51 protein-coding genes (1 of these 51 only partly in view) are annotated in these 56,328 nt (G+C 64.2%); 17 read left to right on the top strand and 34 right to left on the bottom strand.

What is annotated here, in order from left to right; genetic code table 11:
• On the bottom strand, positions 1 to 636 hold the 5' portion of the coding sequence (locus FVF58_RS08930; protein WP_149669548.1) for a LysR substrate-binding domain-containing protein. It extends 309 nt beyond the left edge of the window; only the first 636 of its 945 coding nucleotides appear in the window; it begins with the start codon at positions 634 to 636; the stop codon falls past the left edge of the window.
• Positions 637 to 786: 150 nt separating this feature from the next.
• Here FVF58_RS08930 and gtdA point away from each other — a divergent pair, with 150 nt between their 5' ends.
• The 5 genes from gtdA to FVF58_RS08905 all read left to right on the top strand — a co-directional run bounded on the left by gtdA (position 787) and on the right by FVF58_RS08905 (position 5,980).
• Positions 787 to 1,833, top strand: a complete 1,047-nt coding sequence (gene gtdA / locus FVF58_RS08925) for a gentisate 1,2-dioxygenase (RefSeq protein WP_149669547.1) — start codon at positions 787 to 789, stop codon at positions 1,831 to 1,833.
• A gap of 113 nt (positions 1,834 to 1,946) precedes the next feature.
• Positions 1,947 to 2,645 (top strand): fumarylacetoacetate hydrolase family protein, encoded by a 699-nt coding sequence (locus tag FVF58_RS08920; RefSeq protein WP_149669546.1) that lies wholly within the window; start codon positions 1,947 to 1,949, stop codon positions 2,643 to 2,645.
• 22 nt (positions 2,646 to 2,667) lie between these two features.
• The gene (maiA, locus tag FVF58_RS08915) at positions 2,668 to 3,318 is read left to right on the top strand and encodes a maleylacetoacetate isomerase (RefSeq protein ID WP_149669545.1); all 651 of its coding nucleotides are present in this window, start codon (positions 2,668 to 2,670) and stop codon (positions 3,316 to 3,318) included.
• 22 nt (positions 3,319 to 3,340) lie between these two features.
• A complete protein-coding gene (locus FVF58_RS08910; RefSeq protein WP_149669544.1) occupies positions 3,341 to 4,561 on the top strand; it encodes a 3-hydroxybenzoate 6-monooxygenase in 1,221 nt (406 codons plus the stop codon).
• A gap of 51 nt (positions 4,562 to 4,612) precedes the next feature.
• On the top strand, positions 4,613 to 5,980 hold the full coding sequence (locus FVF58_RS08905) for an MFS transporter (protein WP_149669543.1): 1,368 nt from the start codon (positions 4,613 to 4,615) through the stop codon (positions 5,978 to 5,980).
• Positions 5,981 to 6,127: 147 nt separating this feature from the next.
• Here FVF58_RS08905 and FVF58_RS08900 read toward each other — a convergent pair whose 3' ends face one another.
• The 8 genes from FVF58_RS08900 to FVF58_RS08865 form a co-directional block, all read right to left on the bottom strand.
• The gene (locus FVF58_RS08900; RefSeq protein ID WP_149669542.1) at positions 6,128 to 10,828 is read right to left on the bottom strand and encodes a cellulose synthase subunit BcsC-related outer membrane protein; all 4,701 of its coding nucleotides are present in this window, start codon (positions 10,826 to 10,828) and stop codon (positions 6,128 to 6,130) included.
• Positions 10,819 to 12,000: a cellulose synthase complex periplasmic endoglucanase BcsZ gene (gene bcsZ, locus FVF58_RS08895; RefSeq protein ID WP_149669541.1), complete on the bottom strand. Its 1,182-nt coding sequence runs from the start codon at positions 11,998 to 12,000 to the stop codon at positions 10,819 to 10,821. The genes FVF58_RS08900 and bcsZ overlap by 10 nt, the downstream gene beginning before the upstream one ends.
• Positions 12,001 to 12,010: 10 nt before the next feature.
• The gene (bcsB, locus tag FVF58_RS08890) at positions 12,011 to 14,584 is read right to left on the bottom strand and encodes a cellulose biosynthesis cyclic di-GMP-binding regulatory protein BcsB (RefSeq protein WP_149669540.1); all 2,574 of its coding nucleotides are present in this window, start codon (positions 14,582 to 14,584) and stop codon (positions 12,011 to 12,013) included.
• A 3-nt stretch (positions 14,585 to 14,587) separates the two neighbouring features.
• Positions 14,588 to 16,792, bottom strand: coding sequence for a UDP-forming cellulose synthase catalytic subunit (gene bcsA / locus FVF58_RS08885; RefSeq protein WP_149669539.1), 2,205 nt, complete (start codon positions 16,790 to 16,792; stop codon positions 14,588 to 14,590).
• Positions 16,789 to 17,577: a cellulose biosynthesis protein BcsQ gene (gene bcsQ, locus FVF58_RS08880; RefSeq protein ID WP_149669538.1), complete on the bottom strand. Its 789-nt coding sequence runs from the start codon at positions 17,575 to 17,577 to the stop codon at positions 16,789 to 16,791. Before bcsQ ends, bcsA begins: the two co-directional genes overlap by 4 nt.
• Positions 17,574 to 18,605 (bottom strand): cellulose biosynthesis protein BcsP, encoded by a 1,032-nt coding sequence (gene bcsP, locus FVF58_RS08875; RefSeq protein WP_149669537.1) that lies wholly within the window; start codon positions 18,603 to 18,605, stop codon positions 17,574 to 17,576. The genes bcsQ and bcsP overlap by 4 nt, the downstream gene beginning before the upstream one ends.
• A 202-nt stretch (positions 18,606 to 18,807) precedes the next feature.
• Entirely contained in the window at positions 18,808 to 19,263 is a 456-nt protein-coding gene (bcsD, locus tag FVF58_RS08870; RefSeq protein WP_149669536.1) for a cellulose biosynthesis protein BcsD, read from the bottom strand.
• A gap of 254 nt (positions 19,264 to 19,517) precedes the next feature.
• Positions 19,518 to 19,760, bottom strand: coding sequence for a hypothetical protein (locus tag FVF58_RS08865; protein ID WP_149669535.1), 243 nt, complete (start codon positions 19,758 to 19,760; stop codon positions 19,518 to 19,520).
• A 99-nt stretch (positions 19,761 to 19,859) separates the two neighbouring features.
• Here FVF58_RS08865 and FVF58_RS08860 point away from each other — a divergent pair, with 99 nt between their 5' ends.
• Complete coding sequence (locus FVF58_RS08860) at positions 19,860 to 21,008, top strand: GGDEF domain-containing protein (protein ID WP_149669534.1); 1,149 nt, start codon at positions 19,860 to 19,862, stop codon at positions 21,006 to 21,008.
• A gap of 113 nt (positions 21,009 to 21,121) precedes the next feature.
• Positions 21,122 to 23,470: a bifunctional diguanylate cyclase/phosphodiesterase gene (locus FVF58_RS08855; RefSeq protein ID WP_149669533.1), complete on the top strand. Its 2,349-nt coding sequence runs from the start codon at positions 21,122 to 21,124 to the stop codon at positions 23,468 to 23,470.
• 48 nt (positions 23,471 to 23,518) lie between these two features.
• On the opposite strand, the gene hpaI is transcribed toward FVF58_RS08855, so the two are convergent.
• The 7 genes from hpaI to FVF58_RS08820 all read right to left on the bottom strand — a co-directional run bounded on the left by hpaI (position 23,519) and on the right by FVF58_RS08820 (position 29,784).
• The gene (gene hpaI, locus FVF58_RS08850) at positions 23,519 to 24,322 is read right to left on the bottom strand and encodes a 4-hydroxy-2-oxoheptanedioate aldolase (RefSeq protein ID WP_149669532.1); all 804 of its coding nucleotides are present in this window, start codon (positions 24,320 to 24,322) and stop codon (positions 23,519 to 23,521) included.
• A gap of 15 nt (positions 24,323 to 24,337) precedes the next feature.
• Positions 24,338 to 25,141 (bottom strand): 2-oxo-hept-4-ene-1,7-dioate hydratase, encoded by an 804-nt coding sequence (gene hpaH / locus FVF58_RS08845; protein ID WP_149669531.1) that lies wholly within the window; start codon positions 25,139 to 25,141, stop codon positions 24,338 to 24,340.
• 68 nt (positions 25,142 to 25,209) lie between these two features.
• The gene (locus tag FVF58_RS08840) at positions 25,210 to 25,608 is read right to left on the bottom strand and encodes a 5-carboxymethyl-2-hydroxymuconate Delta-isomerase (protein WP_149669530.1); all 399 of its coding nucleotides are present in this window, start codon (positions 25,606 to 25,608) and stop codon (positions 25,210 to 25,212) included.
• 17 nt (positions 25,609 to 25,625) lie between these two features.
• Entirely contained in the window at positions 25,626 to 26,489 is an 864-nt protein-coding gene (hpaD, locus tag FVF58_RS08835) for a 3,4-dihydroxyphenylacetate 2,3-dioxygenase (RefSeq protein ID WP_149669529.1), read from the bottom strand.
• A gap of 194 nt (positions 26,490 to 26,683) precedes the next feature.
• Positions 26,684 to 28,141: a 5-carboxymethyl-2-hydroxymuconate semialdehyde dehydrogenase gene (gene hpaE, locus FVF58_RS08830; protein WP_149669528.1), complete on the bottom strand. Its 1,458-nt coding sequence runs from the start codon at positions 28,139 to 28,141 to the stop codon at positions 26,684 to 26,686.
• A 114-nt stretch (positions 28,142 to 28,255) separates the two neighbouring features.
• Positions 28,256 to 29,014 carry a fumarylacetoacetate hydrolase family protein gene (locus FVF58_RS08825; RefSeq protein ID WP_149669527.1) on the bottom strand — a complete coding sequence of 253 codons (759 nt, stop codon included), beginning with the start codon at positions 29,012 to 29,014 and terminating at the stop codon, positions 28,256 to 28,258.
• Positions 29,011 to 29,784 (bottom strand): fumarylacetoacetate hydrolase family protein, encoded by a 774-nt coding sequence (locus FVF58_RS08820; RefSeq protein WP_149669526.1) that lies wholly within the window; start codon positions 29,782 to 29,784, stop codon positions 29,011 to 29,013. Before FVF58_RS08820 ends, FVF58_RS08825 begins: the two co-directional genes overlap by 4 nt.
• A gap of 183 nt (positions 29,785 to 29,967) precedes the next feature.
• On the opposite strand from FVF58_RS08820, the gene hpaR reads away from it, so the two are divergent.
• Positions 29,968 to 30,375 carry a homoprotocatechuate degradation operon regulator HpaR gene (gene hpaR, locus FVF58_RS08815; RefSeq protein WP_149669839.1) on the top strand — a complete coding sequence of 136 codons (408 nt, stop codon included), beginning with the start codon at positions 29,968 to 29,970 and terminating at the stop codon, positions 30,373 to 30,375.
• A 33-nt stretch (positions 30,376 to 30,408) separates the two neighbouring features.
• On the opposite strand, the gene FVF58_RS08810 is transcribed toward hpaR, so the two are convergent.
• From FVF58_RS08810 to FVF58_RS08800, 3 genes are all read right to left on the bottom strand, one after another.
• Entirely contained in the window at positions 30,409 to 31,545 is a 1,137-nt protein-coding gene (locus FVF58_RS08810) for a DSD1 family PLP-dependent enzyme (RefSeq protein ID WP_149669525.1), read from the bottom strand.
• Between the two features lie 30 nt (positions 31,546 to 31,575).
• The gene (locus FVF58_RS08805; protein WP_149669524.1) at positions 31,576 to 32,229 is read right to left on the bottom strand and encodes an HAD family hydrolase; all 654 of its coding nucleotides are present in this window, start codon (positions 32,227 to 32,229) and stop codon (positions 31,576 to 31,578) included.
• A 132-nt stretch (positions 32,230 to 32,361) separates the two neighbouring features.
• Complete coding sequence (locus FVF58_RS08800; protein WP_149669523.1) at positions 32,362 to 33,267, bottom strand: LysR family transcriptional regulator; 906 nt, start codon at positions 33,265 to 33,267, stop codon at positions 32,362 to 32,364.
• Positions 33,268 to 33,498: 231 nt separating this feature from the next.
• On the opposite strand from FVF58_RS08800, the gene FVF58_RS08795 reads away from it, so the two are divergent.
• Positions 33,499 to 34,617: a hypothetical protein gene (locus tag FVF58_RS08795; protein WP_149669522.1), complete on the top strand. Its 1,119-nt coding sequence runs from the start codon at positions 33,499 to 33,501 to the stop codon at positions 34,615 to 34,617.
• Between the two features lie 108 nt (positions 34,618 to 34,725).
• Here FVF58_RS08795 and aroQ read toward each other — a convergent pair whose 3' ends face one another.
• The 3 genes from aroQ to FVF58_RS08780 are packed head-to-tail and all read right to left on the bottom strand — an operon-like array spanning position 34,726 to position 37,727.
• Complete coding sequence (gene aroQ / locus FVF58_RS08790; RefSeq protein WP_149669521.1) at positions 34,726 to 35,163, bottom strand: type II 3-dehydroquinate dehydratase; 438 nt, start codon at positions 35,161 to 35,163, stop codon at positions 34,726 to 34,728.
• A 45-nt stretch (positions 35,164 to 35,208) separates the two neighbouring features.
• Positions 35,209 to 36,276: a Gfo/Idh/MocA family protein gene (locus FVF58_RS08785; protein ID WP_149669520.1), complete on the bottom strand. Its 1,068-nt coding sequence runs from the start codon at positions 36,274 to 36,276 to the stop codon at positions 35,209 to 35,211.
• A gap of 44 nt (positions 36,277 to 36,320) precedes the next feature.
• Positions 36,321 to 37,727 (bottom strand): MFS transporter, encoded by a 1,407-nt coding sequence (locus FVF58_RS08780; RefSeq protein WP_149669519.1) that lies wholly within the window; start codon positions 37,725 to 37,727, stop codon positions 36,321 to 36,323.
• A gap of 295 nt (positions 37,728 to 38,022) precedes the next feature.
• Here FVF58_RS08780 and FVF58_RS08775 point away from each other — a divergent pair, with 295 nt between their 5' ends.
• Entirely contained in the window at positions 38,023 to 38,979 is a 957-nt protein-coding gene (locus FVF58_RS08775) for a LysR family transcriptional regulator (RefSeq protein WP_149669518.1), read from the top strand.
• Between the two features lie 249 nt (positions 38,980 to 39,228).
• Positions 39,229 to 40,752 carry a CoA-acylating methylmalonate-semialdehyde dehydrogenase gene (locus FVF58_RS08770; RefSeq protein WP_149669517.1) on the top strand — a complete coding sequence of 508 codons (1,524 nt, stop codon included), beginning with the start codon at positions 39,229 to 39,231 and terminating at the stop codon, positions 40,750 to 40,752.
• Positions 40,753 to 40,860: 108 nt separating this feature from the next.
• Here the strand turns inward: FVF58_RS08770 and FVF58_RS08765 are convergent, their stop codons facing one another.
• From FVF58_RS08765 to FVF58_RS08750, 4 genes are all read right to left on the bottom strand, one after another.
• Entirely contained in the window at positions 40,861 to 42,222 is a 1,362-nt protein-coding gene (locus FVF58_RS08765; protein WP_149669516.1) for an MFS transporter, read from the bottom strand.
• A 64-nt stretch (positions 42,223 to 42,286) separates the two neighbouring features.
• Positions 42,287 to 42,850: an isochorismatase family protein gene (locus FVF58_RS08760; protein ID WP_149669515.1), complete on the bottom strand. Its 564-nt coding sequence runs from the start codon at positions 42,848 to 42,850 to the stop codon at positions 42,287 to 42,289.
• A gap of 16 nt (positions 42,851 to 42,866) precedes the next feature.
• Complete coding sequence (locus FVF58_RS08755; RefSeq protein WP_149669514.1) at positions 42,867 to 43,319, bottom strand: MarR family winged helix-turn-helix transcriptional regulator; 453 nt, start codon at positions 43,317 to 43,319, stop codon at positions 42,867 to 42,869.
• A 118-nt stretch (positions 43,320 to 43,437) separates the two neighbouring features.
• Entirely contained in the window at positions 43,438 to 44,085 is a 648-nt protein-coding gene (locus tag FVF58_RS08750) for a VTT domain-containing protein (RefSeq protein WP_149669513.1), read from the bottom strand.
• 199 nt (positions 44,086 to 44,284) lie between these two features.
• Between FVF58_RS08750 and FVF58_RS08745 the strand changes: the two genes are divergently transcribed.
• Positions 44,285 to 44,812: a GNAT family N-acetyltransferase gene (locus FVF58_RS08745; RefSeq protein ID WP_149669512.1), complete on the top strand. Its 528-nt coding sequence runs from the start codon at positions 44,285 to 44,287 to the stop codon at positions 44,810 to 44,812.
• Between the two features lie 165 nt (positions 44,813 to 44,977).
• Here the strand turns inward: FVF58_RS08745 and FVF58_RS08740 are convergent, their stop codons facing one another.
• From FVF58_RS08740 to FVF58_RS08725, 4 genes are all read right to left on the bottom strand, one after another.
• The gene (locus tag FVF58_RS08740; protein ID WP_149669511.1) at positions 44,978 to 46,039 is read right to left on the bottom strand and encodes an alkene reductase; all 1,062 of its coding nucleotides are present in this window, start codon (positions 46,037 to 46,039) and stop codon (positions 44,978 to 44,980) included.
• Positions 46,040 to 46,122: 83 nt separating this feature from the next.
• Entirely contained in the window at positions 46,123 to 46,425 is a 303-nt protein-coding gene (locus FVF58_RS08735) for an ArsR/SmtB family transcription factor (protein ID WP_149669510.1), read from the bottom strand.
• A 916-nt stretch (positions 46,426 to 47,341) separates the two neighbouring features.
• The gene (locus FVF58_RS08730; RefSeq protein ID WP_149669509.1) at positions 47,342 to 47,941 is read right to left on the bottom strand and encodes an NADPH-dependent F420 reductase; all 600 of its coding nucleotides are present in this window, start codon (positions 47,939 to 47,941) and stop codon (positions 47,342 to 47,344) included.
• A 104-nt stretch (positions 47,942 to 48,045) separates the two neighbouring features.
• Positions 48,046 to 48,780 carry an SDR family NAD(P)-dependent oxidoreductase gene (locus tag FVF58_RS08725; RefSeq protein WP_149669838.1) on the bottom strand — a complete coding sequence of 245 codons (735 nt, stop codon included), beginning with the start codon at positions 48,778 to 48,780 and terminating at the stop codon, positions 48,046 to 48,048.
• A 152-nt stretch (positions 48,781 to 48,932) separates the two neighbouring features.
• Between FVF58_RS08725 and FVF58_RS08720 the strand changes: the two genes are divergently transcribed.
• The 3 genes from FVF58_RS08720 to FVF58_RS08710 all read left to right on the top strand — a co-directional run bounded on the left by FVF58_RS08720 (position 48,933) and on the right by FVF58_RS08710 (position 51,198).
• Entirely contained in the window at positions 48,933 to 49,508 is a 576-nt protein-coding gene (locus tag FVF58_RS08720; RefSeq protein ID WP_149669508.1) for a TetR/AcrR family transcriptional regulator, read from the top strand.
• Positions 49,509 to 50,266: 758 nt separating this feature from the next.
• Entirely contained in the window at positions 50,267 to 50,671 is a 405-nt protein-coding gene (locus FVF58_RS08715) for a VOC family protein (RefSeq protein WP_149669507.1), read from the top strand.
• Between the two features lie 173 nt (positions 50,672 to 50,844).
• Positions 50,845 to 51,198 (top strand): DUF1428 domain-containing protein, encoded by a 354-nt coding sequence (locus FVF58_RS08710; RefSeq protein ID WP_149669506.1) that lies wholly within the window; start codon positions 50,845 to 50,847, stop codon positions 51,196 to 51,198.
• Between the two features lie 195 nt (positions 51,199 to 51,393).
• On the opposite strand, the gene FVF58_RS08705 is transcribed toward FVF58_RS08710, so the two are convergent.
• From FVF58_RS08705 to FVF58_RS08690, 4 genes are all read right to left on the bottom strand, one after another.
• Entirely contained in the window at positions 51,394 to 51,507 is a 114-nt protein-coding gene (locus FVF58_RS08705; RefSeq protein WP_149669505.1) for a LysR family transcriptional regulator, read from the bottom strand.
• A 128-nt stretch (positions 51,508 to 51,635) separates the two neighbouring features.
• Positions 51,636 to 52,085: a PaaI family thioesterase gene (locus tag FVF58_RS08700; RefSeq protein WP_149669504.1), complete on the bottom strand. Its 450-nt coding sequence runs from the start codon at positions 52,083 to 52,085 to the stop codon at positions 51,636 to 51,638.
• On the bottom strand, positions 52,082 to 52,675 hold the full coding sequence (locus FVF58_RS08695) for a TetR/AcrR family transcriptional regulator (protein ID WP_149669503.1): 594 nt from the start codon (positions 52,673 to 52,675) through the stop codon (positions 52,082 to 52,084). The genes FVF58_RS08700 and FVF58_RS08695 overlap by 4 nt, the downstream gene beginning before the upstream one ends.
• A gap of 535 nt (positions 52,676 to 53,210) precedes the next feature.
• Entirely contained in the window at positions 53,211 to 53,579 is a 369-nt protein-coding gene (locus FVF58_RS08690; RefSeq protein WP_149669502.1) for an NUDIX hydrolase, read from the bottom strand.
• Between the two features lie 236 nt (positions 53,580 to 53,815).
• On the opposite strand from FVF58_RS08690, the gene FVF58_RS08685 reads away from it, so the two are divergent.
• Both FVF58_RS08685 and FVF58_RS08680 read left to right on the top strand, forming a co-directional pair.
• Positions 53,816 to 54,727, top strand: coding sequence for a CHAD domain-containing protein (locus FVF58_RS08685; RefSeq protein ID WP_149669501.1), 912 nt, complete (start codon positions 53,816 to 53,818; stop codon positions 54,725 to 54,727).
• A 747-nt stretch (positions 54,728 to 55,474) separates the two neighbouring features.
• Positions 55,475 to 56,014: a DUF4142 domain-containing protein gene (locus FVF58_RS08680; protein WP_149669500.1), complete on the top strand. Its 540-nt coding sequence runs from the start codon at positions 55,475 to 55,477 to the stop codon at positions 56,012 to 56,014.
• Positions 56,015 to 56,328: the final 314 nt, after the last annotated feature.

The raw sequence follows: 56,328 nt of genomic DNA, 5'->3' as shown, positions 1-56,328 counted from the left end.
CAGCGCGTTCCTCACCGGCGTGCCGTTCGGCCACACGATCCATTGATAGGCCAGGAGGTCATCCCAGTCGAGCGAGTCCTTGCCGCTCAACGGGTGCTGCGGCCGTGACACGAAGTGGATCGGCTCCTCATAAAGCTTCTCACACTGGATCTGCGGGTCCGTATTCTCCGGCGACGAGCGGCCGACCACGATGTCCAGCTCGCCTCTGGCCAACTGCGGGAGCAACTGATTCATCGTGCTTTCGACCAGCCGGACCTGCGCGCGCGGCAATTGTTCGAGCAGACGCGCCACCGCGAGCGGAACCGTGTCCGCGCTCGACACGCCGGAGGTGCCGATCGACACCAGTCCGCTGCCGCCGTCGCGTAGCGCCTGCATATCGTCGCGGGCGCTGTCGAGATGCGCCTCGATGCGCCGGGCGTGCTCGAGCAGCGATTCCCCGTGGCGGGTGGGCCGCAGTCCGCGCGCATGCCGCTCGAACAGCGCGAGGCCGATATCCGCTTCCAGTTCCTTGAGCCACTTCGACAGCGCGGGCTGCGTCGTATTCAGCGCGGCCGCCGACTGGCTGAGATTGCCCGTTTCAGCGAGGCTCAACAGCACCTGCAAATGCCTCAGACGCAGCCGGTAAGTCCAGTCCATTGGGGTGCCTCACTGAGCTATATCCAAAACTATATGGATAAGAGTAATTCGTTATTTTACAGGATATAGCTAGGGGGCATATAAATCATGCATAACACGCATCGCACCGGACCGGTGTTGCGCCCAATGCCGTCAGACCCAGGAGACATCATGTCAGCCAACGATCAGCGCGAGCAACGCGCGGCCTACTACGAACAGATCGCCCGCCAGCGGATGACGCCGCTTTGGGAATCCCTTCACAGCCTCGTGCCGCGCGAGCCGCAGCCGCGCGCACAGCCCGCGATCTGGAAATATGCGCAGGTGCGCGACCTGGTGATGCAGGCCGGCTCGGTCATCAGCGCCGAGGAAGCGGTGCGGCGGGTGCTGGTGCTCGAAAATCCGGGCTTGCCCGGCAAGTCGAGCATGACGCCGAGCCTCTATGCCGGGCTTCAGCTGATCCTGCCCGGCGAAATCGCGCCGAGCCATCGCCATACGCAGTCCGCGCTGCGGTTCATCGTCGAGGGAAAGGGCGCGTGGACCGCGGTCGACGGTGAACGCACGACCATGCATCCGGGCGACTTCATCATCACGCCGTCGTGGACGTGGCACGACCACGGCAACCCTGCGGTCGAAGAGGGCGGTGAGCCGGTGGTCTGGCTCGATGGCCTGGATATTCCGCTCGTCGCGAGTCTCGACGCGGGCTTCGCGGAAAACTATCCGCACGCGATGCAGCCTGTCACGCGGCCCGAAGGCGACAGCCTCGCGCGCTTCGGCCACAACATGGCGCCGGTGCGCCACGTCGCGTCGAACCCGACTTCGCCGATCTTCAGTTATCCATATGAACGCAGCCGCGAAGCGCTCGACACGCTGTATCGCAACGGCGAGCCCGACGCGTGGGACGGCGTGAAGCTGCGTTACGTGAACCCGACCACCGGCGGCTGGCCGATGCCGACCATGGCGACGTTCATGCAGCTGCTGCCGGCCGGCTTCCAGGGCCGCACGTATCGCAGCACCGACGCCACGGTGTACTGCGTCGTGGAAGGACAGGGCACGGCGCGCATCGGTGAAAGCGAATTTTCCTTCGAGCCGCACGACGTATTCGTCGCGCCTTCGTGGGTGCCGGTGCAGTTGTCCGCTGCCAGCGAAAGCGTGCTGTTCAGCTATTCGGACCGGCCGGTGCTGGCCGCGCTGAACCTGCTGCGCGAAGAGCGCAGCTAGGCGACGCAACCAGGCGACGCGCACAAACCACGCGAAGCGCGTCGCGCCGGCCTGGGCCTTTGATTCTCCCTTGATCTCCCTTCACCCCTTTACGCACGAGTGAGTCGCACAACATGGCATTTATTTTTCCCCCTGAGGCGCCCGTCGGTATTCCCGTCGTCGGCACGAGCGATCTGTTCGCGGCGCGCCGCGTGTATTGCGTAGGCCGCAACTACGCCGCGCATGCGCGCGAAATGGGCTTCGATCCGGATCGCGAGCCGCCGTTCTTCTTCTGCAAGCCGGCCGACGCGCTCGTGCCGCTCGCCTACGGCGAAACGCTCGAACTCGCGTACCCGTCGCAGACGCAGAACTATCACTACGAAGCGGAACTGGTTGCGGTGATCGGCAAGGCGGGCTCCGACATTCCGCTGGACCAGGCGCTCGACCACGTGTGGGGCTACGCAGTCGGCCTCGACATGACGCGCCGCGATCTGCAGATGAAGATGCGCGAAATGGGGCGCCCGTGGGAAATCGGCAAGGCGTTCGACCGTTCGGCGCCGATCGGCCCGATCCATCCGGCCAGCGCGACCGGGCACTTCGAAAAGGCCGGCTTGTGGCTGACGGTCAATGGCGACACGAAGCAGAAGAGCGATGTGTCCCATCTGATCTGGTCGGTGGCCGAGACGGTTGCCGATCTGTCGAAGTTCTTCCGTCTCGAACCGGGCGACGTGATCTACACCGGCACGCCGGAAGGGGTCGGCGCGGTCAGGACAGGTGACGTGATGACCGTCGGTGTCGAACGGCTCGGCGAATTGACCGTGCGTGTGGTCTGAACTTCATTTGACGGGTTTTATCGTGCAGCTTCATAGCTTCTTCAATAGTTCAACGTCGTACCGAGTGCGGATCGCGCTTGCCCTCAAGGGGCTGCCATACGATTACCTGCCGGTCGATATCCGCACGGGTGCGCATCGCGAGCCGCAGTACGTGGCGAACGTGAATCCGTCGGCGTCGGTGCCCGCGCTGGTCGACGGCGAGTTTCACCTCGGCCAGTCGCTGGCGATCATCGATTATCTGGATGCGCGCTATCCGGAACCGCGTCTGATTCCGCTCGACGCGCACGAGCGCGCCCGCGTGCTCGAGCTTTCGTACCTGATCGCTTGCGACATCCACCCGGTGGACAACCTGCGCGTGCTGCGCTATGTGCAGGACGTGCTCGGCGCATCGCCCGAACAGAAAGACGCGTGGTACCGGCATTGGGTCGCGGAAGGGATGGCGGGCGTCGAGCGTCTGCTGGCGCGCGATGCTCAAAACGCGGAAGGCCCGTGGTGCTTCGGCGCACAGCCGACGCTCGCGGACTGCTGCCTCGTGCCGCAGATCGCCAATGCGCAAAGGATGGGTTGCGATCTGAGTGCCTATCCGCGCAGCCTCGCCGTTTATCGGCACGCGCTCGAACACCCGGCATTCGAACTCGCGCAACCGCAGCGCCAGCCGGACTACAGAGTCTGACGCAGTACAGGAGACAACAGTCATGAGTGAGACACATCAAGAGACACGTAAGGAGACCCGCCGCGTGATCGTGGTCGGCGGCGGCATCGGCGGGCTGGCGGCGGCGCTGGCGCTGGCGCGGCAAGGCATCGGCGTGCAGTTGCTGGAGCAGGCTCCGGAGATCGGCGAGATCGGCGCGGGCATCCAGCTCGCCGCGAACGCGTTCAATGCGCTCGACGCGCTGGGTGTCGGCGACTCGGCGCGCGGCCGCGCGGTATTCACCGACAGCCTGAATCTGATGGACGCGATCGACGCCAAAGAGGTCGCCCATATCGACGTCGGTGCGCCGTACCGTCAGCGCTTCGGCAATCCGTATGCGGTGATTCATCGCGCCGACATCCATCTGTCGATCCTGGAGGCGGTGCGGGATCATCCGCTGATCCAGTTCCGCACCAACACGCAGGTGCGTTCGCTCGACCAGGATGACAGCGGCGTCACGGTCACCGACCAACACGGCGAGCGCTATCGCGCGGATGCCGCGATCGGCTGCGACGGCGTGAAGTCGGCGGTCCGTCAGACGCTGATCGGCGATGAGCCTCATGTGACCGGGCATGTCGTGTATCGCGCGGTGGTCGACGTGCAGAACATGCCCACCGATCTGCGCATCAACGCGCCGGTGGTATGGGCCGGTCCGCATTGCCACCTGGTGCATTACCCGCTGCGCGGCGGCCAGCAGTACAACCTCGTCGTCACGTTCCACAGCCGCGAACAGGAGCAGTGGGGCGTGCGCGAAGGCAGCAAGGAGGAAGTGCTGTCGTACTTCGAAGGCATTCATCCGCTGCCGCATCAGATGCTCGACCGCCCGACGTCCTGGAAGCGCTGGGCCACCGCCGATCGCGATCCGGTCGAACGCTGGAGCTTCGGCCGCGCGACGGTGCTCGGCGACGCGGCGCACCCGATGACGCAATACCTGGCCCAGGGCGCCTGTCAGGCACTCGAGGACGCGGTCACGCTAGGCGCGGCGGTAGCGGCAGCCGACGGCGACTTCGAAGCCGCGTTCGCGCTGTACGAGAAAGCGCGGATTCCGCGTACTGCGCGCGTGCTGTACTCGGCGCGCGAGATGGGACGGATCTATCACGCGAAGGGCGTCGAGCGCCAGGTGCGCAACTCGCTGTGGGTGGGACGCACGCAGGAGCAGTTCTACGACGCGTTGCAATGGCTGCACGGCTGGCGCGCCGAGGACTGCCTGAAGGGCGTGGCCTGAGGAGTCGATGATGGCCGGATAACAAACATTCATAGCTGGAGGAGACACCCCATGAAAACTCAGACGCCCGTCAATGTCACGGAGCTGATCGACCGCAACCGCGTGTCGCCTTTTCAACTGGCGATCGTCGTGTTGTGCTTTCTGATCGTCGCGATCGACGGTTTCGATACCGCGGCGATCGGCTTCATCGCACCGGCGATCCGCGCGCAGTGGCAGCTCGCTCCCACGCAGCTCGCGCCGATCTTCGGCGCGGGCCTGGCCGGTCTGATGGCCGGTGCGCTGCTGTTCGGTCCATTTGGCGACCGCCTCGGCCGCAAGCGGCTGCTGCTGTGGTGCGTGCTGGGCTTCGGGCTCGCGAGCGTGGTGTCGGCGTGGGCCGGCACGCCGGCTGAACTCATTGCGTTGCGCTTTTTGACCGGCCTCGGTCTGGGCGGCGCTATGCCCAACGCCATCACGCTGACCTCGGAATACTGCCCCGCGTCGCGCCGCTCTTTCCTCGTGACCACGATGTTTTGCGGCTTTACCGTGGGCTCGGCGCTCGGCGGTTTCGTCGCGGCCGCGCTGATGGAGCGCTACGGCTGGCGCGCCGTCCTTCTCACCGGCGGCGTCGCTCCGCTGTTGCTGCTGCCGATCCTCGTGTGGCGGCTGCCCGAGTCGGTGCGCTATCTCGTGGCGCTCGGCAAGGAGCCGCAGCAGGTGGCGCGGGTGCTCGCGCGCATCGCGCCGGACGAAGACCTGTCGCTTGCCACGTTCACGGCATCGCACGGCAAGCCAGGCGGCTCGCCGGTCGGACAGCTGTTCAGGCGTGATCTGCTGCGCGGCACCTTGCTGATGTGGCTGACGTTTTTCATGAGCCTGCTGGTGATCTATCTGCTGTCGAGCTGGCTGCCGACTTTGCTGCGCGCGAACGGCGTGTCGCTGCAAACGGCGGCGCTGGTCACCGCGATGTTCCAGGTCGGCGGAACGCTCGGTGCGATCGTGCTGGGCTGGCTGATGGACCGCATCAATCCGCACTACGTGCTGGCGGTCAGCTATGCGGCGGCGGGGGTGTTCGTCGCGGCGATCGGCAGCCTCGCGGCCACGCCCTGGCTGGCGGCGCTGGCCGTGTTTTGCGCGGGGTTCTGCATCTCGGGCTCGCAGGTCGGCGCGAATGCGCTGTCGGCCGCGTTCTATCCGACCGATTGCCGCGCGACCGGCGTGAGCTGGGCCAATGGTGTAGGCCGCATGGGCTCGGTGGCGGGGTCGCTCGCGGGCGGCACGATGCTGGCGATGGGGCTGACGATGCCGGCGCTGTTTCTGCTCGCGGGTGCGCCGGCGATTGTCGCGGGGGTGTCGATGATGGCGCTGGGGCTGGCCAGGTCGAAGGCGTTGCCGCTCGGCGACGTGCCGGTGCTGACCGAACCTCGTTCGGTCAGCTAGCGCGCCGCGCTTTTGAAACGCATGGCCCAAGGACCGCGCGCCGTGCTGAAGCTCAGGCGCCGCCGCGCGGCACCGGTTCGTGCATCATCGACCTTGCCTCGGCGGCGGCTCCAGCAGCACGCCACCGCCCAGGCATGACACCATCCGCTAGTTCGACAACGACAGATAAGGCGAACTCAGCGGAGTCGGCGGGAACGGCTGCAAGCCCGTCTGCTTGCTGAAGCTGTATCGCACATACACCGCCGCGAGCCACTCGCGATATTCATAGGCGTTGCCGAGCGAAGCGGTCGCGCCGAACGCCAGCTGCGGCGCCAGTTGATATTCGCCGACCGCGCTGAGCGAATACGACACGCCCGTCTTGCTCTGGCCGGGATAGACCGCGCCGCTATCCACGCCACTGCCGATCCGCGCCGCATTCTCCGCCGCCGCTGCCTGCCGGCCGGAGTCGTCGTTCAGCGGGAAGTAGTTCGACGCGTCCTGACGGTAATGCTGCACGCCGATCGAGCCCTTCAGGTCATAGGTGAACAGACCGTTGCGGCCGGTAAATTCCACCGGCAAATTCAGGATCACGTACTGTTGCGGGCTGAAGTAGCCGCCTTGGCCATACGTGAAGTACGACAGGTTCTTGTCGTAGTGCATCAGCGTCGTGTTCACGCCGACCGTGAGCGTCTGGTCGGCGTCTTTCAGGAGGCGCGTGTAGACCCCGCCGCCGCCCTTGACGGCGTTATTGCTCGCGACGTTATTGCCGCCGTAGTACTGGTACGAAGCGTTCGTATACAGGCCGCTCGTGCCGTCGTCCCACGCGAGGCTGGCGAGGCCGCCGGTCGACGTGACGCCGCCCCATTCGAGGCCGGAGCCGGAGTCGTGCGCGCCCGCGTACGGGAGCAGGCTGTCGGTGACGGCGCGCCGCGCGACCGCGAGCGAATAAGACACCTTGTCGGTGATGCCGCCGTTGTACTGCGCGCCGCCCACGATGTTGGTCTCGCGGAAGCCGAGCGGCGTCACGCCGATATCGGCGTTGACGCTGCGGCTTTCATAGCCGAGCGACAGGCCCACGCCGCTCGCCGTCTGGCTGCCGTAGGTGTTGTTGCCCGCGACCGCCGCCATCGCCGACGCGTTGTTGGACAGGCCGGCGCCGAAGCGCGCGAGCGTCGAGACGTTGTTGGACGCGGTGCCGGCGTCGAGCGTGACGGGGGTCGCCGTGACGACGACATGGCCGTTGCCCGCCTTGATGCGCCCCTGGATCGGCGCTTCGATATCGGTGAGCGTGGACAGGCCGTCCTCGCCGCTGCGATTGCGGAACACGATCCCGCCCGACACGGTGCTCGCCTGCTCGCGATTGATCTGCGCCAGTTCTTCCGCGACGCCGAGCGTTTGCGTGTTCGCCACGTTCGACGCGTTGCCGCCGCCGGTCGCGCCGGGTTGCTGCGGGTAGTACGGTTGCGCGTAGCCGGCGGGCGGCTGTGGAATATACGGCTGCTGTTGCGCGTAGTAGCCCTGATTCGGATACGCCTGCTGCTGCGGCGGATACGGTTGATAAGGTTGCTGCGCGTAGGGCTGCCGTTGCTGCGGATAGGCTTGCTGCCCGTAGTACGGCTGTTGTTGCGCGTAGGGCTGCTGTGGATACGGCGCCTGCGCATAAGCCGGCGCGTTGCCACTGGTCTTCGACGTGCTTTGCTTCTTGCCGGTCGAGCGTCGCGTGGATGAGCCCGATGCGGGATACGGCTGCTGCATCGAACCTGCATTGGCCTGCGCCTGACGCGCGGCGGGCGACATCGGCCACGGCGTCGTGGCATAGCCATCGGGCGCGCCATATTGGGCTTGTTGCGGATAGGGCGCCTGCTGAGGATAAGGCGCCTGCTGCGGATACGCGGGGGCGTTGTACTGCGGCGGCATCTGCGCCTGACTCTGCATCGGCGCCTGGCTCTGCATCTGCGGCTGCCCTTGCCCCGGATAAGGCTGCAACGGCGCACCCGACTGGCTCGACCCGTAAGTCTCCTGGCCATAACCGCCCGAGTCGGCGCCCGAGCGGGGCGCGTTATACGGCAGCGTGGTGGGCGCGGCGTTCGGCGCATAAGGCTGGGCGGGCGCCGTATAAGGCGCGACGTAAGGCGCGGGCTGCGCGGGCGGCGGATAGTTCGGCACGGTCTGCGTCGGCAAGGAGGACTGCGAATACGGATTGGCTGCGCGCGCGGCATTGTCGGCGCCGGTCGAGGTGACCGTGGCCGTTTTGCCTTCGAACGGATTGGTGCCCGGCAGTGGCGTCGCGCCGATCTGTCGCATCGCGGTTTCCCAGCCGCGCGGCACGTTGCTCGCCGGGTTGCCGCGCGGCGCATTGCCCAGCGGTGTATTGGCCGCGACCAGCGAGCGCTGCAGATAAGTCGACGCGAGCGACAGCTTGCCTTGCGCGCGATACATGCGGCCCACCGTCGCGAGCACGCCCGGATCGTTGGGCGCCTCGCTCAACGCCTGATTCGCGAGCGATTCGGCATAGCTGAACTGCTTCGCGCCGACCGCGGCGGGGATCGCCGCCTGCAGCAGGTTCAGGTCGTCGGGCCGGCGCTGCAGCGCGACACGATAGCTGGCGAGCGCATTGCGGTCGTCGCCGGCGCTCGAGTAGAGGCGGCCGAGTGCGGCTTGCAGATCGGGGTTGTCGGGCATGGCCGCGAGCCACGGCGCGATCACGTCGTAGGCGCTGGCGAGATCGCCGCGCTGCCGGACCGCATCGGCTTGCCTGATGACGATGGCGAGATTCAGATTGCCGAAGTCGGTGCGCTGCTGCGGCGTCAACTGCATCGACGAGAGCCGGCGCATCACGTTGCCGAGTTCGGCTTCCTGGCCGGTCGCGGACAGAATGCCCGCGTACTGCAGCAGCAGATCGGTGTTGCCGGGCGCCGCGTTCATCGCCGCCCGCACGAGGCCCAGCGCGCGGTTCGGATCGCCCGCCTGCTGATAGGCGCCGGCGATCACGCCGATCAGCTCGGGGCTGTTGCCGGCAACCGGCTCGGCGGCTTGCAACGTCGCGAGCGCCTGTTGCGTCTGGCCGTTGCGCGCGAGCCGTGTCGCGATGTCGGCCTGCTGATGCACCCACAGGCGATGCTGCAAGCTGGTCATCGCGTCGGTGCGCTGAGCGGGCGCGATGCGGTCGAGTTGCGCGAGACCCGCGCTCCAGTCCTGCGTTTCCGCCGACAGCAACGCGCTCGCGTACAACGCGTCGGTCATGTCGGGATGGGCGGCGAGCAGGCCGTCCATCATGCTGCGCGCGTTCGCGACCGCGCCCTGGCGCACGTAGATGCGCGCGAGGTCGAGCCGCAGCCACGGATCGTCGGGCGTGTTTAGCAGCGCGTCTTCGAACAGGCTGCGCGCGCTGCCCAGATCGCCGCGCGCTTCGGCCGCGCGCGCCTGCGCGGCCTGCGCCTCGCCGCGCAGACGGTTGATGCCGCCCGCCTTCGACTGCTGTTCGGTATTCAGCTGATTGGCGAATTGCAGCGCCTCGTCGCCGCGGCCTTGCGCGGCGAGCGCGCCGACCAGTCCGCGAATCGCATCGGGGTTGTCGGCCTGGCGGCGCAGCGCCATCCGGTACGCCTGTTCCGCGCCGGCCGGGTCGTGGTTCGCGAGCAGCATTTCGCCGAGCAGCACCTGCGCGGTGACATCGGACGGATTCAGCGCGATCGCGCGCTCGAACAGCGACTTCGCCTTCGCGAACTCGCCGTTGCTGCGCGCGCCGATCGCGTCGCTCGTGTAGGTCCAGTAGGTCGCGCTATCGAGCGCGGTCTTCCAGCGCGCCGGGTTGCCGCTGCGCGACGCGCGTTCCAGATAGTTGCGCGCTTCGGCGAAGCGTTCCTGCTTCAGCGCGGCGATGCCCATGCCGCCGAGCGCGTCGGAATCGTTCGGACTGCTGGCGAGCACCGACGAAAACTTCGCGCGTGCGGTCGCGACGTCGTTGCGGTCGAGCGCGGCGAATCCGTCGGCGATCACGCGGCCGCGCACATCGACGGCGGCGTTTTCCTGCGAACGCGCGCGCGCCGCGCTGTCCTGCTGCACCATCGAATCGAAGCGCGCCTTGACGGCGGCGTCGTCGGGTGCGGTTTGCAGATACGCCTGGTAGAGCGCGGCGTCCGAGGGCCGCGCGTCCAGCCACAACAGCGCCTGACGCCAGCTCTTTTTCGCGGCCGCGCCGACCGCGCCGTCGGCGGCGAGCTTTTGCAATCGCGCGATGCCGTCGCGGCGCGTCACGTCGCGATAGGTCAGGTGCTGCGCGTAGGCGAGCGCGTAGCGCGGGTCGTCGGGGTTGTCGCGCGCGAGCGCCTCAAGCCCGCGGCGCGCCTGATCCCAGCCCTGCGGCGTGGCCGACAGCGCCTGGTAGTACTCCAGCTGCAATTGCGGGGTGGCCGGTTTGCCCTGCAGCGCGCGCTGATATTCCTGCACCGCGCTCGCGCTCTGGCCGCTTTGCGCGAGCCGCCGCGCGTCGTTGACCGTCTGGTCGCGCGGGCTCGTTTCGCCCAGCCGCCGGCCCAGTTCGTCCAGATTCGGATAGTTCGGCGCAGCCGCCTTCAGACGCGCCAGATATTGCTGCGCGCCGGCGCCGTCCTTGCGGTCGGAGAGCACCATGCCCATGCCGAACAGCGCATCGGGCTGGTTCGGATCGATGCGCAGCACCTTCAGCCACGCCTGCTCGGCGAGGTCGCCGCGCTGATGCGACTGCCAGTACTTGCCCTGATCGATCAGCACGCTTAGCGGATCTTTCGAGGCCTGCGCGAGCGCGTCGGGCGCGGCCGTCGCGACATAGCAAACGGCGGCGACGCTCAGCGCGCAGCGCAATGACAACGCGAGGGCGCTCAATCGCATGCGTTTCTCCAGCTTGGCACGAGACGGCCGTTTGCGTCGAAGCGATAGCGGCCGTCGATGAAACCCGTGCCGAACAAGCCCAGCACACGATCGTAGTAAACCGGTTCGCGGCCCGGCACGGTCGTGTCGAGCGCGGCCAGATGGGTGCGCGCGAGGCCGAGCCCGTGCTCGTCGCCGAGCGCCTTGAAGTACGGCGCGAGCGCGCCCCAGTAGCTCAACGGGCCTTCACCCGTCGCCGCGCCGGTGGTCGACGAAACCTTCTCCGGCGGGAAGCCGGTTTGCGCGACCTTCGTGCGCATGCCGCCGAGCGCGGCGAGCCAGGGCTTGGCGAGCGGATCGGCGGGCGCGGCGAGACCGGCCCACAGATAGACGCGGATCGCATCGTAGCTGCCGACATCGCCGTTTTTCGGATCGACCACGAACTGGCCGTTCTGCCACGCCGCCCAGTCGGGTGCGAAGCCCTGCGGCGCGGTGGTCCTGACGAGCTTGTAGGCGCTGTCCGCGAGCTTGGCCCACGGACCGTCCGGCAGTTCCTGCGCGAGCCCGCGCAACACCGGCAGCGGCAGGTAGCTCGGATTCAGGCGCGTCACGCCGGCGCTTTTGAAGCCTTGCGGTCCGGGCAGCAGCATCGGCCCGACGCCGGGCAGCGTGGTGATCTCCGCGCGCACGATCTGCGCGGCGAGCGCCTCGCCGAGTTGCGTATAGCTCGCCTCGTGCCACAGGCGGCCGGCTTGCAGCAGGTCGTAGGCGAGCCACAGGTCGGAGTCGGACGCGGAATTCGGATCGAGCACGCCATACGAGCCGTCCGCTTTTTTGCCCCACTGCCAGGCGGGCAGCTGCGCGTTGTGCGCGTCGAACTGGTTGCCCGCGAGATTGGTGCGGGTCCACGCGAGCAGGCGGTCGAAGGTCGCGCGGTCGTTCGCGACGAGCGCGAAGAAGAGGCCGTACGACTGGCCTTCCGAGGTGGTCTGCTGGGTCGGCGTCGAGTAGTCGATCACGCGGCCGTCGGCCTGCACGAAGCGTTCGACGAACGTGCGATAGCCGCTCCATTCGCCGCACGCGGCAGGCGCGCCGCCGCTCTGCGCGACTTTCACGACGCTGCCGAAACTCGCCGACGCCGCCATGCCGAGCGTCAGCGCAATGCCAATCTTCTTGTTGATTCGAACCCGCATACCCGTCCTATCAGTTCTTCAGGCGGCGCGCGGCGATCGAGCGCAGCGTCCGGTAGAAGAGGCCCGCGATGATCAGCGCGGCGAGCACGCCGCCCAGCATCAACAGCAGCGGATGCGACGACAGCGCCCAGCGCAGATACTCCTGCGGCGACAGATGGCCGACAAAGTACGCATCGCCGTTCGACGTGATGGTGACGTCGCGGCCGTGGATCACGGCCATCGCGCCTTGAATCTTCGGCAGCACGTCGGCGTCGAGCAGCGCGCCCGAGAGGTCGGCGTCCGACTGGCCGGCCGCGCTCACCAGCGCGACGGCGCTGCGGCTTTTCTGCAGCGGCGACTCGAAACCGGTCAGCAAGGCGGAGCCGTTCGAACTCACCAGCGTCAGGTCGGCGCGGGCGGGCGTGCGTTCGACGCCGCGTTCGCCATGCCACCAATCCTGCAGCCAGAAGGCGATGTCGGAGAGCCGGAACATGTGCGCGTTGCCGTCGCTCGAGAACGGCATCGACCTGGACCAGCGCTGCAACAGCGGTTGCTTGCCCGGCGCGCCGAAAATCATCAGGTCCTTGTTCGCGTACTTGTCGGCGTCGTCGGCGGTGCCGACCGTCACGCCCGTCACCGGGTAGCCGGTCGATTCACCCATGCGGCCCATGGTCAGCAGATACAGGCTGTAGTCGCTCGAATCGGCGTCGTTCGGCAGGATCACGGCGGTCTCGGAGAGGTCCGCCATGCGCGTGAACGGGAAGCCGCTATTGGCGAACGCGGCCAGATCGGGCAGCGCCATGTAATGCGGGAACGACGACAGGTCGATGGTCGAGTTCGGATCGATTGCGCCGACTACGTTGTCGAGCATCCGGCCATGACATTCGCCGGTGTTCGGAATGTCGTAGTAGAAATGCAGGCGAAGCTGCGCGCGCGGCGTCAGAAGCAGCGGCGGAATGCGCACGGTGCGGCGTGCTTCGGCGGTCCGGTCGGGCATGATGCGGCCGAAGTAGTGGCTCAGTTCGAACACCGAGGCGGACTCGGCCGGAATCGGCAGCGCCTGCACGAAGCCGTTGTTCACGCTGACGTTCAGCGACGAGCGGTCGCGCGCCGGCCGCACCGTGTAGCGGTAGAGCAGATCGAGCGGCGCGCCGCGCGTGTGCCACATGAACAGATCGGGCGGTACGCGCATGTTCACGCGCACGGCGTCGGCGTCGTACCCGAACACGGTCAGATCGCGCGGATTGGCGAGTTCGCCGAAGCGCACCGGACGGTTGGTCGGCAGCCAGTTTGGCGCGTCGTACGGCACGCGCGGCGCTAGTTCGGTCAGCTGCGTGATCGTCGCGCTCTGGCCGCTCAGCGTGTTCTGACCGATGCCGAGCGATTTCGCGGCGGTTTTGAGTTCTGCTTCGGTGCGGCCCATCACGAGCAGCAGCTTGCCGCGCGCGGGCGCTTCGCGATCGACCACCGCGATGGTCGGGCCGGAGATCGCCGGCAGCGTGACGCCGGCCGGGCGCTGGTCGGCGGTGGCGAACACCACCGCGTTACCCGACAGCGGCGGGTTGTCCAGTTGCGCTGGAAACACCGCGCCGCGATAACCGGCGAGGGCGCCGAACCACGATGCGACGATGCCGCCCGCTTCGAGCGTGCCCGCGCCCGGCTTGGGCGGGAACACGAACGGCAGCTCCAGGCGGCGCACGTCGCGACGGTCGAAGAACGGCTGCGGCAGCGCGGCCAGGTCCGCCTTGCTGGCGAGCGACGCATAGGTCAGGTCGAGCGAGCTGGCATTGCTGGCGGTGGCCCACAACGACGAACTCGCCGGGTCTTCGCAACTGGTCGTGTAATGACCGATCAGCTGCACGTTCAGGTGGTTGAATTCGGTGATGAAGCGCGGGTCGATCGACACGTCGCGCGCCACCAGCATGCCGGCCTGTTCGTGCGGCACCGGCAACGTGGCGGCGACTTCGCCGTTCACCAGCACCTTGAGTTGCGAGAGGTTGGCGAGCAGCGCGGGCGAGTAGCTGTAGATCAGATGCAGCACCGCGCCGGTCACCACTTCATCGCCGCGCACGGAAAACGCCACGCCGTTCTGGCCGTCGGTGCCGCGCAGTTGCAGCGGATCGAGCGCGCCGAGGTCGGCGAAGGTCAGCGTTTGACGGCGGCCGCCCGGCACCAGCGTGCCGGGTTCGGCCGTGGTCGGCGTCCTGACGCCCAACGCTTTCGTGCCCGCCGCGCTGAGGGCTGGCGTGGGTGTCGCGAGTTGCGGCTGCTGGATCGCGTTCGGGTCGAATGCCACTGCGGGGCTGGGCGCGGGCACGTTGCCCACGCCGGTGGCCGCGCGCGGGGCGGCGGCGGGCTGGTTCGCGGCGCCCTGGCCGGTGGCCGGTGCCGCGCCTCCGCTCAAGGCTGCCGCCGCCACTTCAGCCGCCGACGCCAGCGGCGCCGCCAGCGCGGTCTGCAACGCGAGCCAGCAGGCGAGGCCGCGCATCAGCCGTTGCGAAGCGCGGCGTCCGGACAAACGCCGGTGCGTTCCAAGGCGCGATCCAGCTTCACTGCGCTCGTGAGTCGAGCGTTCGATTCGGTCCTTCGCCATCCTGTTGCCCATAGATCAGTCTTTGGTTTTTAGCTTCTTGACGTCCACCGGACGGCTTTTCATGGAACTGCGAAGGTCGGCGTAAAGATGTTCGAACAGACCGCCGATGCCGCGTGCGCCGACCGTCAGCACGTGCGACAGGCCGCGCAGCGGCGTGTCCTGCTGGCGGCCTTCGGCCCAGCCGGTCCAGGCATCAGCGCGCGCGAAGGTGGTCTTGACGAACTCGTATTCCTGCTCGCGCGTCATCGCCGAGAAGCGCAGACCGACGCGGCCCGGCGCGGTGAAGCCGACGGTCGCCGGGAACGCGTATTCCTCGTCGCCGCGAAACAGCGACACGCTCACGCGCTCGTGCATCGGCACCTGGATCGCGGCAGGCAGCGCCACGCCGACGCCGCCTTCCGAGTAGTCGATGGTTTCGCACGCGAGCGTGCGGCCGGTCGAGAACTTGAGCATCACCGGCATCTTCATCGCCACGCGGTGCACCGCGCGAATCTGCCGGCGCTCGCTCGCGGCGGCCACGCTCGCGCCGAGGATCAGCATGTTATAGGTGGTCCACGCCAGATTCAGGATGGTGGTCTCCACCACGCTGCGCACATGCCAGTTCAGATAGATGTGCACGATGCCCACGCAGAAGCCGATCAGGTTCAGCAACAACAGGAACAGATACGGCCGCGAGATCGCCCAGTCGAAATAGTTCTTCTCGATCTGGCCGCCCTTGGCCGTCACGTTGAACTTGCCGAGCTTCGGGTTGATCAGCGCGAGCAGGGTGGGCGCGGTGATGTACGACGCCAGCACCGACTCATACACCTCGGCCCAGAACGAATGGCGGAACGAGCGCTGCATCCGCGAATTGGTGATGCTCGCGTGCATCATGTGCGGCAGCGCGTAGATCGCGATCGTGCCGGCGGCGGCTTCGATCACGTGCGCGCCGAAGAACAGATACGACAGCGGCGCGGTGAGAAACACCAGACGCGGGATGCCGTAGAAGAAGTGCATCATCGCGTTCAGATAGCACAGCCGCTGGCCGAACTTCAGGCCCTTGCCGGTCAGCGGGTTGTCGATCCGGAAGATCTGCGTCATGCCGCGCGCCCAGCGAATCCGCTGGCCGATGTGGCCGGACAGGCTTTCGGTCGCGAGCCCGGCGGCTTGCGGAATCGCCAGATAGGCGGTGGTGTAGCCGAGGCGGTGCAGCTTGAGGGCGGTGTGCGCGTCCTCGGTGACGGTTTCCACCGCGATGCCGCCAATCTCCTCGACCATGCTCCGGCGCAACAGCGCGCAGGAGCCGCAGAAGAAGGTCGCGTTCCACAGGTCGTTGCCGTCCTGCACGAGCCCGTAAAACAGTTCGCCTTCGTTGGGCACCTTGCGGAAGGTGCCGAGATTGCGCTCGAATGGATCGGCGGAGAAGAAGTGGTGCGGCGTTTGCAGCATCGACAGCAGCTTGTCGCGCAGGAACCAGCCGAGGCCGACCTGCAGGAACGAGCGGGTCGGAATGTGATCGCAGTCGAAGATCGCGAGGTACTCGCCGCTGGTGATCTTCAGCGCCTCGTTGATGTTGCCCGCCTTCGCGTGACGGTTGTGCGTGCGGATCGTCCAGTTGACGCCGACTTCCTCGCAGAACGCCTTGAACTCGGGACGGCGGCCGTCGTCGAGCACGTGGATCGAGATCTTCTCGGCCGGATAGTCGAGCGCGAGCGCGGCGTAGATGGTCGGCTTCACCACCGACAACGGTTCGTTGTAGGTCGGAATGAACACGTCGACGCTCGGCCACTCGTCGCGCGATGCGGGCAGCGGCATCGGCGTGCGCTTGAGCGGCCACGCGGTCTGGAAGTAGCCGAGCATCAGCACGATCGTCGAATAGACCTCGGCCGACACCAGCAGCAGACCCCACGCCGCGTCGAGCGGATGTTCCCAGTACGTGGTCGCGGTGAGGCGCCAGTACATGTAGCGGCCCGATGTGACGACCGACAGCATGATCATCACCATCGTCGCGTAACGGCCATGCAGACGGCGGAACAGCAGCGCGATCAGGAAGCAGCAGGTCGCGAACGCCAGTTGCTGATAGAACTCGAGCGGCACCGTGAACACGAAATACAGCATGCCCGCCGCGAACAGCGTGACGAGCCCGGTGACGATGCGGCTGTTCCAGAAGCGCGCGTCAACGAAGCGCTCGAAGCGCGACGGTTCGGCACCCTCGGCGCCCGGCGATTCCGGCGTGCTCATGCGACGTTCCTCGGCGACACGGCGATCGCATCGACCGCCGCCATCAGCCACGTGCCGCACGCGCGCAAATCGGCGGCCGCCTGGCTGAGCGGATCGTAGTGGATCAGCGTGGTGTCGCACGCGAGCGCTTCGCTCACGCCTTCGTCCAGATGGATCACGCCCGGAAAGACCCGCGCGCCGAGCATCTGGCGCAGCACCTTGAGCACATCCTTGGTCAACTGACGCGACTGGTCGATCTGGTTGATCACATAGCCTTCGCCGCCGAACTCGGCGCGCGGTGCCGCGTAGGTGGCGATCAGCCGCTCCATCTGCGGAATCGCCGCGTAAGAGGCGGCGTCGGCGAGCACCACGTTCAGCGCGAAGGTGGCTGCGCACAACGCGGTGCGCACGTAGGTGGACGAACCCGGCGGCGTGTCGATGATGACGATGTCGGATGCGTCGAGCCGCAGGTTCTGCAGCGCTTGCGCGAGCCAGCGCGGGTCCTGGTCGATAAACGCTTCGAAGCGGCGGCGGTCGTCTTCGAGCAACGCGCCGTAGGGCAGCACCGTCACGCCGTCGACCCCGTCGAACATCACCGTTTGCCATGGGTCGCCGGTCAGCGTGGCGCGCGACAGGCCGTCGATGCTGTCGAGCGGCACGCCGAAGTGCAGACGCAGCGCGTTCTGCGGATCGAGGTCGAGAGCGATCACGCGCCGGCCGCTGATGGCCAGCACGGAAGCGAGGTTGGCGGCGAGGGTGGTCTTGCCGACCCCGCCTTTGGCGGACACCACCGCAATGACTTTCATGAGCGACGCGGTCCGTTGATCAGCCACGAATTGGCGACGCCGGGCGCGGCGGCGCGCGGAGCACCGGCCGGCGTGGCGGGAGTGGGAGCGGGTGCGCTGCGCAGGCGGTCGAACACCGATTGCAGCGGCGCGGATTGGGCGGCGGGCGTGGCGGGTTGGGGCGGCGCGGGTTGGGGCTGCGCGGCGAAGAGCTTGCCGAGGATCGAGGCGGGTTGGCGCGGGGCTGCGGGCGGTGCTGAAGCGGGAGTTGCGGCCGGTGAACGCGTGTAAGCACCTGTGAGCGCCGATGTGGGTGCCGCTGACGGTGCTTGCACATGCGCCCAGGCGGGAACTGCGGCCGGTGTGGCCGCAATCGTTTGCGCGGCCGGCGTGCCGAATCGCAGTGCGGACGGTGCGCTGCCCGCCGGCATGGCCGGCGGAACCGATGCGCCGGGCGGCACCGCGGCGATCGATGGGAGATGGGCCGGCGCGGCGCTCGGCGGAACGGGAGCCGCAGCGGGCGCGGCCCCGCCAAACGGCGCCGTCGGAATCGAAGCAGTAAGCGGCGCACCCGGAGCCGAAGCAGCGGACGCACCCGAAGCCGCCGCAGCACTCCGCGCACCCGCATCCGCGGCGGCCCGCGCAGACGCTTCCTGCGCCGTGCCGTCCTCTTCCGCTTCGAGCGCGCCAAAACGCGACGCGCCGCTCGGCACGGCCGGCGGCGCGGCGGCCACGACCACCGGCGGGATGTCGCGCCGATGCGAACGGGTGAACAGCGGCGCTTTCGCGCGCGTCACCGAGGCGACGTCCTTGGGCGTGTTGTCCTGGCGATCGGCGGCCGGGAACGCATCACTCACCGGCGGCTGAGGCTTCGGTTCGCGCTGCTGACCGATGGCCGGAATCGCCGGCTGCGTCAGATCCAGCGTTACCAGCAGCGGCCAACGCGTGCGCGCCGACCGCGCTTCGTTCTCGCGGCCAATCTCCTGGTACGCGTTGGCGTCTCCGCCAAAATGATCAAATAGTTTTTCGATGTCGCTCGATGAGCTCATAGTGCCGCCGTCTTCTTCATGACTTGCCTTGCCCAGATCCTTACCCTTTCTCGCGGCGCTGAATCATCACCACTGCCACTTCTTTTCCGACACTGCGCGCGCCCCGGCCCGGCGCGCTGTTTTACAGCATTGCTGCAAACGTGTTTCCTCACTGCATGCTGCATGATCCTGCGAGCTTCATACCGCCTTTCGCGAGCCCCGCTCAGGCGGGATGACGGCCCAGCCGAAACTCGAGCGCGCTGTCCTCGCCATACGCGCTCGTCTGCGCGACCGACAGGCCTTGCGCACCCAACGCGCTCAACCATGTCTGATAGACGCCTTCGAGAAACGCCGGCGTCCATGCCAGTGCCGTATCGCCGAATGCGTGCAACGGCGCGCAGTAGTGAACGATGCGCAACGACTCGGGTTCATCCGCCAGTTGGACGTAGCCCCAGTCCATCTGCTGCCAGTAAGCGTTCAACGCCTGAGCCAGTTCCGCCGTGGACCCGCATGCGGGCAGCGGGTGCGCCGCCGCGAACCGGCTGCCGACACGATGCATCAGCTGACGCAGTTCGTCGCGACCGATCTGCGCTTCGAACTCGGACGCGAGCGCACTCAGCAAGCCGCGCCACTGCGGCGAGATTTGACGCTCCAGCAGGTAATCGAGAATTGGAACCATGTTTTCCGGGAATTGGCCGTTGCTTCAATCCGCATCACACGGGGCGCGACGGCCGGTTGATCATGAAGTGTTTCGGAAAAAAACCGCGCGTTGCACGCGTCCTAGGTTACTTTTACCGGTCTGTCTAGTCTGTCCGATACACTTCGGAAGAAGTCTACTTAAGACATTAACTTTTAGCCACTTTCATTCTTCAGGTTATACGCGCGAGTCGCAGCAATGGATGCGGTCGAATTACGTAAATTTTGCTGATGCCTCTATCTGATCCGTTTGCCCGCAATCGATGCGGCAAAAACATGATTCGCCATAAGGTGTGTCACCGGACGATTTCCGCAAACGGTTGAGTTCCTTCGTTTCGTGGTAAATGCAACGCTTTGGAATTTGTGCGGATGCTTCACGCATTCACCGGCACGAATATCTTGCAGAATCTTTCCGGCTCGCCGCGCGGCAATTTTTGCAAGCCGGATCGGCTTACGAATTTCCAACGCGTCGTTGTTCACATGATGGGTTCACGTATTAATCACGCGTATTAACCGCGCGCATTCGTGCATGCCGCACAGACCGTGCGGCGGTCACGCTGTTCAATTCGTTCAATTGCAATGCTCAATCCACTCAGTATCTTGCTGGTCACCGTTTTATCCAGTGCGATGGCGATGGCCGTGCTCGGCTCGTTATGGCGCGCGGCGATCCCCGGCGTCGGCTACTGGATCTCGGCCAACGCGGTCGCGATCGTCGCGCTGCTCGCGTTTGCTCTCCAGGGCCATGCGTCGCGCTGGCTGACCTTCGTTGCGGCCAACGGGTTGCTGGCGTTCTCGCTGCTCCTCGTGCTCGAAGGCTGCCTGGGTTTTCTCGGGCGCCGCACGCGGCCCTGGGCCGCGTATGCGGGACTCGCGGCGGTGTTGCTCGGCATTTCGTACTGGACCTTCGTCGCGCCCGACTTCAACGCGCGCGTCGCGTTGGTGTCGGCGTATCACGCGGGACTTTATGCGGCGCTCACCGTGATCCTGCTGCGCGGCCGCCCGTCGAACCGGCCGCGCTACAGCTATTACTTCCTCACGGCGGCGGCCTTGCTGTTGTGCGTCGGGCATGCTTCACGCGGGGTCATCTACGGCTTCGGCATCATCGTGCAGTCCGGCCTGATGCAAGTGTCGGCGTCCAATATCATCTTTCTCGCCATTGGCATCCTCGCGCCGCCAAGCCTTTCGATCGGCGTGGTGATGCTCGCACACGACCGCCTTGCCGAGCGCCTGGAGCGGCTCGCGAACGTCGACGACCTGACCGGCGCGCTCGCGCGCCGCGCGTTTCTCTCGATCGGCGACGCGTTGATGAAGGCGTCGCTGCGCGGCGGCTCGCCGTTCGCGATGGCGATCATCGACATCGATTCGTTCAAGGCCGTCAACGACACCCATGGCCACGCCGCCGGAGACCAGGTGCTGATCCACTTCGCGGCGTTCGTCGCCGACAGCCTGCGGGTCGGCGACGTGTTCGGCCGGCTGGGCGGCGAGGAATTCGGCGTGCTGTGTCCCGCGACCACGACCGCCGAAGCGGTCGCGCTGCTGGACCGCGTGCGAGGCCGGCTCGCGGCGCTCGCGCCGGCCGATTTGCCGCGCGGGTTGCGATACACGTTCAGTGTCGGCGTGGACGAACGGCGGCGCGACGAATCGCTCGCCCAACTGATGGCCCGTGCCGACGGCGCGCTGTACGCGGCCAAGGCCTCGGGCCGCGACCGCGTTATGGCGGCCGCGTAAAGTCCGCAAATGGAATTTTTTACCTCTATTCACACGGCGGCCATAAACATTTGTCGGATGTTTGCCGATAACCATTGGCGGAGTGACTGGAACCAGCCTGATATCTAACCCATATGTCTGCCACCTCAACGCAGCACCTGCCCGATCCCGGTTTGCGCGATCGCTTTCACCGGCGTGCGCTGGAACATCAGCGTCCGTTGTCCACGGTGACGACGGCATACACGGTGGTCGCATTCCTGTGCATGGTCGGGGCGCGCAACCTGGTCGGCGCCCCAGCGGCGCCGCTTGCGTACCGGCTGTTATGCGCGCTGGTGCTGCTGCTGCTGGTGCTGGCGATCCCGGCTGCGAAGTCGCCCTGGCTGTTCGGCGCGATCGGCGTGGCTTACATGCAGGTGCTGCTGGCCGGCCTCGCACTGAACATCGCGGGGCTCGCCCAGCCGCTCCTGTGGGTGCTGCCCGCGCTAGTGGCCATTCCGGTCTGCGCCGCGCCGCTGTGGCTCACGCCGGCGCATTTCTTCATCGGCAGCGCGCTGTTCTATGCGGCCGCGTTCGCGCTGCTGCCCGGCGAGGCGCATCCGCATGACGTCGACGTGGTGATGGGGATGTGGATCGTGGCGATCGGCGTGCCGACCTCCATCGTGTTTCACTTCGCGTTTTACCGCTTCCGGCGCAACCACTTCCTGCTCGAAAACCAACTGGCGGAACTCGCGGCAACCGATCCGCTGACCGGCCTGCAAAACCGCCGCGCGTTCGTCAAGCAGGCCGAGCGCCGCCTCGATGCGATCATGCCCGATGTGCAGGTCAGCGCGATCTTCCTCGACCTCGACAACTTCAAGTCCTTGAACGACCGGTGCGGCCATGCGATCGGCGATCACGCGCTGCATCAGGTCGCGCAGGTGCTGATGGACGAAACCACCGGCAACGACAGCGTGAGCCGGTTCGGCGGCGAAGAGTTCGCGGTGCTGCTGCACGACGGACTCGACCGCGCGCTGCAACTGGCTGAGCGGCTGCGCGTCGCGATTGCCGCGATCGAGCGGCCGGACGGCAGCCTCACCGCGAGCTTCGGCGTGGCCGAACACCGGCATGGCGAAAGCATCATGGTGCTGCTCGACCGCGCCGACGAAGCGTTGCTGCGCGCGAAGCACTCGGGGCGTAACCGCGTGTGCGCCGCACGCGCGCTGCCGCTCGAAACGCTGCGGCGGGTCGCGAGCGACGCCCATGAAGAGGGCGGCGAGGAAAGCGAACGCGGCGCGGCGCAGCGGTACCGCTGGGAGGACTTCTATCTGATCTCGCACTTCCAGCCGCTCTACAGCTTGTCGCATCAGAAGCAGGTGGGGTTCGAGGCGTTGCTGCGCGGCGAGAAGGACGACGGCACGCTGGTGCCGCCCGCGGTGATGTTCGCGCCGAAGCCGTCGAACGACGAAAGTGCGCTCGATCGCGCGAGTCACGCCGTCCACCTGGGCAACGCATGCCGGGCGCTGCCCGGCGACGCATGGCTGTTCCTCAATATCCTGCCGGCCACCTTCATCGCCGACGGTTATGCCGACCGGCTCGCGACTATCGTGCGGTCGGCGGGCTTCGAAACCGAACGGGTGATTCTCGAGATTCTCGAATCGCACGGCGGCAGTGTCGACGACATGTCGCGCGCGGCGGCCTTGTACCGCGAGTATGGCTTCCTGATCGCCGTCGACGATTTCGGCGCCGGGCAGTCGAATCTCGACCGGCTGCTGCGGATTCGGCCGGACCTCGTCAAGCTCGACGGCGAACTGATTCGCGCAACCACGCACGGCACCGAGCAGCCGATTCTGCCGAAGCTCGTGTCGCTGCTGCACCAGGCGGGGATGCTGGTGGTGGTCGAAGGTGTGGAGACCACCGACGAACTGATCCTCGCGGTGGAGTCGAACGTGGATTTCGCGCAGGGCTATCTGCTAGGGCGGCCGGCCGCGGAGATCGCGCCGCCGGAGTCGGTGCACCGGCAGATCGACGAAGCGTTCGACGTGATCGCCCAGGGGCGCGCGCATCAACATGCGCTGTTCGAGTCCGAAGTGGAGCCTTATCGCATTGCGTTGCGAATCGCTGCCGACGTGCTGTTGGCCGGCACCATCGTGGACGACGCGTTCGCGACGCTCGCAACTTTCGAGCGTTGCATCAGCTGCTTCATTCTCGACGCTTCAGGCCGGCAGATCGGTCATGAAGTGCCGGGGCCAGCGTGGAGCAAGGAGGGCGCATCGCTGCATCCGGTGGCGAATCCGCGCGATGCGCGCTGGGACCACCGGCCGTATTTCCGCAACGCGGTGCTGCTGCCGGGCGTGACGGTCACCAGTAATCCTTATCTTTCGCTTGCGAGCGGGCGACCCTGCATCGCGGTGACCCTGGCCCTGCAGCTCGCGACCGGGCGAGCGGTGATCGGTGTGGAGCTGGACTGGGCGGAACTGGGGTTGCCGTGGCCTGCGGGGGAGTAGTGCGTTTCTTGCCGCGCAGGCCGCTTCATGAGCGGCTCGCAAGCCTGATTAATAGCCGCCTTTGGTCGGCGTCGCTGCCGCCGCGATGTTTTTGTACGACGCAGCCAGGTCTGCCGCCGCACGGCTGAGCAACCCCGTATCCGTGCCGACCGCCACGAAGCTCGCGCCGGCCGCGAGATATTCCGCGGCAAACGCCGGATCGGGCGCGAGCACGCCCGCGGCCTTGCCCGCGCCGCGCACGGTCTCGATGCCGTGGCGAATCGCGTCGCGCACCCGCGTGTCGCCCGGCTTGCCGAGCAGGCCCATCGACGCGCTCAGATCCGATGGCCCGAAGAACACGCCGTCCACACCTTCCACGTTGGCAATCGCCGCCAGATTCTCCATGCTCTGCACGGTCTCCGCCTGGACCAGCACGCACAACTCGTCGGCTGCCGTGTTCAGATAGTCGGGCACGCGGTTCCAACGCGACGCGCGCGCCAGCGCACTGCCCACACCGCGTATGCCTTGCGGCGGATAACGCGTTGCGGCAGCCGCGTCGGCGGCCTGTTCGGCTGTATCGATCATCGGCAGCAGCAGCGTTTGCGCGCCGATGTCGAGCAGCTGCTTGATCAGCGCGCTGTCGCTGCGCACCGGGCGCACCACCGGATGCGACGCATACGCAGCCACCGCCTGCAATTGCGACAGCGTACTGCGCACGTCGTTCGGCGCATGCTCGTTGTCGATCAGCAGCCAGTCGAAACCGGCGGTGGCCAGCAACTCGGTCACATAGGCGTCGGCGAGCGCGGCCCACAGGCCGAATTGCGGCCGGCCCTCGGCCAGCGCGCGCTTGAAAGGGTTGTGCGGTAGGGACATGTCGATCCAGTCAGATCAGATGAAATTCAAACCGATGCCGCCGAGCGGACCATAGTCGACGTGAAACGTGTCGCCCGGGCGCGCGGGTATCGGGCTCGTGAACGAGCCGCTCAGGATCACGTCGTGCGCGTTCAATGATTCGTCGTACGGAGCGATTTTGTTGGCGAGCCAGGCGACGCCCGTTGCGGGGTGATTCAACACCGCGGCCGCGAGGCCGCTTTCTTCGACGGTGCCGTTCTTGTAGAGCAGTGCGCCGACCCAGCGCAGATCGACATCGAGCGGGCGCACGGGCCGGCCGCCCAGCACGATGCCCGCGTTCGCCGCGAAGTCCGAGATCGTGTCGTAGACCTTGCGTGGCGCCCTGGTTTCGCGGTCGAACTGTTCGATGCGCGCGTCGATGATTTCCACCGCGGGGCTCACGTAAGCGGTGGCGTCCAGCACGTCGAACAGCGTGACGCCGGGGCCTTTCAACGGCTTGCTGAGCACGAATGCCAGCTCCACTTCGACACGCGGCGCGATGAAGCGCTCGGTGCGGATGTCCTGGCCGTTCTCGATGAACATGCTGTCGAGCAGCGGCGCGTAGTCGGGTTCGTCGATCTGCGACGAGCGCTGCATCGCGCGCGAAGTCAGGCCGATCTTGCGGCCCTTGATGACGTGGCCTTCGGCCAGTTTGAGCTTGACCCACTCGCGTTGAATCGCGTAGCCGTCCTGAACGGTCATCTGCGGATACTGGGCGGAGAAGTGGCGCAGTTGAGTGCGGGTTTTCTCGGCGCGGTCGAGTTGCGCCGCGAGGTCGCGGATAGTCTGTTCGTCTAGCATGATGGATTCTCTGTGAGCCGCCGGGGTTGAAGTTCGGGCCTTGGCGGTGCGGCATCAGCGTGCCGGTTTCAAGCTTTCAGCCGTGCGTGCAGATTGTTGTGCTTCCACGTGCCGGCTTCGCTGAACTCGTTGATTTCCAGCGACAACGCCAGCCCCTGATGTTCGAACTCGGCCGCGAAGTGCTGTTTGATCAGTGCGAACAGCGCGTCGCCGGTGGCCTTTTTCACGGCATCCGAGCGGCCTGCGGCGATCTTCAGATTCGCGTGCAGGAATGCGGCGTCGGGCCGTCCGTCGGCGATACGGTATTGCTCGCAGCGCACTGCGCGCACGCGGATGCCGCCGAGCGGATAGACTTTCTGCTCGTTCTCGCGTTGCGCGTCGAGGCACTGCGCGAGCGTGTCGCACAAGTGGCCGATGCGCTGCGCGTCGGCGAGATTGGCGCTGTATTCGAGTGTCAGATGGGGCACGTGGGTCTCCTCAAAACTCAGACGGGCAGCGGCGTAGCCGGGAAGATCGCATTGATCTGGCCGGTGCCTGAACTGCCGAAGTACGGCGTGACGACTTCCACCTTGCCGTCGTAACGATCCCAGCCGAGCGCGCCGAGCAGCATCGCGGTGTCGTGCATGCCGCCTTCGCCCCAGCATTTCTCGTTGTAGAGCGGCAGCATCTCGCAGAAGGTCTTCCAGTCGCCGGCTTCCCACAACTCGACCACGCTGCGGTCCATTCGTTCGAGAAACGGACTCCACACCTTGTGCATGAATTGCTCGGCCGTGCCGTTGTCGGCGAAGTGATGGCTGAGCGAGCCGCTCGCCAGAATCGCGACGGTGCCGTCGTAGCGCTCCTCGATCGCCTTGCGCACCGCGAGGCCGAAGCGCGCACTCGTTGCGAGGTCGTGCCACATGCACCAGCCCGCCACCGACACCGCCTTGAAATGCTGATCGCCGTTCATATAGCGCATCGGCACCAGCGTGCCGTATTCGAGTTCGAGCGTGGTCTCGCTGTGCGCTCGGCTTTTCACGCCCATTTCATTGGCGACTTCCGCGATCAGATTGCCGAGCCCGACATTGCCCGGATACGCGTAGGGCATGTTCTTGATGAAATGCGGCAGTTCGTTGCTCGTGTAGACGCCTTCGAATTTCGGCGCGCAATTGATGTGGTATTCGCTATTCACGAGCCAGTGCACGTCGAACACGACGATCGTGTCCACACCCAGCTCGCGGCAACGCCGGCCGATTTCATGATGGCCGTCGATCGCGGGCTGACGGCAGCCTTTATGCGGACCGTCGAGTTCGGACAGATATAACGACGGGACGTGAGTCACTTTTGCCGCCAACGCGAGTTTGCCCATCGCGGTCTCCTGTGTCGACCGGAGTTGGCGCTTTAGCGCCTACTCCGGTCCCATGCAAGGTGTATGTCGACCGGAGTTGGCGCTTTAGCGTGTCGACCGGAGTTGGCGCTTTAGCGCCTACTGCGGTCCCATGCTTTAGCGGTTACTCCGGTCCCATGAAAGATGACTACTGTCCTATGTGGCGCCGCTGCGCGTCACGCGCCCCAGCGCGGAATGTGATGCGAGCCGAGCGATACGCAGACGTTCTTCGGTTCAAGGAACACTTCATAACTCCACGTGCCGCCTTCGCGGCCCACGCCCGATGCCTTGGTGCCGCCGAACGGCTGGCGCAGATCGCGCACGTTCTGGCTATTGACGAAGCACATGCCCGCTTCGACGGCGGCGGCAACGCGATGCGCGCGGCCCGTGTTCTCGGTCCAGATGTAGCTCGACAGGCCGTACGAGATGTCGTTGGCGAGCTTGATCGCATCGGCTTCGTCGTCGAACGGAATCAGGCACGCGACCGGACCGAAGATTTCTTCCTGCGCGATGCGCATGCGGTTGTCGACATCGACGAACACTGTCGGCATCACGAAGTTGCCTTTGCGCATCGCGTCGGGCAGGCTGGGCATGTCGAGGCCGCCGCACCCGAGCGTCGCGCCTTCTTTCGGACCCAGCTCGATATAGCTGCGCACTTTCGCCAGATGTGCCTGGCTGATCATCGGACCGACAATGGTGCTGTCCGCGAGCGGATCGCCCACGCTCAGACGCTTCGCGCGTTCAATGAAGCGCTCGGCGAAACGCGCGTAAATCGAGCGCTGCACCAGAATGCGCGAACCCGCCGTGCAGCGTTCGCCGTTGTTCGAGAAAATCATGAACACGGCGGCGTCGAGTGCGCGTTCGAAATCGGCGTCGTCGAAAATCACGAACGGCGACTTGCCGCCGAGTTCCATCGAAAACTTCTTCAGCCCGGCCGTCTGCACGATGCGGTTGCCGGTCGCCGTCGATCCCGTGAACGACACCGCGTGCACGTCGGGATGCGCGACCAGCGGTTCGCCGGTTTCCTTGCCGAAGCCGTGCACCACGTTCAGCACGCCGGCCGGAATGCCGGCTTCGAGCGCGAGCTGGCCGAGCATCGACGCGGTGAGCGGCGAGAGTTCGCTCATCTTCAGCACGGCCGTATTGCCGAACGCGAGGCACGGCGCGACCTTCCAGGTGGCCGTCATGAACGGCACGTTCCACGGCGAGATCAGCGCGCACACGCCGACCGGATGAAACAGCGTGTAGTTCAGATGCGTGTCCGTGGGATACGTATGGCCGTCGACGCGCGTGCACATCTGTGCGAAGTAGCTGAAGTTGTCGGCGGCGCGCGGCACGAGCTGCTTGCGCGTTTGCGAAATGGTCTGGCCGGTGTCCTTCGTTTCGGTCTCCGAGATTTCCGGCACGTGCTTGGTGATCAGTTCGCCGAGCTTGTGGATCAGCTTCGCGCGTTCGGCGGCGGGCCTCGCGGCCCACGCGGGAAACGCGCGTTTGGCGGCGCGCACGGCAGCATCCACTTCCTGCGCGCCGCCGCGTGCGACTTCGGCAAGTACTTCTTGTGTAGCCGGATTGACCGTTTCGAAATAGTCTTTCGCGGCGCACGACTCGCCGTTGATCAGATGGTCGATTCGCATTGCGTTGTCCTTTCTTGTGCTGTCGATCGCAGTTAGCGTGTCGACCAGAGTTGGCGCTTCAGCGCGTACTCTGGTCCCATAGCGCTTACTTCGGTCCCATGTAAAAACAGCCGATCACGCGCGGCCGAAGTCTGCGTCGGACCCAATCGTGTTGACGAGACGGCCCAGGCCGTCGATTTCGCAGACCACTTCGTCGCCCGCGTTTACGTTGATGATGCCTTCCGGCGTGCCGGTCAGGATCACGTCGCCGGGCGCGAGCGTCATGAAGCCGCTCAGATATTCGATCAGTGCAGGGATGTCGGTGAAGAGATCGCGCGTGTTGCCGCGCTGTTGCAGCGTGCCGTTCACGAACGTGCGCAATTCCAGTTGCGTGACGTCCGCGATGTCGGCGGCGTCGACGAACCAGGGGCCGAGCACCGTTCCGCCGTCGCGATTCTTCACGCGCAGGTTGGGGCGGTAGTAGTTTTCGAGGTAATCGCGGATCGCGTAGTCGTTGGCGATCATGTAGCCGGCCACGTGCTGCATCGCGTTCTCGCGCGTTACGTTCTGCGCGCTCCGGCCGATCACGACCGCCAGTTCGCACTCGTAGTGCATGAACGTGACATCGGCGGGGCGGCGCGTCACGCCGCGATGACCGAGCACCGTGCCGGGTCCCTTGAGAAAGACGAGCGGTTCCTCCTGCTTGTTGAATTGCAATTCCTTCGCATGCTCCGCGTAGTTCAGGCCGAGCGCGAAGATCGTGCCGACTTCGAGCGGCGCGAGCCAGACCACTTCATCTTCGCGACGCACGCGGCCGTCCGCGAGGCGCACGCCATGGGCGTCGGGATAGGCTTCGTGAATCGCGCCTGCATATGCAACACGGCCGCGCATCATCGTTGTTCTCCATCGTGTCCGGTTGCGCCGACAAACGACACCGTGAGCGGCGGCATTTCTCCGATCGTGATCGTGGCCGTGTCGCCGATATGCGCGACCGGCGAGCCGTGACGCACGCCGAGCGTAATCACGTCGCCTGCGTTGAGTGTCATGAAATCGGTCACGTCCGCGAGCAATTGCGCGACATTGCGCACCGACGACGCGCTGCTTGCCGTGAAACGCTTTGCGCCGTTGAGCACGACCTCGATACCGAGCTCATCCGGCGTTGCAACATGATGCGCCGCGACCACGGCCGGACCGACCACGCAGAAGCCGTCGCGTGCGCGCAGGCGCACCGAAGGCCGATATACGTTGGTATGCGGCACGCTCAGATCGGCGACCAGCGTATAGCCGGCGATATAGTCGGCCACGCGATCCTCGCTAATGCGTGTTGCGGTGCGGCCTATCACGATACCCAGCGAAGCGCCGACTTCCACGCCCGCCGCGTCGTCCGGCACGACAACCCGCGCGCGATGCCCGGCGAGCGTGTTGCGAGGCTTCAGATAAAGAATCGGCGCTTTCGGCGGCGCCTTGTACGGCGCGGCGTGCAGCGCGTCGCCTAACACAGCCAGCGTGGCGCGGTCGTTCAGCAAGGTCCCGTACACCGCGCCACAGACCGGCGCGCGGCACGCGATGCCGCGTGCGAGCAGCGCAGTCGCGGTGCGTGCGTCCACGTCGCGGGGCAGCGCGTCGCCTTCGGGATGCAGCAGGTGATCGGCAAGGACAAACATAAGGGAACGGTCTCTCGGAAAAAACTCGACGAAAACACTAACATGTTAGTAGTATTGCGCTTGATATCATTCACGGTCAATAGGCTGCCGGTTGATCGCGGGTTTTCCCTTAAGCACCGGCGGCTGTTTTTATTCTTTGCCAACATGTCCGCTGCCACCCGAGTTTTGCACCGCAACCTGCCGATGCTGTTGTTGCGCGCCCGAGAAAAAATGATGGAGCGTTTCCGTCCATTGATCACTGCTCATGGACTGACCGAGCAGCAATGGCGTGTGATTCGCGCGCTCGACGAACATGGGCCGATGGAGCCGCGCCACATCTCCGATATCTGCACCATTTCGAGCCCGAGCATGGCCGGCGTGCTCGCGCGGATGGAGAGCATGGACCTGGTGATCAAGGAGCGTTTCGCGGAAGATCAGCGCCGCGTGCTGGTGTCGCTGACGGACACGAGCGCGGAACTGGTGCGCGTGATTTCGAAGGACCTCGAAGCGCACTATCGGGAACTGGAGCGCAAGGTGGGGCCGGAGATCGTCGAGCGGGTGTATCGCGCGGTCGACGATCTGCTGGCCGGACTCGCAGAGGAGGATAAGTGACCTGGATGCCCGGAGGCTGAAAGCCGTATCTGGCTACCAGCCCTGAAAGCGTCTCCATTCCACGCTGTCGCCGTCCGGCGCCACCGCGTGATACTCGGGAAATTGCGCACCGGTCGCGCATGCATGATTCGGCAGAATGCGCAGCTTCATGCCGATAGGGAAGCGCTGCGTAATGTCGTCAGCGTGCGCATCCGCTTGCGTCGGCGACAGAATGCCGTGCTCCTGGTTCGCGCCGCTCACCACGTAACCGGGCAGCAGCGTGCCGTTCAGCAGACACGGCTGGCCATAGCCGAAATCGTGCGACTGCTTGGACGTGCCGCGATCCCGGCTCATCGCCATCCAGCCCGCGTCGAGAATCGCCCAGCCCTTGTCCGCCTGATGGCCGATCACGGTGGCGAGCACGCTGAGCGCGATGTCGTCGAGCGCGCACACGCCGACGTTGTGCATGACCAGATCGAACAGCACGTAGACACCCGCCCGCACTTCGGTGACGCCTTCCAGGTGCGTGGCGGCGAGCGCGGTGGGCGTGGAGCCGACGCTGACCGCCGGGCACGCGATGCCGGCCTCGCGCAGACGTTGCGCCGCGCGCACGCAGCCCGCGCGTTCCTGCTCCGCGAGCGCGGCAAGCGCTTGCGGCGTGTCGAGCTCGTAGCTCGATCCCGCATGGGTCATCACGCCGCCTATCTTGACGCCGTTCTCATGCAGAATCCGGCCGACTTCGAGCAGCGTGTCTTGTTCCGGTGTAATGCCCGAGCGGTGTCCGTCGGTGTCGACCTCGATCCACACTTCGAAGTTTTCGCCGTGCTGGTCGCCGAATGCGGCGATGGCCGACGCAGCGGTCGGGTTGTCCACCACCAGCTTCAGATCGCAGCCCTGGCGGCGCAGCGCCAGCGCTCTCGGCAACTTCGAAGGGGCGATGCTGACCGCGTACAGGATATCGTCGATGCCGGCGGCAAAGAACGCTTCCGCTTCCTTCAGCGTGGACACTGTAATGCCGCGCGCGCCGGCCGCGATCTGCGCGCGCACCACGTCGATGCATTTGGTGGTCTTCACATGCGGCCGGAACGCGACGTTCAGCGTGTTCATATGCCCCTGCATACGCGCGATGTTCTTCTGCATCCGCGCGATATCGATCAACGCGGCCGGGGTTTCGATCTGTTCGAGTTTCATGCTGTCACCGGGGATTGAGAGAGTTGCGGCTCACAGGCCGAAGCGGCCGAGCCACGGGACCAGCGCGTCGAGCGTCGGCGCCTCGATCTCGGGCGGCTCGGCACCTGCGACGAGCGGCAGGCCGATGTGGTTATGCCAGTATGTCCGCAAACCGACGGCGGCGGTGCCGAACATGTCGTAGCTGGAGCCGGCTACGAATGCGGCTTCGTGCGCCTGCACGCCGAGTTGCGCGAGCGCGAGCCGGTACGGTTGCGGGTCGGGCTTGTAGACGCCGGCCTGTTCGGCGGTCACGATCGCATCCCAGCGGATCGGGAAAATGTCGGCCGCCTGCTTGCCCAGGCGGGTGGAGCAATTGGTGACGAGCGCGAGCTTGCAGTGCGGTTCGAGCGCTCGCAATGCATCGATTGCGCCGGGCCAGGGGTTCAGTGCCAGCCAGTGCGCTTCGAGTGCGAGCGCGGCGGATTCGTGCAGGCCGACTTGCGCGGCGGATTCGCGCACCAGTTGCTCATACGCGATGTAGCGGCCGCAGCCATAGGTCAGGCGCAGATAAGCGGCCCGCCATGCGCGGCCCGCCTGCTCGGAACCGGCTGCGTGGTTCCACGAGGTCCAGGAGTCGAGCAGGGCGGTGAGCAGGTCGAAGAGGACCGCTTTCGGAAACGCGGCAGGCACGGATGGGGTAATCATGATTTCACCGGCTGAGGACGATGAGCCGATTATAGAATTCAGCAAGCACTCGGGCGTTTAGCTGAGTTAACTCATAGTTTCAGTGAAACTGAATGTAGGTCGCAGTGCGTCGCCGCGCATCGGGTCGCCTGCTCAACGCCGCCACGGCGGCAGCGGCCTGAACCGGCTCTGCAAGTACTGCATGAAATGCCGGGTGCGCGCCGGCAGTCCCGCGCGCTGATGCGTGAGCGCCATCACGTTGGCGTCCGGCGCCTTCCATCCCGGCAGCAAACGCACGAGCCGGCCTTTCGCGATGTCGTCGGCCACGTCCCATTCGGAGCGCAGGATCACGCCGCGGCCTTCGCAGGCCCATTGGCGGATCACGTCGCCGTCGTTGCAGCTCAGGTGGGCGGACACGCGCACGCTGCGGCGCGTGCGCCCCTTGCTGAACTGCCAGAGCGAGACATCTTCGTTGTTCTCGCGCAGCACGATGCAGGGCAGCCGGCTCAACGCGTCCGGCGAGTCCGGCGCGCCCAGCCGTTTGAGCAGCGCTGGCGCCGCGCAGACGAAGCGGGCATTCGGCGCGACCGCGTAGCCGACCAGATTCGATAGCGGCAACTCGCCGATATGCACGACGATATCGAAGCGATCCATCGTCTCGGTCAAAGGCCGGTCCGATAGCGTGAGGGCGACGTCGATATCCGGGTTCTGTTGCTGGAAGTCGCCGATCACGGGCGCGAGGTGGCGTCGGCCGAATCCCAGCGGCGCGTTGATTTTCAGCGTGCCGACGAGGCCGCTGCGGCGCCTTTGCAGGTCTTCGAACAACGCGTCGAACTGCTCGACGAGTTCGGCGCCCCGTTCGCACAGCAGCATGCCTTCGTCGGTGAAGTGCAGGCGGCGCGCGCTGCGGTTCACCAGTTGCGCGCCCAGCTTCTTTTCCAGTTGCTGAAGGCGCTGTGTGATCGCCGACGGCGACAGCCCCAGTTTGCGTGCCGCGGCGATCAGGCTGCCGCTTTCGCGGAGGGTCAACAGGAACCGGATATCGGCCGAATCGTTCATGTCAGCGACGTGTGAGTGCGGGAGTCTGGCAGCAGAATGCGTTTGGCTGCGCTGTTCCATTGCCGCGCGCCGCGTGCCCGACGCGGATGCGGTCCGGCATCGCAGGGTAAAGTGAGGTTTCCGTCACGCAGCCGACAGCTTGAACCGCTAAAGTATCTGCCGCCATAGCGCGGCTCGGGCAGCGCCCGCTTTCCGTCGAATCGTTGTCGCTTACATTTGAAGAGAAGTCCGATGCCGTTGTCACAAGAGCCCTCAGGCGGCCCGTCAGGCGCCGCTGGCGAGCCGACCGCCAGCCCGAACGATGCTGCGAGCAAAAGTGCCCTGAAACAGGCGGTATTTCTGCACACCGGCTGGCGCAGCGCAGGAACCTGGGTCTGGTCGCGGCTGCGCGAACTCGACACGGCGACCGGTTTTTATGAACCGCTTAGCAACGTGCTCGCCGAACTGAGCCTCGCCGATGTCGCTGCGTCGCGTCCCACGCTGACCTCGGGGCATCCGCCGCTGGCCGCGCCGTACTTCGACGAATACCGGCCGTTCCTCGAACCAAACGCGCGTGGCGTCGCGGGCTATAGCAAGCGTTTCAGCGTCGATCGCTTCGCGAGCGTGCCGGATGCGCAATTCCCGGCGTTGCAGGCCTACTTGCGCAATCTGTGCGAGCGCACCGTCGAACAGCGCCGCGTGCCGGTGTTCAAGTTCTGTCGCTCGTCGGGCCGGTTGCCGTGGTTGAAGGCCGCGTTTGCGCAGGCGATGCACGTGGGCGTGCTGCGCAATCCCGCGTCGCAGTTCGCGTCGGGGTGGTTGCTCAGTCAGCAATGGAGCAATCCGTTTTTCGTCGCCGCGCCGTTTCGCGTGCTGGGTCTGAATCAGTCGGACCCGCTGGTCAGGCAGGCGCTCGACGTTTGCGGCGTGAGCTTGCCGCCGGTGGCGTCGATGTCGGACGACGCCTATGCGATGGCGTGCGAGCAATTTGCGCGCACCGCGGAAGGCAATAACGCGTATCGGGCGTTCATCGCGTTGTGGATTCTGTGCGCGCTGCGGATCGCGGAAGGTGTCGATCTGCTGGTCGACATCGACAGGCTCGGGCAGTCGCGCGACTACGCGGCCGGCTTGCGCGCTGCGTTCGAGACGCAGAGCGGCTTGTCGCCCGACTTCGGCAGCGCCCGCGACCTGGTCGAAGAAACGCGGCGCAGCGCGCCGCGCATGGCCGGGATCGATGGACGCGCGATGCGCACCGTGCATTCCGCGGCGCTGAAATTCCTGAAGGCGCAGCGTGGTGTCGATGCGGGCATCGTCGAGGTGGTCCGCGAGAAGATGGTGCTGGCCAACGAACTGACCGAGCCCTGGCGCTGAGGGTGGCACGTGGATGCGGCGCGCCGGCCGCCCGCGTGCAAACATGCGCTCCATAGCGCGCTGCGTGCGGTGACGGCGGCCGCACGCGGCGTCATGCTGCGCGGTACTCTATGCAGCCGCCGACACGGCCGCCCGCAGCCCGAGCAGATAACTATCGACGCCGAAGCCGCAAATCTGCCCTTTGACGATCTCCGCGAACACCGATTGATGCCGGAACGCTTCCCGCGCGTGGATGTTCGACATGTGGATCTCGACCACCGGCACCACCAGAATCGCCAGCGCGTCGCGAATGCCGTAGCTGTAATGCGTCCACGCGCCCGCATTGATCAGCACGCCGTCGACGTTATCCGTGAAAGCCTGGTGAATGCGCTCGCACATGGCGGCTTCACTGTTGGTCTGAAAACTCTCCACCTTGACGCCCAGTTCCTTGCCCAGCGCCTGGAGTTTGCTATCGATCTCGGCCAGCGTGATGGTGCCGTATTGCGCCGGATCGCGCTTGCCGAACATATTGTGGTTGATGCCGTGCAGCATCACGAACGTTTTCATTGAGCATCCCTGAAGAATGAATTGAACAGCGCAAGACTCGTGGATTCAGTGAGCCGAGGCGGTGGCAGGCATCGTGTCGACGACCGATCCCGCGTTGGCGGCCTCGACGATCGCCTCGGTGATACGCAGATTCTGCAAGCCGTCGCGGGCACTGACGAGCGGCTGGGCTTCGCGCCGTATCACGCGTGCGAAATGTTCGAGCTGAAGCCTGAGCGGATCGTCGCGAGTCAACGCGGCGACGCTCTCGTCGAACGGCTTCCACCACGAACGGTCCTCGGCTTTGGCATAGGTTTTCAGGCGCATCGTCGGCACCGAGAGCGAGCCGAACGTACCCGCGATCACGTAGCAGTCTTCATCCGGATAGGTCGGGTAGGCCTTGTTTTCCTGCGACGTCTGTTCCCAGCTGCGCGCACACGCGGCGGTGTCCGACAGCATGAAGCTGCCGAGCGCGCCGCTCGCAAAACGCAGATTGATCGCCACCGTGTCCTCGACCGGAAAGCCGCGCGTCGCATGCGACGAAAAAGCCTGCACGGCGACGATATCGCCGCACAGCATGCGCAGGTTGTGCACCTCGTGAATCATGTTGAGCAGAATCGGGCCGCCGCCTGGCTTGCACCGCCAATCGGCGTCGGCGAAATACTGGTCGGGTTTGAAAAACACCGCGCTGCCCATCACCGCGACCAGCTTGCCGAGCCGGCCTTCGTCGATCAGCTGCCGCGCGCGCGCCATGATCGGACTGTGCGCGCGGTGGTGGCCGATCAGCAAGGGCACGCCGCTGCGTTCCACTTCAGCGACGAGCGCTTGCGCTTCCTCCACGGTCGAGGCGATCGGCTTCTCGAGCAGCGCCGGCACGCCGGCCGCGACGCAGGTCAACGCATGCTCGACATGAAGCTGGTTCGGCGTCGCGAGGATCACGCCGTCGGGACGATCCCGTTCGAGCAGTTCGTCGAGCGTCCGGTAGAGCGACACGCCGGCCTCGGCGGCGAGCACCGCGGCCGCCGGCGACGGGTCGACGATCGCCGCCAGCGCGCACGTGCCGCTCTGTTGCGCGACGGCCATGTGAGCGCGGCCGATGTAGCCCGCGCCGGCCACGGCGATCCGGATTCTGTCCATGAAGCGTGTCCTCGTTAGCGGCGATGAGCGGCGTCAGTCAGTGCTTACGCGACGGCTTTTTTTGCCTGGGCCATCGTCTCGGCGCGCAGCGCTTCATAGCTCTGCTTGTCGATCGGCACCGCGTTGGGTTGGCCCAGATCGCTCAGCTTGACGCGGTAGTTCTCGCGTGCGCTCCATGCCGTCACCGCCGCAATCACCGTGATGCCGAACGTGATCGTGCCGATGGTCAGCGGAATGTTGTTCGATCCAGGAGGCGCGACGTAGGCGAACAGCGCCGGCAGCAGCGCGGTGATCGTGGTGCCGATGTTCTGGCCGATCGCCATTGCAGAGACACGCGAGCGGGTCGGGAACAACTCCGGAAAGAAGCTCGGGAAGATCGCGTTATAGCCCTGGTAGACGATGCCCCACATGAGGATCGACATGACGATTGCGAGCGGCACGTTCTTGATACTGATCGCGTAGAGGTAGCCGAACGACAGCAGCCCCGCGCCGAGTGCGCCGACGATGATCGGCAGACGCCGGCCGATGCGGTCCGACAGATTGCCCACGATCGGAATCACCAGCACGGCGACGATGTTGCCGATTACCGGAATCCACAGATAGACGCTCTTCGAAAAGCCGATGCCGTACGACGCCTGCACCGCATACGCCGCGCCGAAGATGGTGGCGACCACGGGAATCACGTTCATCAGCGCGCAGCCGACCACGCGCAGCATATCCCCCCAGTTGTAGCGGAAGGCTTCGATGATCGGCGACTTCGGCACGTTGCCGCTGACTTCTTCCTTCGCGAACGCGGGCGTTTCGTGCACTTCGCGGCGAATGATGTAGCCGGCGACCAGCACGAACGCGCTAAGCAGGAATGGAATCCGCCAGCCCCATGAGTTGAACGTGCTTTCACTCATGAAGTAGGCGAGTGGCAGGAACACGGCCGCGGCGAGAATCTGCCCGGCCTGCACGCCTTGCAGCGTGAAGCTCGCGTAATAGCCGCGTCGTCCGAATGGCGCGTGTTCGAGAATCATCGAACTCGCGCCCGAGATTTCACCGGCAACCGCGAAGCCCTGGATCAGGCGCAGGATCACCAGCAAGGTCGGAGCGAGCATACCGACGGAATGGTAGGTGGGCAGAAAGCCGACCGCCATCGTCGAAATGCCCATCAGGAACATGCAGAGGAGCAACACGTTCTTGCGGCCGTGGGTGTCGCCCCAATGGCCTAGCACGATCGCGCCGATCGGACGGGCGACGTACCCGACGCCATAGGTTGCGAGCGACGCGACGATGGCGATCTTCGGGTTGCCCGATGGAAAGAACAACTGCGGGAAGATCAGCGCGGCCGCCTGAGCGTAGATGAAGAAATCGTAGTACTCGAGCGCCGAGCCGATCCAGCCGCTGGCGGTTGCTTTGCGAGCCTGCGAGCGGTGCTCGTGAGCGCTCGCCGATGTGTTCGTTTCCATATCGTCTCCTGAACAGAAATGTTTTCTATCAGCTTTCTATGGCTGACTCATTTGCATACTGAAACCAAAACTATGCAAGCCAGGACTTTCCTGGACTGGCGCAACCTGCGGTGGTGACACGAGGCCGGCAGTCTGTCGGGTTGCTGCAATGCGGCATCCACTTCAAAGGCTGGCCGGCGGCGAGGGTTAACCAGCGCCTCGGTATCCCGGACAACCCGCCAGATCTGCTTTGGCTTGCCTGAGCCATTCGTTACGGCTAGGGTAATGTGCTTCTGCACCGACACAATGCGACCAGATGGAAAATCAGAATGCGCTCACAGCCAGCAATGAATCTTTCCTGCGCGATCTCCAGTTGTTCTGCAACATCGCTCGGCGCGGCAGCTTCGTGGCGGCGTCGACCGAAATGGGTTTGTCGCCCTCGCATGTGAGCAAGCGGATCGCGATGCTCGAAGCCAGTCTCGGCGTCAAGCTGTTTCAGCGCACCACGCGCCGTGTCAGCGTGACGTCCGATGGCGAAGCCGCCTTGCAGTGGGCGCAGAAAATACTCGACGATGTGCAGGGCATGGCCGACGCGTTCGCCGACCGTCGCACGGAGTTGCGCGGTTTGCTGCGCATCAGCACGAGTCTGCGGCTCGGGCGCAAACACGTGTCGCCGATTCTCGCGATGCTGCGCGAGCGTCATCCGAATCTCGAGATCTGGCTGGAGTTGCTGGACCGGCGCGCGGATCTGGTCGGCGAGAACTTCGACATCGACGTGCGCGTGGGCGAAGTGCAGGAGCCGCATCTGATCGCGCACAAGATGGTGGAGAGCGCGCGGATTCTCTGCGCGTCGCCGGCTTATCTCGAACGGCGTGGCATGCCGGCCGATCTGAGCGACCTGACGCAGCACGACTGCCTGTTGTTTCGCGGCCGCGACGATCGCTTCGGCGTCTGGCGGCTGAGCGGGCCGAATGGCGAAAAGAGCGTGAAGGTGACCGGCACGGTCGCGTCGAATCTCAGCGACATCGTCGTGCAGTGGGCCAAGGACGGCTTTGGGGTGGTGATGGTGTCGATCTGGGATGTGGCTGAAAGCCTGCGCGCCGGCGAACTGGTGCGGGTGCTGCCCGACTACCAGCAGTCCGCCGATGTGTGGGCGGTGACGGCGGAACGGCTGTCGTCGTCGGCGCGCATCCAGGTATGCATCGAGTTCCTCAGGGAGCAGTTGACGTGCGGACCGTATGCGCTGGTGACACGGGGCGTGGGCGGCTTTTGAGCGGACGACGCCGCCTCGACACCTCCGCTCCAATACAGTTGCCAGGCAGAAAACAATACAGTGAGGCGCGGTTCTGTTGCGCTGTATCGGGAATATGACGGGCACCGTCGATACAGTTGGGCGAGTTTCGATCAAGCCAAGCCAAGCCGGCGAGCGGCGCGCCGCTCGCATGCTGTGCGACTTGGTCCGATCTTTTTGCCCGCGCCCGGTGGCGATGCACCGCGGCCTTCTCCGAACCCGAGGTAAGACATGAACGCAGTGAACGAGCAAGCGAAGCTGTCGGTGCAGCAGTTGGGCCATTACATCGGCGGCGCCACGGTCGCGCCGACGAGCGGCCGCTTCAAGGACGTCTTCAACCCCGCGACCGGCGAAGTGACCGGCTCCGTGGCGATGGCATCGGTCGAGGAAGTGGACGCGGCCGTCAACGCAGCACGAGCCGCGTTTCCCGCATGGAGCGAGACCGCGCCGCTCAAGCGCGCGCGCATTCTGTTCAAGTTCAAGGAACTGCTGAACCAGCATCACGACGAACTCGCGATGCTGATCACGCGCGAACACGGCAAGGTGTTCACGGACGCGCAAGGCGAGGTGGTGCGCGGCATCGAAGTGGTCGAGTTCGCGTGCGGCATCCCGAACCTGTTGAAGACCGACTTCACCGACCAGATCGGCGGCGGCATCGACAACTGGAATCTGCGCCAGCCGCTCGGCGTGGTCGCCGGCATCACGCCGTTCAATTTCCCGGTGATGGTGCCGATGTGGATGTTCCCGGTCGCGCTGGCGTGCGGCAATACGTTCGTGCTGAAGCCGTCGGAGCGCGACCCGTCGGCTTCGCTGCGCATCGCTGCGTTGCTGAAGGAAGCCGGTCTGCCTGACGGCGTATTCAACGTCGTGAACGGCGACAAGGTGGCCGTGGATGCGCTGATCGAACATCCCGACGTCGCGGCGCTGTCGTTCGTGGGCTCCACGCCGATCGCCGAATACATTCACACGCAAGCATCGAAGCACGGCAAGCGTGTGCAGGCGTTGGGCGGCGCGAAGAATCATCTGGTGGTGATGCCGGACGCCGACCTCGACCAGGCAGTCGATGCATTGATCGGCGCGGCCTACGGTTCGGCGGGCGAGCGTTGTATGGCGATCTCGGTGGCGGTCGCGGTCGGCGATGTCGCCGATCAGCTGATCGAGAGGCTGGTGCCGCGCGTCAAGGCGCTCGTCATCAGAAACGGCGAGCATCTCGACGCCGAGATGGGACCGTTGGTTACCGCCGAACATAAGGCCAAGGTGGCGGGCTACATCGCTTCGGGCGAGGCAGAAGGCGCGAAGCTGATCGTCGACGGCCGCGCGCATCCGGTGGCGGGCGAAGCGGGCTTCTTCATCGGCGGTACGCTGTTCGACCATGTCGGCACGCAGATGAAGATCTACAAGGAAGAGATCTTCGGCCCGGTGCTCGCGGTGGTGCGCGTGGCCGACTTCGCGAGCGCCGTCGAGTTGATCAACGCGCACGAGTTCGGCAACGGCGCGTCGCTCTTCACTTCCGATGGCGGTGTCGCGCGCGCGTTCGGGCGGCAGATCCAGGTGGGCATGGTCGGCATCAACGTGCCGATTCCGGTGCCGATGGCATGGCACTCGTTCGGCGGCTGGAAGCGGTCGCTGTTCGGCGATCACCATGCATACGGCGAAGAGGGCGTGCGCTTCTATACGCGCTATAAGAGCATCATGCAGCGCTGGCCGGACAGCATCGCGAAGGGCGCCGAGTTCACGATGCCGGTGGCGAAATAAGTCGGCGCGGCGGCATTGCCGTCGCTGTTGCCGCTGTTGCAAATGAAAAGCCGCGCCTGAATTTTCAGGCGCGGCTTTTTTGTCGAGGCGGTAAAGGTGCGCTGACGTTCAGACGCTTGATGATGTGTCTTCTTCCGCTTCATTCAACGCGGCGTTGCGGACCGCTGCAACGGGACCGACATAGTTCGAAGCCGCAGACGAAGCCGCGGAAGCCGGCTGTGGATCGTCGATGCTGTAGCGCAGCCGTCGCTCCTCGACATACACGCGCAACTGGCGGTATTTCACCAGATACAGCAAGCCGACCAGCGCTGCCGCGAAACCCGATGCGGCGCCCACGCCGAGCGCCCAGCGCGGGCCGAAACGGTCCGCCACCCAGCCGACGACCGGCGCGCCGAGCGGCGTGCCGCCCAGCGCGATCGCCAGCAGGATCGCGATCACGCGGCCGCGCATCGCGGGTTCGGTCGAGAGTTGCACGAGGCTGTTGGTCGACGTGGTGAAGGTTTGCGTACATACACCGATCACAACGAGCATCATGCCGAACAGCACGTAGTTCGGCATCACTGCCGCCACCGCGCAACCCACGCCGAAGATCGCGGCGGCGCCGAGCAGTAGCGCCATCCGGGGTCTCGCGCGGCGCGCGGCGAGCAACGCGCCCGTCACCGAGCCGATCGCCATCGTCGAACTCAACACGCCGTATTGACTTGCGCCCGCATGAAACGCGGTGACCGACATCGTCGAGATGAAGATCGGGAAGTTCAGTCCGAACGTGCCGATCAGGAACAGCATCAGCAGTGCCGCTTTCAGATCGGGACGCGTCCACACATACTTGAAGCCTTCCACGAAGCTGCCGCGTGAGCGTATCGCGCGTGGCTTCTGATGCAATTCGCCGAGCCGCAGCATGCGCAGCGAACCGAGCACGGCGACGAAAGAAAGCGCGTTGATCAGAAACACCCAGCCGGTGCCCACCGACGCGATCAGCAGGCCGGCCACCGCGGGCCCGATCATGCGCGCGGCGTTGAACGAGGTGGAATTCAGCGCGACCGCGTTGGCCAGATCGCGTTCACCGACCAGATCGGACACGAAGGTCTGGCGCGCCGGGGAATCGAAAGCGGTGACGCAGCCGAGCAGTCCCGCGAATCCATAGACCTGCCAGAGCTGCACGAGTCCGGTCACGGTGAGAAGGCCGAGGGCCAGCGCCAGCGAGCCCATTGCCGCCTGAGTCGCGAACAGCAGCTTGCGGCGGTCGAAGTGATCGGCCGCGTAGCCGGTGAGCGGCAGCAACAGCATTTGCGGCCCGAATTGCAGCGACATCACGATACCCACGGCGGTCGCATTGTGATGCGTCAGCTCCGTCAGTACGAGCCAGTCTTGCGCCGTGCGCTGCATCCACGTACCGACGTTGGAAACGATCGCGCCGCTCGCCCAGACCCGGTAATTGAAGTTTCGCAGCGAACGGAATGTGGCTGTCACCGGAAGATTCCCCTTTGAAGCGAGCGGGCGACGTGTGAAGGCAAGTGCCCGCCTGGGCGCATGGTCATGCGCGCGTGCTTTCGAGCAGATCGAGCACTTCCTGCGTCGAGCCGGTTTCACCGAGGCGCGGGAAGATGCGCGTGATGCTGTTGGTGTGTGCGTCCGCATTCAGGTCGGTCATCGAGTCGACGACGAGCGTGACGTTCAGTCCGAGTTCGCTTGCGTAGCGCGCGGTGGATTCGACGCCGATGCTGGTCGCAATGCCCGCCAGCACCACTTGCGTGACGCCTTGCTCGCGCAGATACGCTTCGAGATCCGTGTTCGTGAACGCGCCCCAGGTGCGCTTGGTGACCAGATGGTCCGACGGCTGCTGCTTCAGTTCGGGCAGGAGGTCCGCGAAGCCGGCGGGGAAGTCGCCGGTGTGGCGGCCCTGGTCCGTGCGGCCCGGCGCGCCCGCGGCGACGTTGACGAGCACCACGGGCAGCCCGTGGCGGCGGAACGCGTCGAGCAGCGTGACCGAGCGTTGGACGATTTCACTTGACGGATGAACGGTGGGCAGCGCGACGATGCCGCGCTGCAAATCGATGACGACCAACGCGGTCTTTGCATCGAGAGTGGTGAGTGCCATGGTGTGCTCCTGCGAGTTACGAGTCGATCAGGCGTTTGAGCAAGTCGACGCCAATTGCGAGCTGTTTCTGCTCGGCCGCCGAAAAGCGGGTCTGAATGGTGCGGAATAGCCAGTCTTCGCGCGCGGCCCGGCTTGCCTTGATCTTCTTGCGAAACGCTGGGGTGAGGGAGAGAACCGTCTGCCGGCCGTCGTTCGGGTCGGGTGCGCCGGTCACGAATCCGGCGGCTTTCAGCGTCGAAAGCGTTTCGCCCATGGATTGCGGGCGCATACCCTGAGCGCGGGCGAGCGACGTGACCGTGGCCGCACCTTCGCGCTCCAGCAGAGCGAGCACCTGCATCTGCGAAGGCGTGAAGTCGCCCACATTGGACTCTTCGCGCAGACGGCGGCGCAGCTTGACGCCCAGCACACGCAGGTCTTCCGCCAATGCGTGCAGCGCATCGGCTGCGGCCGGGGTGTCGTGCTTGCTCATGCGAGGACTGGATATGAAGGCTACCTGTGAAGGTTGCCTTCATATCTGTTGCGGGTCAAGCTGACGGCGCCGGTATGGTCATCGCGCCCCGGGTCGCGCGTGGAGGATGCCGGCGCTTTCAGTCCGCGCGCAGGCGCCGCTGGTGCAGGCGCCACAGCGCGCCGCACAGCAGCATCGCGCCGCCGAGCAGGATGCCCAGCAGCACGAGCGAACTCAAGTGCTCGCGCACGATCGGCACATTGCCGAACAGGAAGCCGGCGGCCATCAGCGACACGACCCAAAGCGCCGCTCCGGCGCTGACCAGCCACACATAACGCGAGAACGTCATGCGCGAGACGCCCGCGACGAACGGCGCGAACGTGCGCACTACGGCGATGTACGGCGACAGCAGAAAGGTCAGCCCGCCGCGCGCCTCGCTGAACGCGTGCGCTTTACGCAGCGCGTGCTGGTTCAGCCAGCGATAGTCGGCGGAATAAACCTTTTCGCCGACCGCGCGGCCCAGCCCATAGCCGACGATGCTGCCGGTCACCGTCGCGACGAACAGCACGGGCGCCACGATCCACGCATTCAACGCGCCCGTGGCCGCGAGTGCGCCGCAAATGAAGATCAGCGGATCGCCCGGCAGGAAGAACAGAGGCAGGAAGCCATATTCGACGAACACGACCACAAACAGCAGCGCGTACACCGCGGTGCCGAATTGCTCGATCAGCGTAATCAGGTGCTGATCGAGGTGCAGGGCGATCTGGAATAGATTCAGGAGGTCCATGTTGGGCCTAAGGGCGATCCGATGTCTGGAGTGTAGTCCTGTGAGGGCGCGCGCAGTGGCTTTATGCCTGTTTCGCACGCGGCGGGTCTCGCATCTCTCACTTGTCGATTCGTCGGCCGGGATGCCAATATCGGGGCATGTCTTCGACCATGGCGGCCAGCATACGGCCGCCCGCCAGCCAGCGCGCACCAGGAGCGTCATGCAACACACAGCCACCGTTACGTTTCGTTTTGCGTTGCCGCACGAAGCGGACGTGATCCGCACGATCGAATTCGAAGCAGGTCAGCGTTTCGTCAGCGTAGACATGACCGGCATTGCCGACGCTCCGCCGATGGCGCGGGAGCTCGTCGAGCGCAAGATCGCCGCGCGCGAGATCCTGGTCGCCGTGGACGCCGATGCAACCTGCGCCGGCTTCGTGATGTTCGAGCCGCAGCCCGCGCGCATCTACGTTCAGGAACTCGACGTGCTCACTTCGCATGCGGGACGGCGCATCGGCGCGGCGCTGATCGAACAGGTCGCGCAACTCGCGCGCAGGCGGCAACTGCCGCAACTCATCCTGTCGACGTATCGCGATGTGCCGTGGAATGCGCCGTATTACCGGCGGCTTGGTTTTCGCGTTATCGCGCCAGCCGAACTCGACGCGGCGTTGATCGCGCGGCGCGACGCCCATATCGCGCAAGGACTCGACGAATCGAAGCGCGTGTTCATGGGGCGTGATCTTGGATGACGCGCGGAGTTTTCGGCGTGCAAAAGCAAACGCGGCGGGCGTGACCGACATATCGTTCAGTCACACCCGCCGCGTGTTTTACAGCGTATTCACCGCTAGCGAGCGTTGTTCATGCGCCGCCTCGATGCGTCGGCGCATTGACGCATCAACCTGCGGCGCGCCTGCTCATTCGACCGTTTCCAGCGTCGGATAATCGATGTAGCCGGTTTCGCCGCGCGCATAGTAAGTCGCCGGATTCGGCTTGTTCAGCGGCGCATTCGTCGCGAAGCGGCGCACCAGATCCGGATTCGCAATGAACAGCTGACCCCATGCCACCGCGTCCGCTTCACCCGCGTCGAGCACCTGTTGCGCGGTTTCCCTGGTGAACTTTTCGTTCGCGATGTACGGGCCGCCGAAGGCTTTCTTCAGTTGCGGGCCGAGGCGGTCGTCGCCGAGCGATTCGCGGGCCGCGATGAAAGCGATCTTGCGCTTGCCGAGTTCGCGGGCCACATAGCCGAACGTGCCAGCCGGGTCCGAATCGCCCATCGCGTGCGAGTCGCGGCGCGGCGCGAGATGCACGCCGACACGGTTCGCGCCCCACACGTCGATACAGGCGTCGGTGATTTCGAGCAGCAGACGCGCGCGGTTTTCGACCGGACCGCCGTACGCATCGGTGCGCTTGTTGGTGCTGTCCTGCAGGAACTGGTCGAGCAGATAGCCGTTCGCGCCGTGCACTTCGACACCGTCGAAACCTGCGGCCTTCGCATTTTCCGCGCCTTTGCGGAACGCTTCGACCACGCCGGCGATTTCTTCGAGTTCCAGCGCGCGCGGCGTCACGTAAGGACGTTCCGGACGCACCAGGCTCACGTGGCCCTTTGCCGCGATCGCGCTCGGCGCGACCGGCAATTCGCCGTTCAGGAACAGCGGGTCCGAAATGCGGCCCACGTGCCACAGTTGCAGGAAGATCTTGCCGCCGGCCGCGTGCACGGCGTTCGTGACGAGCTTCCAGCCCTCGACCTGTTCCGGCGACCAGATACCCGGCGTTTCCGCATAACCGACGCCTTGCGGCGTGACCGACGTGGCTTCGCTGATGATCAGACCGGCCGTTGCGCGCTCAGCGTAATAGCGCGCCATCAGCGCGTTCGGCACGCGGATTTCTTCGGCGCGCTGACGCGTCAGCGGCGCCATGATGATGCGGTTGGACAATGTGATGTCGCCAATTTGCAACGGATCGAAAAGAGTCGGCATAAGTGTTCACCTTTGGCGGCGGGCGCGGCCCGAGCCTGAAAAGATTGCTTGATGAAAGAAGCGTGGCGACGCGAATGACGCGTTCAGAGCCTGGCGTTCATATGTTCGAGGAACGCCTGGATGACGGGCTCGTTGCGTTTGAAAAACACCCATTGGCCGACCCGCTTCGACGTGACGAGCCCCGCGCGCTGCAAGGCCGCGAGGTGCGCCGACACGGTGGACTGCGACAGCCCGCAGCGCGCGTCGATCTTGCCCGCGCACACGCCGTGATCGAGCGGCAACTCCTGATCGGCAAAATGCGCGTACGGTTCCCGCAGCCAGCCGAGAATCTCCCGGCGCACCGGGTTGGCAAGCGCTTTGTGAATCGCGTCGATATCGGGCTTCATTGGGTTGGCTTCAAGGTATTCGGCAACGGGCAGGCGGGACGCCGGCTGGCATCGACGCATCTGCATCGCTACAGAACGAATCATATATCGGAATTAGACGATATGTGCGAAGGCACTACTGGCATTGGGGGTGATAGGTGTCCGCGCACAATATAGTTTGTACTTTTTTGTTTGGTACAGGAACGAACGCACAAAAAAGATTGTGTTTTTTGTTTTGCATCATGGAAAAGTGGATGTAACTTACGGATTTGTAACGGATTTTGTTGTCGATCTAATATCTCTTGCAAGGCGAGATTTGTGGCCGCATATGCCGGTTAGGTTTGTTTATAAACTTCGGATTGCTGAATGTATGTTTGCACTTCGCCGGCGCTGCAACGGGCTCCGTTAATCTTTCGATTTGCTTTCGAGGCGAGGGGCAATGCCGCATGCGTTGGCCGTCTCGTTAACTTCTCGGTCGAACTGGAAAGACGGCGTTCTTTCATGAGCCGCTAAAACGGAGGCGAACAGGCGTAATTGCGATGAGCGTCGATCGATCGGTGCCTGCGGATATTGAGTTGTTCAATCGAAGGAGCCCGCATATCGGCCAAAGCCGACATTGGGCTGTCCTTGGTCGCACGTCAGCAATGGGGGGATTGCCGACGGTGACGGCATCAAGCAGCTGGACGGCAGCTTCCTGCATCCGCGAACTCACACTTTCGACCCTGAGCCGTCATTCGGGTCACCATGTCGGCAACGACCGCTTTCCAATTCCGAACGGACATCCGTCCGCATCACGTCTGCAGTACGGGCGCTCGCAGCCAGCGGGTCGCTAGCGGCCGTCATGCACTCGCTCAGAGGCACTAACTGAATCTCGGTCAGATCACCAGCACGCGTTTAGCGAAGCGCGTGGCCGCTGTGACTTCGTCGTGAGGCGCCGCTATTTGAACTTGACGAGATCCTTGAAGATCAGTTGGCCCCAAGTATTCCCCCTGCCTTGGACAAGCGAGCCGCCATCCTTGAGCGGTCCTAGCGCAATCGGCGCGAAGCCGAGTTGTTCGGCCAAAGCAGCGACCGGTGCCACCGCATTTTCGTCATCGCTCGACAAAAACACGACGCGGCTGCCGCCATTCACGCTCGGATCAGCGGCCAGCACGGCAGCGGGCAGATGGTTAAAGCCCTTTACGAACCTGGCGCCGGTAAACGCTTTGGCGACAACTGCGGCCGACGGCTGACCTTCCAGGTCTTCAACGGGAACACCGAAAGCATTTGTCATGTCGATGATCGTCTTGCCCTGCCAGGTTGTGATCCGCTTCGCGACTTCGCGATGTTCCCAAAACGGAACCGCCAGAAAGATCGTGTCGGAGGCGATTGCATCCTGCAGCGTCCTGGGGACAACGGTGGGGCCGATCGCTCGTGCCTGCTGCATCAACGTCTCGGGAGGGCGCCGGCTGGCGACGGTCACATCGATGTTCTTTCTTGCAAACGCTCGGGCGAGTGCCTGACCTACCGCGCCAAAGCCAATAATCGAATAGCTCATGCGAACTCTCCATTCAGTACTGGTAAGGAATCCATATTTATAGACACAAATCGGATCATATTCGTCGAGTTGACAGGTACTTCTACACGCGTTTCGGCGCGATTTCAGATGGCCGAGAAGCCGCCGTCGACAGACAACTCCACCCCATTCACGAAGCTCGAATCGTCTGAAGCAAGAAACAGCGCGACCGTCGAAATTTCCTCAGGACGACCCATCTTTCCCCGCGGGATCAGGGATTCGAACATCCTCTTCGCCTCCTCGGTGAGAACCTGGTCCTGCATCGGGGTGGCGATCGGCCCCGGGCTCAGCACGTTCACCCGGATATTCCGGCCCTTCAGTTCGTTAAGCCAAGTGCGTGCGAATGAGCGCAACGCCGCCTTGCTCGCCGCATACACGCCATAACCAGGAAAACCTTTCACCGAAGCAACTGACCCGGTCATGAAGATCGATCCGCCATCGTTGAACAGCGGCAACGCCTTCTGAACCGCAAACAGCGTTCCGCGCGTATTCAAACCGAAGGTCGCATCGAAGTGCTGCTCGGTAATCTCGCCCAGAGGGACGGCTTCGCCGGTGCCTGCGCTCGCGAACAGGATGTCGATCTTGCCTTTTTCTCGCTTGACTGTATCGAACAGGCGGTCGAGGTCGTCTAGATTGGCCGCGTCGCCGCGCACGCCGGTCACGTTCCGGCCAATCAGCTTGACGGCCTCGTCGAGCGCCTCTTGCCTCCGGCCCGTGATGAAAACATAGGCGCCTTCTTCAACGAACCGCTTGGCGCTCGCCAGTGCCATGCCGCTCGATCCGCCCGTGATGACTGCAACCTTACCCTCAAGCTTTCCCATAACCTCCCCCTTCGTCGTGTCGGGCAGCGCCTTTGTTCCCATTGGTACAAAGGCGCTGTATCATGTGGACCACCGATCCAGATCCTGACTCGCGGCATCCGAACCACTGATCCGGATTATGTGGATCACTGATCCGTTTGTCAAGGTCCCCCATGCGAGCCGACGCCCAAAAAAATTACAACCATCTACTTGCAGTCGCGCGTGACGTCGTCACCGAGCACGGCGCCGATGCGCCCATGCGAGAGATCGCCCGCCGGGCCGGCGTCGGGTTGGCTACACTGCTTCGTCATTTCCCGACGCGAGAAGCCCTGTTCGAAGCGTTGCTGTGTACCAATATGGACGCACTGACGCAGAAGGCAGACGAACTCGAAACGTCGACTTCGGCTGACGAAGCACTTCTCTCCTGGTTTCGGGAATTGGTGGCATTCGCCCAAAGCTACAGGGGCGTTGTCGCCATGATGGCGGCCGCCCACACGAACCCGGACTCCGCTCTTTATGCTTCGTGCGCAGCGGTGCACTCAGCAGGCGCGCGACTACTGCTCCGTGCTCAGGGCGAGGGAACGGCGCGCGCCGATATGAATGGGGACGACCTGTTTGCCCTGACAACGGCTCTCGGCTGGGCGGTCGACCAACCCTCATTCGCGCCACGGGCGGATCATCTCGTTCACCTCATTACGAGCGCCATCCTGACAAATCGGTCGAGCAACGATGCCAGGAAGGCGACGTAACAGAGTGCAACGAATTGTTGTCTGCATTGCGTCGGATGGCGTCCTCTATGACCGGCGTCGGCGACACTATGCACAAAAGTCTTGGCAAAGGTGACGAATGCAGCTGATCGTGTCGGGAGTTTTGAGCGGCTGTTATCGAAGGCGATAAGACGTTGGAGCGGCTGAGCTGCCGCACTACCCAGCGACTACACATGGCCGACAGTACGCGTTCACGTACCTTGCCGGAAAGCTGCCATTGAAGACTCCAACGTCCGCTCTGGAGAGCGTTCGCCGAACTGGTGCTCTCGGCCAGGAACGGTCCTTCCCAATCAGGTCGCGAGCGTCCGCTTGCTCGCGGCGAGCGGACCTTCGAGGCGCGGCGACTGACGACCCGTCGCTGACTCACTCCCGGGCTCACAAGGCGTGGCGCGTCCTCGAGCACTTGAGCCTCGGTTCGGAACCATGTTCGTGATTGTGGACCACGTGGTGCCGAATGTCGTTCAACGTGATTCAAAGGAAGGTTCGATTTCATCGAACAAGGTCGGGTGCACGTGTACTTCCAAATCGCGTCGCCTAGAAACGGCGGGTGGCCCGACGCCAAGCGGATTCGGGGGTCAACTGTTTTGTGTACCGCATGGTCTGCGATAGATCAAGGCGATGAGTGCGTTCCCGTCTGACTAACTGGTGCCTGAAGAGAAACTCCGTGGCCGCAAAGCGGAAGCGTTGCGCGGGACGGAGCGAACAAAGTCTTTGGCCTTTCTTGACCTCAGAGGTATTCCATGCTTCAAGACAGCGACGTCGCAACTCGGATCCCAGCGGAAGACCTCGCTCGCGCAAGATCTTTCTACTCGAGCAAGCTCGGCCTTGAGCCGGTGGAAGAACGGGCTGGTGGCCTCCGCTACAAATGCGGCAGGGGCTACTTCACACTCTTTCAGTCGTCTGGGTCGGCCTCAGGTACTCACACACAAATGGCCTGGGAGGTCGATGACATCCAGGTAACCGTTAGTGAGCTGCGACAGCGTGGAGTCGCATTCGAAGAATACGATCTTCCCGGCCTCAAAACGATAAACGGGATCGCTGATATAGAAGGGAATTACCCGTCCAAGGGTGGGGTAGGCGAAAGAGCTGCTTGGTTCCGAGATAGCGAGGGCAACCTCCTCGGCATTGGGCAACCGCTTAAGTGAGCAGGCCGACGCCATGCCTCAAAGCGCCGCTTAGGGTCAAAGCAGGCTATCGGTGCAAAGGAATCGACTATTGTCGATTTCTTGACTCCCCGCTCGTCGTGCGTATGGGCGGTCGTGTTGCGATGCGCTGCCGACCGGCACCTATAGTCCGTATGGGAAAAAGGAGATTGCGAATGACTTACGTCGATGGATTTGTTGTCCCCGTGCCTACTGCCAACCGCGAAGTTTACAGACAGTTCGCCGAAAGCGCGGCGGCCGTCTTCAAGGAGCACGGCGCGTTGAAGGTGGTCGAATGCTGGGGAGATGACGTGCCGGAGGGCAAGGTGACGTCGTTTCCAATGGCGATCAAGCGCAAGGATGATGAGACGGTGGTGTTCTCCTGGGTTGTCTGGCCGTCGCATCAGTCGCGAGACGAAGGAATGAAAGCGGTAATGGCCGACCCGCGGCTGCAACCAGATAAAAATCCGATGCCTTTTGACGGCCAGCGGCTAATCTATGGCGGTTTCGAAGTGATTGTCGACGCGTGATGGCAGAAAAACATGGCGCCGGTTCGCGTTGAGACGCGAACCGACGCCGCGGCCTGGCATTGAACATCCGCGATGCAACGCGTGAATCTCCTGTCGGACTTACGCTACTCAGGGCAAGCTGTGAAGTCAGGTATCTGGTTTGCAGCGGACGGTCGCGCGCGACGCTACCAGGAAGCGCCGCGCTTTCCTCTGAAATCACTTGACGGACTGGCTCAGGACGTGTTGCTGCCGTTCAGGCAACGACGTGGGTAAGGCATCGGCCGCACGGGAGAAGCTGTTCATCTCCACGACCTTGGTGAACACTTTCATAGCCAGGATGCTTGTCCATATTCGCTCGCCTCACACGTATCACCAAAGTCTCAGAACAAATCGAGGGAGACGCAGTGGATTTCTCCGCCTCCGGCATCGCCTCCCCGATATTTCAACAGTCTATCGGCTCATCTCTCGATGATAAGGAGAGTCGAAGTCGCAGAGGCGTAAAGCTTGTCGCTGTCGTCCTTCAATGACGCCTCGACGAAGGCTGTGCGCCGACCAATGCTCAACACGCGGCCTTCCGCACGAAGCCTGCCGGTCTCGTGGGTAATGGCTTTGTGGTACGCGACTTTAAGTTCCAAGGTCGTATACCCCTGCGTTGCCGAAAGTCGGGAGTGTGCTGCGCAGCCGCAAGCGGAATCGAGCAGAGTGGCCGCATATCCCCCGTGAACCGTTCCGATCGGGTTGTAGGCTCGCAATGACGGGACGCCCTCGAAAGCGGCGAACCCTTCCTTGGCCTCGACCAGCGTGAACTCGAGGGTTTCCCCAATGGGCGGGCGGCCGCCCATTTCGATCAGCTTGTGAAGCTGTTCAAGCCCGGTCAGGCCGGATGGCAGTTGTTCTACGAGGTTCATTCGATAGACTCCAGGTTAAAGCGGTTCTTTAGCGCCATCCGCGAGCGCATCAGGATCTCATCGGAGCGCTTCGGGTCCGGCTCGGCCCTGGCGAGCATCAATGCGCCAACGAGTGCAGCGAGCAGCGAATCGGCACTTGCATCGGCATCAGCGTCGCCCAGCATGGCAAGCTGGTCGGCAAGCTGTCCTTTGAGCTGCGCGGCACCTTGCGAAAAGTTGGTGCGGGCCGCATCGGGGATTCTCGGCGCGTCGGCAAGCAGGGCGGCAACGGGGCACCCGATTGCGACTGCGTCTCGATGCTTTCTGGACAGGTAAAAACGTATGTACCGCCAAAGCCCTTCGGCCGGACTACGACCGGAAATTTCCTGATTCAGGCGCGCTTTGCTTTCGTCGAACATCACGCTGATGGCTTCGGCAACCAGTTCATCCTTTGAGCCGAAGTGCGCATAGAACCCGCCGTGCGTCAGCCCCGCCTCGGCCATTATTTTGGAGACGCCGATTCGATCCGGCCCTTGGGAGCGGATCGCGTCAGCAGCGAGTTTCAGTAACCTTTTTCGCGTCTCCTGCTTGTGTCCCTCGCTGTAGCGCATGTGCGTGCCTTCGTCTTAATATGACGAGCATCATACAATGGCGCAACGTATAACCGCAATGGGTTGCAGTAAAGGTCGATTGGGGTGTCGGGGCCGGTAGCACAGGAGGCGGGTGGCGATCGCTGATTTGCGTCAGCTAGCTTCCATCGAAGCGTCGCCGGATCGAACGACGGCTCCGAGTCCGGGAGCGCCAATTCGTCAATGTAGGAAGCTGCCGTCCGGCTGCATGATGCTCCCACCGTCAGCAATCGAACACATCGCCGACATAGAACCCGGAGCGCCCCAATGGCGGCATTGGCCGACGACCCGTCAAAGCGGCAACGCAGGGGAGACTGCAAACCAACGACGATTTGCCTTGAAAGCGGAGGCGGGCGGGCAATTTCGTCTTAGTTGCTCGGGCGTGGCTCTTGCGGCTTTTTCCGGCCAGCTTGCACAGCGCCGGATGCGCGGCCGAGCTGCCATGGCCGAACGATCCGTGGACGAGACGCGGCCTCTGCACGCCGTTGGCCGCGTGCTATTCACCTCGAAAACGAGGCTACTTCCTGCGCTGTTGACTCATGAGCTTCACGATGTCGGTCGTCGGCCCGCTCGTCATGAGGCGAGGGATGTCGTCGAGGTGAACCCAGCGACACTTGGATATTTCGTTACTCGGGCGAGCTTTGGCGCGATTCGAGATTTCGCAGGAGAACACGTGATGGTGCTTCTGCTTGCCACGGAAATCGAAGAGATACTTGGCTGACTTCCCGGTAAGCCGCGTTTCTTCCTTGAGTTCTCGAAGCGCGGCGTCCGATCGATGTTCTCCACGCTTGAGAATCCCGCCCGGCAAAGCCCACTTTGATTCACTACGTGCGACCAGGAGGATTCGCTTGCCTCTGCGGCAGACCACGGTGGCGCGTTTCTTCAAAACGAACTCCCACGTATGTTCCAGGAATTTTCGATGCGCGAGCGTATCGGGCAGTGCATGACGTAGCCAAGCATCCTAATTCAAAACAGCGGAAGCACGGCGATGTCGCGAAGCGCGGGCGGCGTACGCGCCACACCTTAAAGGCATGTCATCAAAACGTCACAAAGAGCGCGGCGCTCGGAGATGAGTATGGTAAGGTCCGGGCAAATCGTATTTTTGTCCGACTCGAGGCTGAAATGGATATGGATGGTGACTGGCCCTTGCCGCGGCTAAACAATCGCTTCAAAGTTGACCGGCGGCCGCCCGGTTCATCACTCTCAAAAACGAGCTCTATCGCCAGTACCTTCGCATCACTGGCGACGCCGGTGGTAGCCGAGGCAGTGCAAAGGGCGAGAGAGCTGTCCACACAGAGCAATGCCGAGGGGTTTCATCAGCTTCGAGTCGCCTTCAGAAAGCTTCGCGCATTGTACTGGGCGTACTCCCCTTACCTCGGCGAGGAAGCGACCGCACAAGCCACCGAAGAATTCAAGCGTCTTGCTGCGTTGGCAGGCGGAACGCGTGATTGGGACATCGCAGGCGATCTCCTGAAATCCGCCCAAGAGTCACGCGCATCGATCGCGCTGCTCGTGGCCGCAACGCGCGAGAAGCGCGCACAGGCGGTGGCGCATAGCCAGACGATGATCAAAAGCGACGATGTCGAGGTGTTCTTGAACGATGTCTTGCTTCGCGCGCAAACTACGCTGCAGTCGCGTTGCAACGATCTTCCTATTCGAGCGTTCGCCGAGGCGCGGGTTCGTCTTGCTCAGCGCGCACTTCGAAAGCGAAGCAGGCGCGCAGCACGCAGCGAGGACGCCCACGAGGAAAATCTTCACCATGTTCGAAAGGCGGGCAAGAAGTTGAGGTACCTGCTCGAGTTTTTTCAACCCGTTATCAAAGGCGGCCACGGTCGCACGATCAAAGAATTGATGTCCGTGCAAAACAAGCTGGGACAGTTCAACGACATTGCCGCAAGCGAAACCCTGATTCGCAGCGCGTCATTCAACGAAGTCCCACCTGAGGTCGTGCAGGAGTCGTTGCAATGGTTGGAAAAGCAGAAGGGTCGACGAATGCGTGCAGCGTCACGGCGGGTTCGAGCCATCGCTAGTTGAGCTTGAGGCGATCTCAAACGCTGAGTATTGGGGCGCCACAGAGGCGTTGCGTGCGGTGGTAACCGGGCGCGCTCAGCGGGTCACCGGAGGCCCTTGGTGCAAATCAGGTCACGCTCGTTGCGACGTCAGGTCCGCATCTGTTAGCTGCCCTTGAATGCCTGGCCGAGAGACCGGCGGTTTCGGGTCGAGGCAGGCCATCCCAGCAACCCCTTCCCGCGAGAGTCGAACCACTGAAGTATGGCGGCGTCGAGCAACGAACGGACGTACCTGCCGGGTCCATGCCAAGTAGGCGCTTATGGACATCGCGTTTTACGTCGACGATCTCGACGCCGTGCTCCAGCGCGTCTCGCCTACTGGGCGGCATCGGCAGGGTGCCGCAACTCATTCCGGTGGGACCGCAAGCGGGTACTAAGGTGTTCTACGCCGTGGGGCCGGACGGTTCGGGGATCGAGTTCATGCAGCCGGGAAGTTGAATGCCTCGCTGCCTGGCGCGGCGGTCCGTATCGGCATGGGAGTGACGACAAGCCGGTAACTGTCACGCGTTAGCCTGGCGCTTGCGGTCGGGTACCATCACGAAGTCTGCATCTGCTGCTGGCACCTCAACTCGATGAATTCGGCCGGATGCGTGACCTCGACGGGCGTCGTCACGCGCATGTAGCCATCGAGGAAGCGTAGCATGTCTACTGTGTTGTAGTCGCGCGCAGTGAACGATGCGTTAAGGACCGGAGCGCGAATTTGAGGGGAACAATGAACGTTAAACGTACCGCTGGAGCGCTGTTGCTGCTCCTCGCATCGACGATTTGCGCATTTGGCCAGGAGGCGGGTCTGACCGATGCACAAATCGTCGGCATCATCCTTGTGGCGAATCAGGCGGAAATCGCGGCCGGCCAAACAGCCTTGCGCAGAACGCAGTCGAGAAGCGTACGATTCTTCGCGAATCGGATGATTGACGAGCATGGACAGGTCAACCAGGAAACCGCTGGATTGATGCAGAGACTCGCAGCAACTCCACAACGAAGTGGGGTTAGCGATGCGCTCACGCAGCAGAGCTACGACGACCTTGCGAGGCTCAATGCAGTCGAAACTCACGAGTTCGACCAGGCGTACCTTGATCGCGAGGTGATCTTCTTGCAGCAACTGGTCAAATTGGTAAACACCTTCATTCGGTCCACGACGAACGCGGAATTGAAGACACTGCTCGTCCGGTCTCGCCTGTCTTTTATTTTCCATCTCGACCAAGCTCACCAATTGCAGTTGGCGCTGGAACACCCGAGGTTTGGACGATGATCTGCGCGACGGGATCAGCATGAGGACGATCCGATCTGGAGCCGGGGTCCGACGTTATCGCTCGCTTGTTAAATTTCCGCAAGGGTTCGCCCGCGTCGGATACCTACGACCGTAGCCGGCCCCATGAAGAGTCATTCAGTGTGTTGCATCCACCGGTTGAATCCGCCGTTCAATTCCGACTCACTCGCATTTGGGGGGCGACAATGATTTCGTCCGGTGTACCGACATTCATCTTGGCCGGTAGTGAGGAGTCGGAGGCGGCGTAGCCGCCGGAGACGACGAACTGCCGGCGGCGCCGGATCGGCGAGGCTTAG

Source organism: Paraburkholderia panacisoli, assembly GCF_008369935.1.
In the GTDB taxonomy this organism is placed as follows: Bacteria; Pseudomonadota; Gammaproteobacteria; order Burkholderiales; family Burkholderiaceae; genus Paraburkholderia; species Paraburkholderia panacisoli.
Note: the sequence above shows the minus strand (reverse complement) of the source record. Positions and strands in the feature narration are given on the sequence as shown.

Excerpts from the sequence above, each read along its gene's own strand:
- FVF58_RS08820 (WP_149669526.1), bottom strand. The coding sequence starts at position 29,784 with ATGTTTGTCCTTGCCGATCACCTGCTGCATCCCGAAGGCGACGCGCTG.
- FVF58_RS08700 (WP_149669504.1), bottom strand. The coding sequence starts at position 52,085 with ATGAACCTCGTAGAACAACTGCCATCCGGCCTGACCGGGCTTGAACAG.
- hpaI (WP_149669532.1), bottom strand. The coding sequence starts at position 24,322 with ATGTCCCTACCGCACAACCCTTTCAAGCGCGCGCTGGCCGAGGGCCGG.
- FVF58_RS08785 (WP_149669520.1), bottom strand. The coding sequence starts at position 36,276 with ATGGACAGAATCCGGATCGCCGTGGCCGGCGCGGGCTACATCGGCCGC.
- FVF58_RS08810 (WP_149669525.1), bottom strand. The coding sequence starts at position 31,545 with ATGAAACTCGAACAGATCGAAACCCCGGCCGCGTTGATCGATATCGCG.
- hpaD (WP_149669529.1), bottom strand. The coding sequence starts at position 26,489 with ATGGGCAAACTCGCGTTGGCGGCAAAAGTGACTCACGTCCCGTCGTTA.
- bcsA (WP_149669539.1), bottom strand. The coding sequence starts at position 16,792 with ATGAGCACGCCGGAATCGCCGGGCGCCGAGGGTGCCGAACCGTCGCGC.
- FVF58_RS08710 (WP_149669506.1), top strand. The coding sequence starts at position 50,845 with ATGACTTACGTCGATGGATTTGTTGTCCCCGTGCCTACTGCCAACCGC.
- bcsB (WP_149669540.1), bottom strand. The coding sequence starts at position 14,584 with ATGGGCAACAGGATGGCGAAGGACCGAATCGAACGCTCGACTCACGAG.
- FVF58_RS08805 (WP_149669524.1), bottom strand. The coding sequence starts at position 32,229 with ATGATTACCCCATCCGTGCCTGCCGCGTTTCCGAAAGCGGTCCTCTTC.
- FVF58_RS08800 (WP_149669523.1), bottom strand. The coding sequence starts at position 33,267 with ATGAACGATTCGGCCGATATCCGGTTCCTGTTGACCCTCCGCGAAAGC.
- FVF58_RS08680 (WP_149669500.1), top strand. The coding sequence starts at position 55,475 with ATGAACGTTAAACGTACCGCTGGAGCGCTGTTGCTGCTCCTCGCATCG.
- FVF58_RS08910 (WP_149669544.1), top strand. The coding sequence starts at position 3,341 with ATGAGTGAGACACATCAAGAGACACGTAAGGAGACCCGCCGCGTGATC.
- bcsZ (WP_149669541.1), bottom strand. The coding sequence starts at position 12,000 with ATGCGGGTTCGAATCAACAAGAAGATTGGCATTGCGCTGACGCTCGGC.
- bcsQ (WP_149669538.1), bottom strand. The coding sequence starts at position 17,577 with ATGAAAGTCATTGCGGTGGTGTCCGCCAAAGGCGGGGTCGGCAAGACC.
- FVF58_RS08750 (WP_149669513.1), bottom strand. The coding sequence starts at position 44,085 with ATGGACCTCCTGAATCTATTCCAGATCGCCCTGCACCTCGATCAGCAC.
- FVF58_RS08755 (WP_149669514.1), bottom strand. The coding sequence starts at position 43,319 with ATGAGCAAGCACGACACCCCGGCCGCAGCCGATGCGCTGCACGCATTG.
- FVF58_RS08795 (WP_149669522.1), top strand. The coding sequence starts at position 33,499 with ATGCCGTTGTCACAAGAGCCCTCAGGCGGCCCGTCAGGCGCCGCTGGC.
- FVF58_RS08905 (WP_149669543.1), top strand. The coding sequence starts at position 4,613 with ATGAAAACTCAGACGCCCGTCAATGTCACGGAGCTGATCGACCGCAAC.
- FVF58_RS08745 (WP_149669512.1), top strand. The coding sequence starts at position 44,285 with ATGCAACACACAGCCACCGTTACGTTTCGTTTTGCGTTGCCGCACGAA.
- FVF58_RS08920 (WP_149669546.1), top strand. The coding sequence starts at position 1,947 with ATGGCATTTATTTTTCCCCCTGAGGCGCCCGTCGGTATTCCCGTCGTC.
- aroQ (WP_149669521.1), bottom strand. The coding sequence starts at position 35,163 with ATGAAAACGTTCGTGATGCTGCACGGCATCAACCACAATATGTTCGGC.
- FVF58_RS08695 (WP_149669503.1), bottom strand. The coding sequence starts at position 52,675 with ATGCGCTACAGCGAGGGACACAAGCAGGAGACGCGAAAAAGGTTACTG.
- FVF58_RS08760 (WP_149669515.1), bottom strand. The coding sequence starts at position 42,850 with ATGGCACTCACCACTCTCGATGCAAAGACCGCGTTGGTCGTCATCGAT.
- gtdA (WP_149669547.1), top strand. The coding sequence starts at position 787 with ATGTCAGCCAACGATCAGCGCGAGCAACGCGCGGCCTACTACGAACAG.
- FVF58_RS08715 (WP_149669507.1), top strand. The coding sequence starts at position 50,267 with ATGCTTCAAGACAGCGACGTCGCAACTCGGATCCCAGCGGAAGACCTC.
- FVF58_RS08730 (WP_149669509.1), bottom strand. The coding sequence starts at position 47,941 with ATGAGCTATTCGATTATTGGCTTTGGCGCGGTAGGTCAGGCACTCGCC.
- FVF58_RS08825 (WP_149669527.1), bottom strand. The coding sequence starts at position 29,014 with ATGATGCGCGGCCGTGTTGCATATGCAGGCGCGATTCACGAAGCCTAT.
- FVF58_RS08900 (WP_149669542.1), bottom strand. The coding sequence starts at position 10,828 with ATGCGATTGAGCGCCCTCGCGTTGTCATTGCGCTGCGCGCTGAGCGTC.
- bcsD (WP_149669536.1), bottom strand. The coding sequence starts at position 19,263 with ATGGTTCCAATTCTCGATTACCTGCTGGAGCGTCAAATCTCGCCGCAG.
- hpaE (WP_149669528.1), bottom strand. The coding sequence starts at position 28,141 with ATGCGAATCGACCATCTGATCAACGGCGAGTCGTGCGCCGCGAAAGAC.
- FVF58_RS08685 (WP_149669501.1), top strand. The coding sequence starts at position 53,816 with ATGGATATGGATGGTGACTGGCCCTTGCCGCGGCTAAACAATCGCTTC.
- FVF58_RS08720 (WP_149669508.1), top strand. The coding sequence starts at position 48,933 with ATGCGAGCCGACGCCCAAAAAAATTACAACCATCTACTTGCAGTCGCG.
- hpaR (WP_149669839.1), top strand. The coding sequence starts at position 29,968 with ATGCTGTTGTTGCGCGCCCGAGAAAAAATGATGGAGCGTTTCCGTCCA.
- FVF58_RS08775 (WP_149669518.1), top strand. The coding sequence starts at position 38,023 with ATGGAAAATCAGAATGCGCTCACAGCCAGCAATGAATCTTTCCTGCGC.
- FVF58_RS08705 (WP_149669505.1), bottom strand. The coding sequence starts at position 51,507 with ATGAAAGTGTTCACCAAGGTCGTGGAGATGAACAGCTTCTCCCGTGCG.
- FVF58_RS08855 (WP_149669533.1), top strand. The coding sequence starts at position 21,122 with ATGTCTGCCACCTCAACGCAGCACCTGCCCGATCCCGGTTTGCGCGAT.
- hpaH (WP_149669531.1), bottom strand. The coding sequence starts at position 25,141 with ATGCTAGACGAACAGACTATCCGCGACCTCGCGGCGCAACTCGACCGC.
- FVF58_RS08735 (WP_149669510.1), bottom strand. The coding sequence starts at position 46,425 with ATGAAGCCCGATATCGACGCGATTCACAAAGCGCTTGCCAACCCGGTG.
- bcsP (WP_149669537.1), bottom strand. The coding sequence starts at position 18,605 with ATGAGCTCATCGAGCGACATCGAAAAACTATTTGATCATTTTGGCGGA.
- FVF58_RS08725 (WP_149669838.1), bottom strand. The coding sequence starts at position 48,780 with ATGGGAAAGCTTGAGGGTAAGGTTGCAGTCATCACGGGCGGATCGAGC.
- FVF58_RS08740 (WP_149669511.1), bottom strand. The coding sequence starts at position 46,039 with ATGCCGACTCTTTTCGATCCGTTGCAAATTGGCGACATCACATTGTCC.
- FVF58_RS08780 (WP_149669519.1), bottom strand. The coding sequence starts at position 37,727 with ATGGAAACGAACACATCGGCGAGCGCTCACGAGCACCGCTCGCAGGCT.
- FVF58_RS08770 (WP_149669517.1), top strand. The coding sequence starts at position 39,229 with ATGAACGCAGTGAACGAGCAAGCGAAGCTGTCGGTGCAGCAGTTGGGC.
- FVF58_RS08860 (WP_149669534.1), top strand. The coding sequence starts at position 19,860 with ATGCTCAATCCACTCAGTATCTTGCTGGTCACCGTTTTATCCAGTGCG.